We start from the raw sequence: 57671 nt of genomic DNA, 5'->3' as shown, positions 1-57671 counted from the left end.
GCCGCCTACGCGGTGGCGCTGGCCCGGATCAGCGGCGTGAACCCGAGCGTGATGCGCATGGTGGTCAGCAACCGCTTCCGTCCGGACTTCGGCCGCTCGGTCTCGGTGATCGCCCAGCCCGGGCTGTGCGTGATCGACGTCGGCGGCTGCACCTTCGACGAGGCCGTGCAACGCACCTGGCAGGGGCAGATCGCCACCGGCAAGAACGCCTACTACGACCCGCGCCGCCTGGCCGAGATGCGCCAGAAGGTGGAGAAGGACCGCGGGGAGACGCTGGACCTGCAGGTCTACTTCAACGACCGCCGCAAGACCCTGGCACAGCCGACCGCCGCCACCGAGCAGGCACCGACCGCGCCGGAGATGTGGGACGCCGTCGCCCTGTCCAGCCTGACCTGGGGCATCCGGTCCGAGGGCCCGGACGTCGCGGCCTACCTGGACGTCAACGGCAGCCCCGACACCGTCAACCTCACCCTCCGCTCGGACACCCAGGCCCTCACCCCCGGCGAACAGGTCCGCCTGCTGCGGACCATGGAGGAGATCCTCCTGGCCGCCGCGTTCGACCCCGGCTACCCCACCGGCGTCCCCGCATCACGAGAAAGCACCATCGATTAAGGAGTCCGGTGGATACGACGACGTACCCCATGACGATCGGCCAGCTGTCGGTGTACCGCGACGTGGAGCGCATGCCCCCGGACCGGCGGTGGGAGGCGAACCTCCAGCCGCTGGTCTGGGACATCCGCACCGCGTGCGAGGTGGAGGACGTCTGGCGCGCCCTCGGCGACCTGGCCATGCGCCACGAGTCGCTGCGGACCAACTACGCGATCGACGACTCCGGCGCCCCGCTGCAGTTCATCGGCGCGCACGACGCCAAGGAGGTGCTCGAACGCGTCGAGCGCGGCGTGGCCGACATCGCCGAGCTGCCGGAGCTGCTGGCCACCAAGTACCAGGAAGAGCTCGACATCCACCACGGGATCCCGTGGCGGGCCTGGATCATCACCGAGGACGGCGTCCCGAAGCAGGTCCTGTACGTCGTCCACCACATGGCCGCCGACGGCGCCGCCTCCCTGGTCATGCAGGACGACTTCCACGCGCTGCTGGCCGGCGACGAGCTGCCGCCGCCGTCCGGGCAGCCCATCGCGATGGCTCTGGACCAGCAGGGCGCAGGCGCCCACCGGCTGCGCGCCGCCGAGCGCCACTGGCGCCGCACCCTGGACGCCGCTCCGCGGCGCACGGACGACACGCCGAACGGCGAGATGCTGGGCGCCACGCTGACCACCGGCATTCCGCTGCAGGTGGCGCACGCCGGTGCGGCAAAGCTGGGCGTGAGCCTGCAGACAGTGGTGACGGCGGCCTATTACCACGCGGTCCGCGAGGTGATGGGGCGCACGGCGGTGCTGATGATGGCGATCTCGGCCAACCGCTTCGACTCGGCCACCGCCGGCACCGTCACCTCGCTGGTCCAGTGGGCGCCGTTCCTGCTGGACTTCGACGGCACCGAGACCTTCGCCGAGCTGGCCGCCAAGGTCAACGGCAAGGCGCTGACCGGCATGAAGAACAGCGTCTGCGACCCGGATGTGGTGAACCGGGTGCGCGAAGAGTTCTTCGAGCAGGCCGACCCGCCGGTGGACCAGGGCTTCAACCTCAACGCCATCCTGGCCCCGCCGGGATTCGCGCCGGCCGTCGAGCAGCGGCCGTCGCATCTGGAGTTCGCCCCGCCGGCGCGGAACTTCGGGCCGGGGTTCTACCTCATCGTCCGCGCCATCGACACGATCGACTGCATCGTGCGCTGCAACCGGCCGGACGTGGACCAGACGAAGCTGGCCGCGATCATGGACAGCCTGCAGCGGACGCTGCTCGCCGCCGCCGGGCTGGAGGCGGTGCGGGAGGCGACGGTGTAGGAGGCGGTGCTGCTGGGGGAAGCGAACCCGCAGGACTTTCGGAAGAAGACGAACGCCCGCGGCCGGGGACTGAGCGCAGTCCCCGGCCGCGGGCGCGTTTCAGACGATCCCGGTCGGTGTTCCGGGGTCGCAAGCCGCCGCCACCGCGAGCGACTCCATCAGGCGGGCCAACGCCTCCATGTCCTCCGGAGGCACGTGCCAGGTGTCGGCGTAGACCAACAGCGGTATCGCATCGCCGGCTTCGTCGACGTTGTCGATGGTCACCATCAGCCGCTCGTTGAAGAACGGCAGCTCGGTCCAGGTCGCCGGAGTCGGGACGGCCGCGGCGGCCCTGACCGCCTCCGCGCTCGGCTCCCGCCCCGGAGCGGTGCCGCTGCGCTGCGACGGCCGGTCGTTGTAGTAGCACAGTGCCAGCGGCTCGCCACGCTTGCGCTCGACGTCGGCGAGCAGCTCGCGCCACTGCGCCAGATCGAAGTACGCGTGCTTGTAGGTCCGGGTCACCGCCCGCTGCGCCCGGTCGACCACCTCGTCGACGGTCGCGCCGGCGACGTCGACCACGAACAGCCCGGTCTGGCTGACGTTGCCGACGACGTCGGCCATGCCCGGCCGGAAGCGGTTGCTCACCAGCATCTGCGCCGCGGCCGGCCGCGTCCCGGTGACCCGGGCCAGCGCGGTCGAGAACAGCGCCAGCAGCACCGCGCTGACGTCGCACTCCAGCCGGTGGGCGATCCTCGTCGCGCCGAGCATCATCGGGACCGAGCGCAGCGCCACCCGCCGGTACCGCGCGCCTTCCCGTTCGACCGGCGCCGGCTGCCCGGTCGGCGGCAGCGAGGTCAGAGCCTTCTCCCAGTACCGCAGGGACGCGTCGCTCTGCCGCCGCCCGGCTGGGGAGGCCTGCTGGGCGGTCAGGTCCAGCGGATGCGTCCGCACGGGCTCCGGAACCGCTCCGGTCACCGGATCGCGCCGCAGGTAGTCCTCGTACATGACGAAGGCGCCCGCGCCGTCGGTGGCGAAGTGGTTGAGCACCGTCACCAGATGGGTCAGGACCCCGTCGCGGCGGACCAGGACCATCCGGATCGGGAGTTCGTTCTCGTCGTCGAACGGGCGCTGTTCGTGCTCGGCGACGAGCTCGGCGGCGGCCCGCGCGGCGTCGGCGTCCGCCGGCAGGTCGACGACCTCCAGCGGGGCGAGGCCGGCGGCCAGCACTTCCTGCACCGGTGGGGCATCGGGGCTGAAGCGCAGCAGGGTCCGCATGGCCTGGAAACGTTCCAGATAGAAGCGCAGCTCGTCGGCGAAGTCCTGAACGGAGGCAGGAGGGGTCAGTTCGCGTACAGCGCACATGTTCATCGGCGATCCGAGGTTCCGGATCGCTCCGAGGATGTGCTGCTGACCCCAGTTCAGGGCACCGGTGGCCGCGCCGTCGCCCTCGAACGGGACGTCGACGAGGTGGCGCGAGGCGGTCGCGAGCTCGGAGGGCTTCGGAAACGTGGGGGTCATCCGACGCCGCCCATGCTCTTGACGGCCAGCCGCAGCCACCGCCGGGTCTCGTCCGGGCCGAGCGCCGCGGCCCGCTGCTGCTCGAAGGTCTGCGCGTAGCGGTCGATCTCGTCGACGCCGTCGACCAGGCACCAGCCGACGACGCCGCCGACGAAGCCGACGTGCTCGGACTTCCTGGCCCCGGCGCCCAGCGTCATCAACGTGAACCCGGTGTGCGCGCCCGGGTAGACCCTCCCGTCCGGGATGACCCGGACGTCGGTCCGGGGATGTCGGGAGGCCTCCAGCAGGTACGCGGCCTGCCGCACCGCGACCGACCGGTCGCCCCAGGACCGGAGCACGGCGTGCGCGTCCAGCACGACCTGCACCTTCGGGCCCTCGTCGACCGCGAACCGCGACTGCCGCCGGGTGAGCACCGAGGCGAGCGCGGCCCGCTCGCCCGGCTGCTTGTCCGGCCACAGGCCGGCTATCAGCATCCTGGTGTAGGCGGCGGTCTGCAGGATGTCCGGGACGAACACCGGGGCGAACACGTCGATCTCGACGCAGGTGTCCTCGTATTCCAGATACCGTCGCAGCGGCGCCGGCAGCGACCCGGCCTCTCCTTCCTGCCACCAGCCGCGCCGCAGCGCCTGGGAGGCTTGTTCGACCAGTTCGTCGGTGACCGTGGGCTCCAGGTCGTACACCCGGCACAGGGCCCGGACGTCATGCGGATTGACCGCGTACTGTCCGTTCTCGATCCGGGAGATCTTGGCCGCGGACATCGCGTCCGCGGGAGTGAGCTTGCGGGCCACCCGTTCCAAGGTGAGCCCGGCGGCGACGCGGTGTGCGCGCAACGCCGCTCCGATCCTGCGCTGGCGCAGGGTCGCGCGTTCAGTCATGGATCTCGATCCGCTTTCCCTGACACGTGTGTTCGCACTACATCAGCCCTCGACATTACTGGTCACGGCCGCGCCTGTAAACTGAAGTGAATGAAGTGAAGACTCTTATTCACATTAGTTGTCAGGTCGCCGAAACCGGCCGCGGGCCGCCGCGATCGCGCAGGCGGCGCAGGAAGCCGAGCACCCCCGTCGAACCTCCGGCCCATCCCGCACTGGACCCGGTCAGTTCGACGTCAGGGAAATCGGGGCTCGACCACGGGCCGCCGCTGCGCGCCAGGATCAGCCGGGCCACTTCGAAGGCCTGGTCCCAGCGCCTCCGGTCGCCGGTGGCCGCGGCGACGGAGACCAGGAAGTCCCCGACGCCGGCCAGGCCGCAGCACTGGATCACCTGGGGCATGCACGGCGCGATGCGGACACAGACATCAGCGCACTGCTGCGCGAGCTCGACGTAGAGGGGCTCGGCCAGCCGCTCGCCGGCGTGCAGCAGCACCGTGCCGATGCCGGCCAGGCCACGACACCATGATCCGTAGCGGCGGCTCGCCTCGGGGCGCAGGGCCCGCAGGAGCAGGTCGGATGTCAGGACCGCGAGACGCTCCGCCGACAGGCGGGCGGACGCGAGGGCGCCGGGCTCGCCGGTGAGGTGCGCGTACTCGATCAGGAAGGAGGTGACGCCGGCGTCGCCGTGCGCGATCCCCTCGGCCAAGGCGGCGGTGCCCGACTGGGCGGCGTCGACGGGCGTCAAGGTGGCGGCGCCGGTGGTCACCAGGCGGTGGCACTCGGCCGCGACCGCCAGATGGTGCTCGGCGACACGGGAATCGGGCCCGTCAGCGGAGATGGATCCGGAGGCCGCGCCGTCCGCGAGCAGCAGATGGCCCAGGCCGACACCGGCCGCCCCCTCGATGAGGTCGGCCTCGGGGGGCCCGCCCTCGGGCCGATCAGCCGGCCAAGGGTCTTCGTCGCGATAGGAGACGCCGGCGCGCTGCAGGAACAGCGCCACACCGGTCCGGCCGGAGTACAGACCGGCCGACAGCTCCCGCGACTGCCGCACGGTCCAGTTCGCCAGCATGTCGACGGCCTGGGCGACACCGGGCTGCTCCCGGTGATGGAGCAGTTCCAAGCCCAGGCCGGCGCTGCCGGCGTAGAGGTCGATCGGCGCCGAGGGGTCGCACACGGTCTCCCGCGCCGCCGCCACGCAGAACGCCACCGTGTGCGCGATGATCGCGTCCAGCAGCTCGTCGTCGACCACCGGCGGCCGGCGGACGGCATCGGAGACCTTCATCAGGGTCCGGATACGGCCGAGCACCGCCGGATCGACCCGGGCGGCCTCCAGCCCGGCCAGGGTGCGGTCGCGGTTCACCGCCGTGGAGTCGTCGATGAGGACCGGGTCCAGACCGGTGGCGGCGAACCCCAGGGTGACGCCGAGGGCGTAGCGGTCGCGTTCCGGATCGGCGCCGGCGTCGGGGACGCCCGGGGCGGTGTAGCCGGGCGTCGCGCCGGCCGGGCCGCGGCCGTCCACCGCGCTGACGCCGAAGTCGACGAGATGGCAGTCGCCGGAGGCGTCGAGCACGATGTTGTCCGGCTTCACATCGCGCACCACCACGCCGCGTTCGTGCACGCGGTCGAGGATCGCTTGCAGGCGGTCGGCCAGGTCGAGCGGGTCGCGGCCGGCCGCGCCCACACGGAAGGGGCCGTTGCGCATCACCTCCCGCCGCAGGTTCGGGCCGCCGCAGTCGGTCGTCACCAGGAACTCGTCGGCGCCGTGCCGGAAGTAGTCGACGAACGCCGGAACCCCGGCGACGCCGTCCAGCGCCAGCAGGACCGTGCCCTCGTGCCGCAGCCGATCGCGCGCGTCGCGGCCGGACTCGTCCTCGCCGACATAGGGACGGGCCTGCTTGAGCACGACCTCCAGACCGGTGTCGCGGTCGACGGCACGGTAGACGTTGCCGTGCGCCGCGCGGGCTATGCCGGAAGTGACCCGGTAACGTCCGCCCAGCACCGCCTCGGCCGCGGCGGCGCGCGCCGGCTCGGCGGTCGTCCGGCCGGGCTCCGGCTCCGGGCGGAACGGGTCCCGCGCCCACGGCGGGCAGCGATAGCGCCCCGTGGCCAGGCCGTCGAAGAGCTGTCCGTCAGGACCCGTCATGACGGATTCCATGCGCCCGCCGGCACCGGTCCGATACGTGGCCTCGAACGGGCCGTAGCGGTAGTAGACCGGGGCGTCCTCGGCGACCCGGAGGTCGCTGAGGACGGGCGGGCCCTCGGTTCCGCGCAACGCGTCGACCAGGTCGGCGGCGACGGCGACGACCATGCCGGGCGCCGGGTAGACGGTGACGGCCTTGCCGACCGAGGCCGGTGTGCGGCGGCCGGAGTTCAGGTCTCTGAGGACGTCCGCGTCCAGCGCGTGCTTCGCGTGGCAGACGTGCCGTTCCAGCACCGGCCCGACCCGGGCGAGGAGATCCTCCAGCGCCGCGGGCCGGGCCGAGATGTGCAGCTTCCAGCCGTGCGCCACCGCGGGCATCCGCGGATCGTCGAGGTACACCCAGGTGTCGTCGGACCACTGACGGCGGCCCGCGGCGGCGTCGGTCATCGGCCGGTCGTGCCTACCGGTCGCACAGGAAACGCGTCGTGGCGGTGACCCACGGGCGGGCCAGGCAGGCCAGGTGCTCGCCGGCCTCGGTGTCGTCCTCGAAGCTGACGACCTCGTCCAGGACGGACAGGTCCTCGGCGAAGCCGCTGCTGACGACCTTCGCGAAGCCGCTGCTGACGACCTCGGCGAAGCCGCTGCTGACGACCTCGGCCTTGGCCGACTCGCGGACGTTCATCTTCGCGCCGCTGCTGACGACCTCGGCCTTGGCCGACTCGCGCACGTTCATCTTCGCGCCGCTGCTGACGACCTCGGCCTTGGCCGACTCGCGGACGTTCATCCGCAGCGACTCGCGCACGTTCATCTTCGCGCCGCTGCTGACGACCTCGGCCTTGAGCGAGGAGTCGCGGACGTTCAGGTTGAGCTCGCGCACGTTCATGCTCAACGCGTCGCGCACGTTCATCTTGGCGCCGCCGCTGACGACGTCCATCTTGAGCGCGTCGCGGACATTCATGGTGGCAGTGGGCATGGACTTCCTCCGAAGGGTGGGAGGGATCTTGGAAGAGCCAGTGTTCTGACCCGTTGGGAACGTAAGCCAATTCATCCTGGCTGACAAGACCCGGCAGATTGTTCACAACCGCTGATGTCCCATCGACTAGCATGTACGCGGTACCGGGGCAAGCGGGGTTTGTATCGATCGAGGGGGTTCGTTCAGGTGGCAGAGGGCGACGCGCCCGCCGGGCCGACGACGCTCGCGGGGAAGATCGAAACGCTGTTCCAGGTCGTGCGGCGGCCCGACCGGGAGACGTTCACGAACGAGGAGGTCGCCAAGGCCTGCCGGGAGGCGACCGGGGAGACGTTCTCTGCCACGTATGTCTGGCAGTTGCGGACCGGGCGCAGGGACAACCCCACGAAACGGCACCTCGAGGCGCTGGCGCAGTTCTTCCAAGTGCCGGTAGCCTACTTTTTCGACGATGATCAGGGAGCTGCCATAACGCGGGAGCTGGAGCTGCTCGGCGTGCTGCGGGACGCCGGGGTGCGCAGTGTCGCGTTGCGGGCGCTCACGCTGTCTCCGGAGGGTATCGACACACTCAACGACATGATCGACGTCCTGGTGCGGCACGAGGGGAAGACGCGCACGCACGGCAGGGGCGGCATCGAGGAAGACTGACGCGGAATCGTCCGGCCGCGGAGCCGGCGCGGAAGAGGTGGCCTGTGGGGATGGGCAACGGCCGGATCGAACTGTGGCGCCGATGTCGTGCGGTCGTGGATCGGCTGGAGCTGCCCGATCCGTTCGACGCCGAGAGCTTCATCGCCTCGCTCGCCGAACAGCGCGGGCGGCCGATCGAGCTGATCCCGCTGCCCTTCCGCCCGGACCGGCCCTGCGGCCTGCTGGTCACCACCCTGCGCGCCGACGTCATCATCTACTCCAGCGACACCACCGCGATGCACCGGCGGCACATCCTGCTGCACGAGGCCGCGCACCTGCTCCGCGGGCACGACGGCGGGGCGGCGTCCGCGATCGGCCCGTCCGTGCTGCTGCCGCACCTGTCGCCGGCGCTGATCAAGAGCGTTCTGGGCCGCACCGTCTACAGCGAGCCGCAGGAGCGCGAGGCGGAGCTCATCGCTTCCCTCATCCATCACCGCGTGGCCCAGGACCGCTCGTCCTGCGCCCGCGCCCGGGCGCCCCGCCCACGGGTCGCGACGATGTTCGGTCTGCGCGAGGCCTGACCGGCCCCGATGTCCGACCTCGCCGCCTACCTGGGCGCGACGGTCCTGGTGCTGTTGGCCGCGGGCATGTCCGCGGTGGAGCGGCGCGGCGCCCGCCGCCCGATCCGCCGGGCCGGCCTGACGTTCGCGCTGTGCGAGGGCTGCTCGCTGGCGCTGCTCGCCCCGGGTACCGTCCACGCCCTGACCCGCGCCGGTGCGCCCGGCCTCGCCGTGATCGCCGCCGGCGACGCCGTCCGCACCGCCGCGATCAGCTTCCTGATGCTCCTGGCCTGCGCCCTGAACCCGCGCCGCCGCCTGCGCCGCCGGCCGTGGGGGCACCTGGCGGTGGCCGTACTGGTCCAGCTCGCGATGCTGGCGCTGCTGCTCGGGGCCCGGCCCCGCCTGAGCGCCGACGGCGAACTGGCCACCGCCGCGTCCGGCCGCTGGCTGCTGGCGCTGCGGGTGGCGCTGTTCGCCGGCTACGCGCTGTGGGCCCTGGCCGAGCTCTTCCTCGCCCTGCTCCCCCAGGCCGACCTGGCCGCGACCCGCGCCCTGCGCTGGGGGGTGCGCCTGATCCTGACCGCGATCTGCGCCGGGATGCTGTGGACGCTGTGGTCGTACGACGACATCGCCGGCATGCTGCGCACCGGCCGCCAGGACGGCAGCGAGGACGTCGTCTCGAACAGCCTGGGCGCCCTGTGCGCGGCGCTGGTCGCGACCGGCGCCGTGCTGGGCCGCTCGGATGCGACGCTCTCGGCGACCGCCCGCTGGTTCCGGCTGTGCCGCTGCTACTGGCTGCTCGGCCCCCTGTGGTCGGCGCTGCGGAAGGCGATGCCTTATATAGCGTTCCCCCAAGCGGCGCGCCCGCGCCTGGCCGGAAGGCTGCGCCTGGAGTTCGCACTGTACCGCCGGGTCATCGAGATCCATGACGGGCGCCTGGTACTGCGTCCTTATCATCACCCCGCGGTGTCCGCCTGGGTCGCGGAGATCGTCCAGACGGCTGATCCCCGCGCCCCGGAACCGTCCGACGCGCTGCTGGAGGCCGCGACGATCGCGACCGCGCTGGAGAACATGCGCCGCGGGCGCCGTTTCACGGACGTCGCCGAGGTCCCGACCGGCGACTCCGCGCGTGTGCTGACCGACCTGGACTCCGAGGTCCTGTGGCTGTCGCGGGTGGCGTGGGCGTTCAGCCGATCGCCGCTGATCCCGCTGGTCATGGCGCGTCTGCGGGAGGAGGAAGGCTGAGCCGGGGCTAAACCGGCCGCGCTGACAGTGCTGGCCCGGAAGGGAGCCTCCCCGTAGGGGGGTTCTGGGAAGAGCAAGCCCGGCAGGAAGACTCCGGCGGTAGCGGTAGCGGTAGCGGTAGCGGTAGCGGTGGCGGCGGCGGGGACGCGTCCATGGCGTCGACGCTGGCGGCCTCGGCGGGCCACGTGTTCGAACCCGCGACGGAAAACACCGCGACGATCACGTTCGCGGCAGGTCGTTCTCCAGGTCCTCCTGGTCCTCCTGGTCCTCCAGTAGCAGGTCGACGTTCCCGACGCCGATCGTCCCGGCAGGCCACGAAGCGCGCAGGCGCTCGACGACGGGCCGGTGCGTCGCCAGGTGTGCCGCCGCAAGCACCTGCGCGGCGGCGACCTGCATCTCGACGTCGGACTCCTCGGCCAGCCGCATAGCGATCTCGGCACCGCGTTCGCAGTCCGCGAAGCGGAGCGCGCCGAGGAGTTCCGCGCGAATGCGGGGATCGAGGGTCCGGTCCCCCGCCCGCCGGCCGATCGCCTCGACCAGCCTCGGTTCCGGCGCATCGGCCTGCTCCAGCGGCCCGCCGGCCGCCCATGCCGCGTTCGCCAGCACCTCGGGTTCGGACGACCGCTCGATCACGTCCGCGATGAGGTCCGCGTCCTGCGCCTCGGCGAGGTTCGTCATGGCCAGCAGCGCGCTGGCATGGTCGGCCTCGTCCCGGACCGCACCGCTGTCCGCGGCCGGCATCGGCGGAAACCGCAACAGCCAGCGCGCACGTTCCAGGACCTCGGCCGCGGCCGCCTCGTACGGGTTGTCGACGCCCCATCTGGCCTGGGCCTCGGCGTACTGGAACCAGGCCACGGCCATGGCGACCGGCACGCGCTCGCCGCTGCGCAGCAGCAGGTGGAACGCCGCTACGACGTCACCGTCGCGGGCCCCTGTCAGGATCGTCTGCGCCACGACCAGCTCGGGCGAGGCCAACGTGGTCGCGTCCCAGTAATACGTCGTCACAGCCGCGAGTATCACACGGCCGCCTCGGGCTCTGCCTCCCTTTCAGGTTCCGGTTCGGGCTCCGGCTCTGGCTCCGGCTCCGGCTCCGCCAAGACCAACAGGTACCGCGCCAACGTCAGCAGCACCTCGCGGCACGAGTCGCGGTCCCGCGCGTCGCAGTACACGATCGGCACGGCCCCCGGCAGGTCCAGCGCGGCGCGCAGCTCCGGCAGCGGATGCACCGGGGCGTCGGGGAAGCGGTTCACGGCGACCATGAAGGCCACGCCGCGCTTCTCCAGGCGCTCCAGGACGTCGAAGCTCTCGGCCAGGCGGCGGACGTCGACCAGGACCACGGCGCCGAGCGCGCCGGTGACCAGGCCGTCCCACAGGAACCAGAAGCGCTCCTGGCCGGGGGTGCCGAACAGGTACAGCACCAGGCGGTCGCTGAGGCTGATGCGGCCGAAGTCCATGGCGACCGTGGTGGAGTGCTTGTCGACGCCGCGGGCCTGTGCGCGGTCGGCGTCGGAGGACATGTACTCCTCGGTGGTCAGGGGTTTGATCTCGCTGACCGAGGTGACCAGGGTGGTCTTGCCGACGCCGACCGGGCCGACCACCGCGACCTTCAGGGCCGACGCGGTGGTGGTGGCCAGCGCCGGCGGCGGTTCAGAGCCGTTGGAGGCCATTGATCACCTCCCGGAGCAGAGCCGGGTCCACCGCGGCGGCGCGGGCCGGGCGGCGTTCGGCGGCCAGGCCCGCGTCCACCAGGTCGCCGACCAGCACCACCGCGGCGCTGAACGGCAGCCGCAGGTGGGCGGCGATCTCGGCGACCGACAGCGGGCGGCGGCACAGCGCCAGGATCGCCCGGTGCTCGGGCATCAGGCCGGGTACGGCGCGGTCTGCTGCCCCCGCCGCGGCGAGGATCAGGGTCACCAGGTCGAAGCGGCGCCGCGGGCCGGCGCCGCTGCGCCCCTGGGTGATGACGTAGGTCCGGGCCAGCGGCTCGGAGTCGGCGGCGGCCCGGTGGGCCGCGCCCGGACGGCGCCGGGGGTCCACGGCGGTCACCGGGACGGCGGCGTGCCGGTCCGTGCCGAGGCGGCCAGGTGCTCGCCGAGCCGTCCGACCAGGTCCCGCATCCGTTCCCCCATCAGCCCGGGGTCGACCTCGGCGTCGGCGAGGGTGGCCAAGAACGCGCCGGGCCCGGCCGCCATGAGATAGAAGAACCCGCCGGCGTACTCGATGACGACCATGCGCATGGCACCGCTGTGCGCGAACTCCGCCGCGACCGCCGACGACAGGCTCTGCAGGGCCGAGCACGCGGCGGCGAGCCGGTCGGCGGTGTCGTCGTCGGTGGCGTACTGCGCGAGGCGGAAGCCGTCGGCGCTCAGCACCACGATGTGCCGGGTGCCCGGCACCTCGTTCATCAGATTCTTGAGCATCCAGTCCATGTTCTGCCGGTCCGCGCTCACGATCGGCCGCCGTCCTTTCCGCCCATGAAGGCGCCCAGCCACTGCCCCGCGCCGGGGCCCGGCACGGTGGTCTCGGGGGAGGTGGTGTCGGGGCCGGAGACGACCGGCCCCGCGTTCGGTGGGGCGGTGGTGTGCCGCCGGCGCTGCGGCAGGCCCCCGGGGCCGACCGCGCCGGGGTCCCACGTCGCGGCCTGGCGCGGCACGGGACGGGGCGCGGGTTCCGGCGGCGGCTCGGCATGGACCGGCACGGTGACCAGAGCGGCCGGCAGCCGCAGGGTCGCGCGGGTGCCGCCGGCGCGGCCGCGGTCCAGGGCCGCTTCGAACCCGGTGCTGCGGGCCAGGCGGCCGACCACCGTCAGGCCGAGCCGGGTCGGGCCGCCCGGCCCGATCGGGTCCTCCCCCGCGCCGGGTGCTCCGGCCAGGACGCGGCACGCGTGCCGGTATCCCGCCGCGTTCAGGCCGACCCCGGCGTCCTCGACGACGATCACCAGTTCCTCCCCCGGTCCGCGCTCGGCGCCGACCCGCACCCGGGTGTCCGGCGGCGAGTAGCGCGTGGCGTTGTCCAGCAGTTCGGCCAGCGCGTGCACCACCGGCTCGACGGCGGCGGCCGCGACCGCGGTGTCGGCGGACACCTCGACGTCCACCCGCGGGTACTCGACGATCCGCGACAGCGCCCCGCGCACCACGTCCAGCAGGTCCACCGGCCGGGTCCGCCGCCGCCCGGGTCCGGCGCCGCCGAGCACGGCCAGGCTGTCGGCGAGCCGGCCGATCAGCGAGACGCCGTGGTCCAGGCGCAGCAGGTCGCCGAACACCTCCGGCGTGTCGCCGTGCCGGTCCTGCATCCGCCGCAGGTCGGCCAGTTCCTGGTTCACGGTGGCCTGGATGCGGCGCGCGATGCCGACGTAGGCGGCGGCCGCATCGCGCTCGGGGTCCGGGGCGGACGCAGGGCTCTGGGACAGGCCGGAACCGGGGTCGGCGCCGGAACCGGGAACCGAGCCGGGGTCCGTATCAGAGCTCGACTTCAGGGAGGGCGACCCCCGCCTGGCGTCGCCGTTCGTCGCGGGTCTCACAGTTCTCGCGGGGGCGGATGTCCCGCCGGCCTCCGGCGCCCGGCCGGCCGGCCGCCCCCAGACACGGCAGGCCGCCGCGGCCGCGCACAGCCCGGCCTCGGCGAACAGCAGGGCGGCGGCATCCGCCCCCGCACTCCACAACGTGGCGGTGACCGCCGCCGAGCCGAGCGCGGCGGTCGTCACCGCCCTGGCGGCCCGGCCCGCCGGGAACTGCTGGGCGTGGGAATGGGGATTACGCACTGGCCTCCTCGGCAGGACGGAGTGGGGAGGTACCAATCCCTATCCCACAATCCGGTGACCGAGACCCGGAATCCCCGCAGCGCCAGGCTTCGCCACCCCTTACGCCAGGTCGCACCGGGCATCGATGGGACTTCCTGAGGACATGGCGGCCAGTGCCCCCCGCCCGGGGCGGAAGCACCGACAAGGTGTCCGTCAACGAAGGCGGTGAAGAGTGCCAGAACGGAAGAAACCCGGCCGACAGGAACCGGAACCAGGCGCCCCGGCCTCCCGCGGGCCGGCCGCCGCGCGTGTCGCCACCACCGGATCCGCGGGGCGGTCGGCGACGCGACGTCCCCGCACCACTTCAGGCCGAGGCCGAGCAGCGAAGGAGCAGACCATGTCGATGAGCGTAGACGCCGTGCTGAAGGAGGCCATGACCATGGAGGGCGCGATCGGCGCCGCCCTGGTCGACTACAGCAGCGGCATGACCCTCGGGGAGGTCTCGGCCTCCAAGGAGCTCGACCTGACGGTGGCCGCCGCCGGGAACACCGAGGTGGTGCGCGCCAAGATGCGCACCATGGACATGCTGAAGATGAACGACACGATCGAGGACATCCTGATATCCCTGGGCCGCCAGTACCACCTGATCAGGCCGCTGACCTCACGTTCGGGCAGCGGCCTGTTCCTCTATCTGGCGCTGGACCGCACCCGGGCGAACCTCGCCCTGTCGCGGCACCAGCTCCGGACCCTGGCGGACAACGTCGAGCTGTAGCCGCCCGACGCCGCGCCGGCCCCTACCGCTGCATGGCGGCGGGCGCCGGCGCGTCCGACATGTCGACCAGCTCCGCCATCGCGGCGTTGCTGCGGATCGACTCGATGCCGTTCATCAGCGCCGTCTTGGACTCGTAGGCCTCGCCGGTGGCGATGATCTGCCCGTTGCCTGCCTTGAGCCGGAACCGGAACTTGCCCGCCTTGTCCTTGTACACCTCGAACTTGCCGGCCATCTCGCGCCCTTTCGCTCAACCGTGCGGGCCCGCCGGGCCCCGGACGCTCCCAGTCTCGGCCGCCGCCCACGGCCTCGCACCGGGAGAGGTCCGGATGTGGGACGCGCCAGGCGCGGGATCGGGGAACGCGCGGGAACGAGGGAACGGGCTTTCAAATATTCGAAGCCTGATCGGCCTGCGGAGGTCCGGGAGGCGACCGGAGGCGCGGACGTGGCACTGGACGCCGTCGGCGGCGAGGTCGGCGCGGGAGCGCTGACGGTGCTGCGGGACGGCGCGGGCCGGTTCGGGACCTACGGTTTCGCCTCCGGCGAGTGGACCACGCTGGACACCGCCGTGATCAGCCGCCGTGGCCTCACGATCGTCGGGGCCGCCGGCATCGCCTTCCACAAGCCCGCCGCCGCTCAGCGGGCCGATGCCGAACGCGCCCTGCGGGAACTCGCGGCGGGCCGGCTGACGCCGAGGATCCACGCGGTATGGGCCTTGGAGAGCGCCGCCAAGGCCCATACCGAGCTCGCCGACCGCACCACCGTCGGCGCGGTGTTGTTGCGGCCCGCCCTCAGCTCACCGTGACCGCGTCCAGGTCAGCGGACGCCGCGACGGCGACCGCCGCCCACAGTCTGATTCCTCGCGAGCGTCTCCCCATCGCGGACCCCTCATATGAGTTAAGTTTGTTAACGCCCTCCCCTGCTTTCTAAGACATCGGATGAATGATCGCAACCCTCGCGCGTGTTTCGGAAAAAACGCCCGCGACGGTTGCCGTGTGCTCCGATGTTTGCTTCACTCCGCCCCATGAAGCGGAGCAAGCGCATCAGAGGCCTGACCGTCGGCGCCGCGTGCGCCTCCCTGCTCGCGGCCGCCGGGATCCTGGCCGCGGGCCAAGCCAGCGGCGCCCCGGCCGCCGTCGCGGGGAACGTCTACGTGTCCCCCGGCGGCGACGACGGCAACCCGGGGACGCAGGCGGCCCCGGTGCGGACCGTCGGCAGGGCCCAGTCCCTGGTCAGGATGCTGAACCAGAACATGGCCGCGGACGTCACCGTGGTGCTGGAGGACGGTTTCTACCGCATGGGCGCCCCGCTGGCCCTGACCGCCGCCGACTCCGGAACCAACGGCCACTACGTGGTGTGGACCGCCGACGCCGGGGCGCACCCGGTCCTGGCCGGCTCCACGCAGGTCACCGGCTGGCAGCGGATGAGTTCGGGCAGCCCGATCTGGGTCGCGCAGGCCCCGTCCGGGTTGCAGACCCGGCAGCTCTACGTCAACGGGGTGCGCGCGGCCCGCGCCAACGGCGCCCTGCCGAACGCGCTCACCGGCCAGAACAGCTCCGGTTACAGCGGCGGCGGCACCACGATGGCCGCGTGGCGCAACCCGAGCGGCGCCGAACCGCAGCTGGAGTTCGTCTACCGCGGCGGGCTCGGCGCCTGGACCGAGCCGCGCTGCCCGGTGGCGTCGTTCAGCGGCGACGCGGTGACGATGGCGCAGCCGTGCTGGACCAACTCCACGGCGCGCGCCGGTTCGTTCCCGGACGGCCGCGCCTACAACCTGGTCGGCCGCAGCTCCATCACCGAGCAGCCGACCAGCGTGGAGAACGCCTTCCAGTTCCTCGGCGCGAGCACGCCGGGTCAGTGGTTCCTGGACCAGGGTGACAGCAAGCTGTACTACGTCCCGCGCCCCGGGGAGAACCTGGCGACCGCCGACGTCGAGGTGCCGGTGCTGGAGAAGCTGGTCACCGGCGGCGGCACCGCCTCGGCGCCGCTGCACAACGTGGTCTTCAACGGCATCCAGTTCTCCTACGCGACCTGGCTCGGCCCGCAGTTCCACACGCAGGGCACCAGCGACGGCTTCTCCGAGATCCAGGCCAACTACCAGGTGACGGGTGCGAACGGCGCGGCCTCGCAAGGGCTCTGTCATGTCCCGCCGCCGGCCTACACGCTCGGGACCTGCCCGTACGCGGCGTGGACCCAGATCCCCGGCAACGTCTCGCTCACCTACGACCAGAAGATCCAGTTCACCGGTGACTCCTTCGTCCACTTGGGCGCCGCGGGCCTGGCCCTCGGGGACGGCTCGCAGAACGACGTGGTGAAGGGCGACGTGGTCACCGACGTCTCCGGGAACGGGATCCAGATCGGCAACGTCGACCTGCCGACGGCCACCGGGGCTTCGCAGACCTCCGGCAACGCGGTCACGGACAACCACGTGTTCGACGTCCCGGTCGAGTTCCGCGGCGGTATCGGCATCGACTCCGGCTACACCGCGAACGACACCGTGAGCCACAACCAGGTCGACCACACGCCGTACACGGCGATCTCGCAGGGCTGGGGCGGTTGGCCGGACAAGGAGAAGGAGGCGCCGCAGGCGAACTTCTCCCACGACAACGCCATCTCGAACAACCTGATCTTCGACCACATGAGCCTGCTGAACGACGGCGGCGCGATCTACACGCAGGGCATCACCGGCACCTCGCTGGCCACCGGGGAGCACGTCACGGGGAACCTGATCCACGACCAGACGGGCAGCGGCCACGTCATCTACACCGACAACGGCTGCACGTTCGAGACCATCACCGGCAACGCCGTCTACAACAACCCCAGCGCGCAGGCCTGGGCCTCCCGGCACAACGACTACGCGCCCGGGGCGACCACCACGTACGACCCGACGGATGTGGAGGACAACTTCTTCCAGAACCCCTCCGGCTACACCACCGGCGGCGGGGTCACGGTCGCGAACAACACCACCATCACCGGCGCGTCCGGCGTCCCGGCGTCGATCACGGCCGGCGCCGGGATCGAGGCGGCGTACCAGAACATCCTGCGGTGGGTGCAGGCTCCGCTGCCGCCGGTCCCCGGCGTCACGCGGCTGGCGCTGTCCGGCCTGACGGTGCACGACCCGGCCAACGCCGCGAACTGGTCGCTCCAGACCAACCTGCAGGTCGGCGTGCCGATCTACGGCGACCGCACCTACACCGTCGCCACGCTGCCCACCGCGCTGATCGGGGCGGACTGGGTCCGCGTGGCGAACAACTCCAAGACGGTCACCACCGATCCGCTGGTCTCGTTCACCGTCAGCCGGGCGGCGACGGTGTACCTGGCGGTCGACACGCGGACCGGGAAGCGGCCGTGGATGGACGCGTCCTGGAGCGACACCGGGACCACGCTGACCGACGACGAGAACGGGACCACGCGGACGTTCGAGGTGTTCGGCAAGGCGTTCGCGGCCGGGACGGTGACGCTCGGCCCGAACGGGGCGAACAACGACGGCTACGACATCGCCGTGGTCTGAGACCCGATCCGGTATCCGGCCCCGGCCACCGTCTCGATCACCTCGGGCGGGCCCAGCTTGCGGCGCAGGCGCCCGACGGTGACCGAGACGGTCCGGGTGAAGGGATCGGCGTTCTCGTCCCAGACCTTCTCCAGCAGGTGCTCCGCGCTGAGCGGGGCCGGAGCCGCTTCCAGCAGGGCGCCGAGGAGTTCGAACTCCTTCGGGGACAGCCGCAGCGGGATGCCGGCCCGGGCGGCGGTGCGCAACGCGGGATCGAGCTCGATGTCGCCGTACCGCAGGATCCTGGGCTTGGCCGAGGGGCGGCGGCGGGCCAGGGCCCTGACGCGCAGCACGAGCTCGGGGAAGTGGAAGGGCTTGGCGAGGTAGTCGTCGGCCCCGAGGCGCAGGCCCGCGACGCGCTCGCCCGGGGAGCCGGCGGCGGTGAGCATGATGACCATCGCGGGGTCCGGCGACTCCCCGATCTGGCGGCACAGCAGGTCGCCGGACAGCCCGGGCAGGTCGCGGTCCAGCACCACGACGTCGTACGCGGTCGCCGCCACCTTCTCCGAGGCGGTGAGGCCGTCGTAGGCGACGTCCACGGCCATGCCCTGGTCGCGCAGGCCCTCGGCGATGTCGTCGGCCAGACGGCGGACGTCCTCGACCACCAGGACTCTCACAGCTCCACCTCCGCTCGCAGCCCGCCCTCCGGCCGGGCGTACAACAGCAGCCTGCCGCGGTGTGCGGCGGCGATGGCCGCGACGATCGACAGGCCGAGGCCGGCGCCGTCGCGCGAGGTGCGGTCGGCGCCGAGCCGCTGGAAGGGCTGGCCCAGCAGGGCGACGCGGTCCCGGCCCAGGACCGGCCCGCCGTTCTCCACGACGAGCCGTGCCGGGACGTACGGACCGCGCGGCTGCACCGTGATCCGCAGGAACCCGTCAGGCTCGTTGTGCCGGATCGCGTTGTCCACCAGGTTCTCGGTCAGGCTGGCCAGCAGTGTCGGGTTGCCCCACACCATCAGCGGATCGGCCCCGGCGCCGAGGGTGTGCTCGACGGTCAGCCGCTTCTCGGCCACCGCCGCCGAGCGCGCGCGGAGCGCCGAGGCGGCCAGGAACGCCACCGGCACCCAGTCGGCCTCCGCGCGGCCGTCGTTCTGGGCCCGGGCCAGCAGGAGCAGGCCCTCCAGCAGCCGGTCGGCGGCGTCCAGTCCCTCGTGCAGCTTGCCCGCGAGCACGTCCACCTCGCCGGGCCGGCCGGGCTTGCCGACGGCCACGTCCACCGAGGTGCGCATCATCGCCAGCGGGGTGCGCAGCTCGTGCGAGGCGTTGGCGATGAAGCGGCGCTGCGCCTCGAAGGCCGACTCCAGCCGGGCCAGCAGGCCGTCCACGGTGTCGGACAACTCAGTCAGCTCATCGCGCGGCCCGGACAGCGCCAGGCGCTCGTGCAGATTGTGCTCGGAGATCCGGCGGGTCCGCGCGGTCATCGTCCGCAGGGGGCTGAGCACCCGCCCGGCCACGATCCAGCCCAGGACCGCCGACGCCGCCCCCATCAGCGCCAGCACCACGGCCGACTGGGCCACCGCCGACCGGACGGTGTCCCAGGTCGGGGAGACCTCCACGGCCCTCGGGATGGACGGCGGAGGTTCGACGAACCGCGAGGGGTCCAGGCCCGGGAGCAGCTTCACCGGGGGCGCGTCCGGCTCGAACGTGACCAGGATCGGCTGACGGAACAACAGGAACAGCACCAGGGACAGCAGCAGGAGCCCGGAGAGCAGGAACAGCGCCGTGTAGAGCAGCGTCAGCCGCATGCGGATGGTGCGCGGTCGCAGCCGGATCGCCATGGGCCAAGTATCAGGGGTCGGAGTCAACAGCCGGGCAACAGCCTCTGTGCGGCCGGTGTTGCCGCCGCCCGCCTAGACCTTGATGCGGGAACCACCCGATCCCGACCTCTAGGAGGGGAACGATGAGATTCGGCAAACGCACCGCCGCGCTGGCGTGCGGAGTGGGGTTCGGCGCCGCCGGCGTCGGCGTCGCGGGGACAGCCGAGGCCGTGCAGGGGGCGCCGGACACCGCTTCGGTGGTCTCGACCGTCGTCTGGCAGCCCTGTCCTCAGTACTCCGACGACGTCCTGGCCGCCCTGCGCTTGCGGCCCTCGGACTACGCGGCGTTCCGCGCGATCTGGGCCCGCACGGAATGCGGGACGGTCAGCGTCCCGCTCGACTACCGGAACCCCGGCGGGGAGCACATCACCATCGCGCTCACCCGGGTCAAGGCACAGGACACCGCGCATCGGCGCGGGATCATGTTCACGAACCCCGGCGGGCCCGGCGGCAGCGGATACCTGATGCCGGCCCAGTTGATGATGGAGAACTCCGCCGACGCACAGCTGAACCGGGACTACGACCTGATCGGGGTCGACCCGCGCGGCATCGGCTACAGCACGTCCTGGGACTGCCCGCGCGGCGCCGACCAGGGCGGGCAGCCGCCGGCACCGGGTCAGCTGACCCGGGACGAGCTGAAGCAGATGTACGACCAGCAGGTGGCGGACGCCACCGCGTGCTCGCAGTCGAACCCGGCGTTCCTGCGGCAGTTGACGACGGCGAACGTGGCGCGCGACCTGGACACCCTGCGGGCCTCGCTGCACGAGCGGCGGGCCTCCTACTTCGGCGCGTCCTGGGGCACGCAGCTCGGTGCGGTCTACCGCAGCATGTTCCCGTCGACGATCGACCGGATGTGGCTGGACAGCGTCGTCTCGCCGATGGCGTATCAGCTCTCGTACCGGTTCGCCGGGTCGGCGCGGGCCGTCGAGGCCGACTTCCACCAGTTCGCGATCTGGCTGGCCGCGCACGACAGCACCTATGGACTCGGTGACACCCCGGCGAAGGTCGAGGCGAAGGTGCTGGCTATGCGCAGGCAGGCCGACGCCGACCCGTGGCGGTTCACCGATGTCGACCCGGTGCTCGACGGGTCGTTCATCGGCTTCCTGGCCGCCGCGCCGAACGTCTCCTGGGACCAGGCGGCACCGGTCCTCCAGGCCATGACCACCGCGGTGAACGGCGGGCCGGCCCCGGAAGCGGTCAAGGAGATCGTCGGCGGCGGTCGGACACCGCCGCCCCCGCCGCCGGCCGGCATGCCGCAGCAGTTCAACGAGACCGCGAACATGGCGTTCCTGTGCAACGAGGACACCAGTGACCAGAGCTTCGACGCGCTGTGGAACGAGTACCGGCGCAACCTGGCGACGAACCCGGTGACGGGCGACTACACCGGCGTGCGCCCGAGCTGCGCCGGCTGGACGCTGCCGCCGCAGGCGTTCACCCTGCGCTGGAGCGCCGGGTCGCTGCAGATGTCGGGGCACGTGTACGAGACCGCGACGCCGTACCCGTGGGTGTGGCAGATGCAGGGGGTGATCGGCGGGACCGTGCTGACCGTGCCGGACTTCATCCACGCCTCGGTGGGACACGTGGAGGAGTGCGGGGAGCACATGGTCGCGTACTTCGAGACCGGGCGGCCGGACAACGGGACGTGCCCAGGGGTGCAGCCCGAGCCGGCGCCGGCCGCCGGGACCGCGGCGGCGGCCGTGGTTCCGCCGGCAGGCCGGGCCCAGCCGCTGGTCTACAACCCGTCCAAGCGGCACTCCCTGAGTGACGCCGTGAAGTAGCCGTACAACGCGGATCGGCCGACGGCAAGCCGCCGTCGGCCGATCCGCACATCCGTGTGATGGCGCGATGTACATTTCGTTTCGTGGCGCAAGACAAGTACCTCACGCTCCCGCGCGGACATCACCGCCTCTCCCGGGACGAAGTAGGCGCCGCACAGCGCACCCGTCTGCTGCTGGCCGTGGTCGAGGTCGTCGCCGAACGCGGATACGCCGCGACGTCCGTCGGCGACGTCCTGAAGCGGGCTCACATCTCCCGGCAGACCTTCTACGAGCACTTCGCCAACAAGGAGGACTGTTTCCTCGCCGCCTTCGACGAGGCGGCGGACCTGCTGATCGCCCGGATGCAGGCGGCGCTCGGCCCGGCCTCCGACCCGGTCCTGGTCCGGATGGACCGCGTCTTCGAGAGCTACCTGGCCGGCCTGTCGGCGGCCCCGGAGCTGGCGCGCGCCCTGCTCGTCGAAGTCTACGGCGCCGGACGGGCCGGCGTGGCGCGGCGCGCGGCGGTGCAGGAGCGGTTCGCGGTGACCATCGCGGACGCCGTCACCGTCGGGCAGCGCTGGCGCGGCGGCCTGAGCCCGCACTTCATCGGGCGCGCGGTGATCGGTGCGGTGAGCGCGCTGGTGACGGCCCGGATCGAGGCCGGGGAGGCCGCGACGTTGCCGGAGCTGCGGGGCGAGCTCGTGGAACTGGTCGGCGCGCTGCTCGATCCGGCGTGATCCGGCCCGCGATCGATCATGTACAGCAGCGTTCTTAGAAGGTAGAGTCCTTCCCCGTCCGTCAGAAGGCGTGTAAAGCCACGAAGGATTCATGGGGGCCTGATGCCGGAACAGTCGATTCCCGGGTACAGCGAGATCAGGGAGTTGGGACGGGGCGCGACCGGACGGGTGGTGCTGGCGCGCCGGGACGCCGACGGCGAGCTCGTCGCGATCAAGTACCTGGCCGATCGGCTGGTCGGCGATCCGGAGTTCACCCAGCGGTTCTGGCGCGAGGCCGAGCTGATGGCCGCCGTGCAGGACTCGAACGTGGTCCGGGTGCACGGCTTGCTGCTGTCGCCGGACGGCGGGAGCGCGGCGCTGGTGATGGAGGCGGTCGAGGGGCCGACGCTGCGGGCGCTGCTGCGGTCCGGCCACGGCACGCCGGAGTCGGCGCTGGCGCTGCTGCGCGGTTCGCTGCTGGGGCTGGCGGCGGCGCACGCGCGAGGGGTGGTGCACCGGGACTACAAGCCGGACAACGTGCTGGTCGACGCGTCGGGCACCAGCAAGCTGACAGACTTCGGGATCGCCGCCCCGGCCGGTGAGGGCGCGCCCGCCGAGGGGACGCCGGGGTACATGCCGCCGGAGCAGTGGCGCGGCCAGCCCGCGGCGCCGGCGTCGGACATGTACGCGGCGGCGGTGACGTTCTACGAGTGCCTGACCGGGAGCCGGCCGTTCCAGGCGGACACGATGGCCGAACTGCGGGCCCTGCACGAGTCGGCGCCGGTGCCGATGGGGCCGGTCCCGGAGCCGGTGCGGGCGCTGCTGGAGCGGGGGCTGGCGAAGGATCCGGAGGCGCGGTACGGGGACGTGCGGTCCTTCCTGGCGGACGTGGAGGCGGCGGCGGTCGCCGGGTACGGGCCGGAGTGGCTGGAGCGCGGGGTCAGGGATCTGGGATACGTGGCCGCGGGGATGATCGCGGCGTTGCCGCTGTTGGCTTTGGCGGCGGGGACAACAGGGACGGCCGGTGTGGTCGGTGGCGGCGCGGCGGGTCTCGGGGCGACTGGCGGCGCCGCCGGGACCGCCGCCGCCGGTGCCGGGGCCGGGGCCGGGGCAGGTGCCGGGGCCGGGGCAGGTGCCGGGGCCGGGACAGGTGCCGGGGCCGGGACTGGCGGCGCCCAGGCAATGCAGACCACGCACCAGGTGGCGGCCGCCGCCCGCGCCGCTCATCGTGCCGGCAGGCTCGCCCGCTTCGGCGCCAAAGCCCTCAAGGGCAAAGGCCTGGTGGCGACCATCTCCGTGGTCGCCGTCGGCACCGCCACCACCGTCGTCGTCGCGACGAGCGGCAGCAGCCGGCCCAGCGGCCTGCACGCGCCGTTCGACCAGGCCCTCGTCGCCCTGGCGTCCGCCCCCGGTCTCGAATACCGCGGCGACTACAACGTGCAGGAGTACGACAACGACGTCACCGTCACCGCCGACGGCGAGAAGTTCGGCACCAGCACGCTCAAGGGCAGCAGCGGTACCGGCCAGACCGACGTCACGACCATGATCAGCGTCGGAGGCAAGGCGTATCAGCGCTTCGACAACACCGACACCAGCCTCGCTCGGTACACCTACGACATGGCGGACAACAGCCACCACCTCGAAACCGAGCTGGCTTTCTATCCGACGCCCGCGGAGCTCGCCAAGAAGTTCACCGACGCCATGAAGCAGCAGCCCCGCCTCCCGGCGTCGGACCGGGAGACCGTGGACGTGAACGGTGTCGCGGCACTGAAGGCGGACACGACCGCCGGGTACCTCTACGTCACCAAGGACGCCCCCTACCGCGTCCTGCGCTGGGAGCCCCCGAACGCGTACACGATCCCCGACTTCAACAAGCAGCTGTCGCGCGCGGCCGAGGCCGGGTCCCCGCTGCTGGACTCGAAGTCCATGGACCTCGTCCCCGTCACGGACAGCACCGCCGGGAAGATGTACGACACCCTCGAAACCGAGACCAAGAAGCTCACCACCGCCCGCTACGGCACCCTCGACTTCACCCCGCAGGACAGCAGCGGTGTGAACTGCGACCACAGCGGCTGCCACGTCAAGGAGGACGTGGTGGGCAAGATCTACGACTTCGACGCCCCGGTCAAAGCCCTGACCCAGGTCACCGCCGTGCTGACGGTCGGCCACCTGGACATCGACGGCCACGAGGTCCCCGGCGGCTGCACCAGCGGCCCGCAGCGGCTGCAGATCAGCGGCGCGAGCGTCACCGGCACCCTGACCTGCGACAACCCCCAGGGCGGCCCGATCTACGACGAGGCCTCCGCCCAGAACCAGGACATCGCGAACGCCAATGGGACGTCGTCGTACTACGACCACGCCGACGACATCAGCATCGACGCCGTCGTGCTGACCGGCGACGAGGTGAACCAGCTGGTGGCGAAGCAGGAAGCGGAGCGGAAGAAGGCCGGAGGCTCCTGAGCTCAGCCCGGCTCGGCCGTCTCCGTCTCCGTCTCCGTCCCCACCGCGCCGGTCCCCTCCCGCACCCGCTCCGCGGCCTGCTCCGCGGTCATCGGCCGCCCGAACAGCCACCCCTGTCCGAGCGTCACGCCCATCGCCCGCACCCGCCGGCACTGGGTCTCGTTCTCGATCCCCTCGGCGACGATGCCCAGGCCCAGGGCGCGGCCGATGTCGACGATGCCGGCCATCAGGGCCGTCTGCCGCTCGTCGACGCCGACCTCGGCGGTGAAGCCCTTGTCGATCTTCAGGCTGGTGACCGGGAGGTCGCGGAGGTAGCGCAGGGAGCTGTAGCCGGTGCCGAAGTCGTCCAGGGCCAGGCGGACGCCCTGGTCGCGGACCGCGCGGAGGTTGGCCTGGGCCCTGTCGGCGTGGATGATCAGGGAGCTCTCGGTGGCTTCGAGGATCAGCAGGTCCGGCGCCAGACCGGAGGCCTCCAGGGCGGCGGCGACGGTGCCCGGGAAGGACGGGGTGCGGAGCTCGTGGGCTGAGACGTTGACCGTGACCCGCACCGGCGGCCGGCCCGCCGCCTCGCACTCACGGTTCCAGTCCGCGGCGCAGGCGGTCGCGGTCCGCAGGATCCAGCTGCCCAGCGGCACGATCTGGCCGGTGGCCTCGGCCAGGCCGATGAAGTCGTCCGGCATCACCACCGAGCCGTCGGGGCGGGGCCAGCGGATCAGGGACTCGAAGGCGACCAGTGCGCGGTCCGCCAGCCGCACGATCGGCTGGTACAGCAGGACGAACGCCCCCTCGGCCAGCGCCTTGTCCAGTCCGGCGCGCCGCTCGGCCACGCGGGCCAGGTCGGCGCGCATCGCCGGGTCGTAGTGCCGCCAACTGCGCGGCCGCCGGGCCTCCAGCGCGGCGTGCTGCGCGATCTCGGCGTCCGCCATCAGCCGGGCGCCGGTCGCGCCGGGTCCGGCCTCGACGAACGCGCCGCTGGTGGTGACGGTCACCGGCCCGACCGCGAACGACTCGGTCTCGCCCGGGACGCCGAGCGGGAACCCGGACGCCTCGGAGTCCGGCCGCACCCGCAGCACCGCGAACTCGTCGACGCCGACCCGGGCCAGCAGGTCGCCGGGGGCCAGGCCGCGGCGCAGCAGGTCGGCGGTGGCGCGCAGCACGTCGTCGCCGACCGCGCGGCCGTGGAAGTCGTTGATCTCCCGGAACTGGTCGACGTCCACCAGCACCAGGCCGACGCGGGATCCGGGCCCGGCCCGCTCCAGCGCGTCGTCCAGGCCGAGCAGGAACGCGGCGCGATTGGGCAGGCCGGTCAGGGCGTCGCGATAGGCCTGCCGTTGCAGGGCCCGTTCCATCTCGCGCGCGGTGGTGACATCGCGCAGCGAGAGCACCAGCCCGTTGACGGTCGGCTCGTCCCGCAGGTCGCTGACGGTGGCCTCGATCTCGCGCGGGGCGTCGCCGTGGTCCGGGCGGTCCAGGATCCAGTCCCGGCGCTGCGGCGGCCGCCGCGCGGGCTCGGCCAGCCGCGCGGCGAGCTGCCCGGCGTTGACCGGGCCGAGCAGGTCCGAAGCCGGCCGGCCGAGCAGCCCCGAGGGCCCGAACATCGCCTCGGCCGAAGGGCTGGCGTAGCGGACGCGGGCGTCGGTGTCGACGATGAGGATGGCGTCGGAGTCGTTCTGGACCAGGGCCTGGAAGTAGCGTTCGCCGTCGCGGCGGGCGATCTCCATGCCGAGCGCCAAGCGCTGCAGGCTCAGCGCGCCCTGTCCGGTGAGGATCTCCAGCGGCGCGGCCATGGCGAGCAGGGCGCGCTCCGGGGCCGCGGCAGCCAGGACGCCGGCTGCCCACACGTCGTCACGCCACGCCTCAGTGCCCAGCGGGAGGACGAGCGCGTGGTCGAAGCCGCCGAGCGCCTCGGCGAGCGCGGGCGGCAGATCGGCGGTGCGCACGAGGCCGGAGGACAGGCGCGCGGCGCAGATGGTGCGGCCCAGGGCGGACAGGGTGTGGCGCCAGGTGGTCCAGTCGGGTGCTTCCGGGTCCTCTCGCGCCCTGGGGGTCGCGGGAGCGCCGACCGCGCCGACCGCGTCGGAAATGCCAGAAGCGCCGGACGCGCCGAACCTGTCGGGCGCCTCGGGCCCCTCGGGTTCTGCGGCCCCGACGGCCACCCCGGCGCCCGCGACGTGGAACCGGCCCTGGTCCTCGACCACGACCGCCACCCGGTGCGGGGTCCCCGACCCGGCCAGCCGGGTGGCGGTGGACGTGAGCACGGCCGCGATCTCCTCCACCCCGGCCGCCGCCACCAGCGGACCGGTCGCCGAGACCAGGATCTGCTCCCGCCGCAGCGCCGTGCGGTAGTCCAGCAGGACCAGCGAGACCCGGACCATGATCAGGATGATGATCGCGGCCTCGATCAGCGGGCCGAACACCCCCAGCGAGTACTCGTCCTGGGCCAGCAGCACGACGGCGACCATCGGCTCGGCGAGCGCCGCCAGCGTGAGCAGGGCGATCCGCGCCCGCATCACCACCGGCTGGGGCTTGCGCACCGGGATCGGCTCGGTGTTCCAGCGCATGTCCGGCGCCAGCGCCGCGGCCCCCCAGAGCAGGTTGAACGTGAGCCAGCCCAGCTCGATCACATGCCGCCCCAGCGGGGTCCCGAACCACGGCGCGGCGCTCAGCTGCAGCAGGCCCTGTCCCACGTCGCAGGCCGCGCCCACGGCCACGCCCGCCGTCAGCAGCCACAGCGACACGCCGCGCCGGGGCGACGCGGCGAGCAGCCGCAGCAGGATCCCCAGCAGCAGCACGTCCCCGATCGGCGGCAGGATCGCCTCCAGCCGGGCGGTCGACCACCCCGCGTTCCGCATGAAGGGCTCGACCAGGAACACCCAGGTGGGCACCAACAGCGCCAGCGTGCCGACCGCCGCGTCCAGGAACCCCGCGACGTCCCGCCCGGCCGAGCGCAGGCGGACCATCGCCGAAAGGGCGAGGGCGGCCAGCGGATAGCCGGTGAGGGAGAGCCAGTCGGTCCAGCGCGGCGAGAGCATCTGGCGGTGCAGGTCCCCGAAGTCGGAGCATTGGAAGGCGATGACGGACGCCGCCAGCAGCCCCCAGACCGACCGGTGCGGCGGATCGTAAGCCCGGACGCCGTAGGCCATGGCCGCCACGGCCCATCCGGCCGCGGCGAACCGGACCCGCACGGCGGCGCCGGGTGCCAGGAGCGTGATGAGGATCAGCGCCGCGCCCACCGCGACGAAGAGTATGAGGACACGCCGGTACTCCCCGGGTCGCGGAGCCGCTCCCGCCGCCAGTGGCCTCACCAGACGACACAAGCACGCGCCGCGGTCGGGCGGCGCGGCGAGCCGGGCGGGACTGCGCCGGTCAGGCGTACGGGGTTGACGCTGGCGGCGGCCGTTCGGGTGGGAGCGCCGCGGGACCGGTCCGTTCAGAGTCCTCGCAGGATCCGGTCGAGGTCGACGGTGTCGCCGCTGACCTCGGCCAGCCAGTCATCGTGCAGATATTCGAACGCGTGGGTCCCGGTGTCGAGCAGCCCGATGCTGCCGTCGCAGACCCGCTGGTCGGGGTTGACCCCCTCGGGCTGGTAGCGCGTCGCCTTGGGGCCGACGAGCTGGGCCAGCGCGTAGGAGGTGGTCGGTCCGTAGTGCCGGGGCCCGTTCTCGTGGTGGACGTGGCCGCTGATGTGCAGCGGCGGCCGGAGGTGGTCGATGAGCCGGGACATCTTCGGCGAGCCCTGCACCTCTCCGCGCCGGTTGTGGGACATGCCGTACGGCCCTTCGTGGGTGACGAGCACGTCGACGCTGCCCGGCTCCAGGCCGAGCAGGTGCGCGTAGGCGGCCTCGTCGTAGTCCATCGTGCCGGGCCACTCGATCATGCCGAGGAACGCCGTGCGCAGTCCGGCGATCTCGGTGACGTGCCCGCAGACGACGTGCCGGAACGCGCCGAGCGGGTCCACCGCCACGACGTCGGAGCCCGCCGCCTCGTGCAGCGCGGCGAGCCACTCGTGGTCTTCGTGGTTCCCGCTCAGGAACACGATCGGCGGCAGGTGCTCCAGCGCGCCGCGTACGCTCGCCGCGAGCTCCGGTGTCGGATCGAGGAGCCGGAAGAAGTCCCCCTGCGCGGGGCTGTCGGCGATGTGGCGGGCGCTGGGCCCGTCGAAGCGGTCGGCGCTCGGATAGGCGCCCAAGTCCCCGACCTGGACGACGGCGTCCAGGCGCAGACCCCGCCGGCTCTGCAGCATCAGGATGCTGCCGAGCGCGTGCAGGACGCAGCCGTGGACGTCGCCGATGAAGGCGACCTTCATTTGTGTCACTCCCCCCAGTAGTCGTCCCAGTATTTCCATCACGCCGGAACGGGGTCCAGGCGGAGGAAGCCTCAGCCTCTTCACACCGCCGTTACCCGCTGGTAACTTACCCGGAGTCAGAACTGTGATCCACTTCACGTATCAGGGAGTGCCATGCGCAGAACCCCCACTCAGCGCCTCGCCGCCGCCACCGCCGGAGTAGCACTCACCGCCGCCGGAGTCGCCACCGCCGCCGCCCCGCCGGCCGCCGCCACCGACTCGTTCTACAGCTACAGCGGCTCCGCTCCCCTGGCGTCGTACGCACCGGGCACCGTGCTGAAGACCAGGACCCTGCAGTACCACGTCGTCGGCATCCCCACGCCGGTGACCGCGATCCAGCTGCTCTACCGCACCACCGACGCGCAGGGGCGGCCGAGCGCCAACGTGACCTCGGTGATCCGCAGCCTCAGCGGCGACCACTCGAAGGCCGTGTCCTACCAGTCCTTCTACGACTCGCTGAACCCCGAGGACAGCCCGTCGCGGGCCATCGCGGGCGACGTCAGCCTCGGCGGCGTCATCGCGAACGCCGAGACGCTGTTCCTGGCGCCCCTGCTGCTGCAGGGCTACAACGTCGTCATCCCGGACACCGAGGGGCAGACCGCGGACTTCGCGGCCGGGCCCGAGTACGCCACCGACACGCTGGACGCGATCCGCGCCGCCACGCACAGCGACGCGACCGGTATGGACGGGAACACCGAGTTCGCGCTGGAGGGCTACTCCGGCGGTGCCATAGCCACCGGCTGGGCCGCCGCGCTGGCGCCGTCCTACGCCCCGGACGTCAACCGCAACCTGGTCGGCTTCGCCGAGGGCGGCCTGCTCGTCGACCCGGCGCACAACCTGAAGTACGTCGACGGCTCGCTGCTGTGGAACGGCGTCATCCCGATGGCGCTGATCGGGGTCTCCCGCTCCTTCGCCATCGACCTCACGCCGTACCTGAGCAGCTATGGCATCCAGGTCTACAACCAGCTGCAGAAGGGCTCGATCGTCAACGCCCTGGGACAGTTCCCCGGCCTGACGTGGAAGAAGATGGCCAAGCCGCAGTACGCGGACCCGGACTCGGTCCCGGCCTTCGTCGACGCGGTCAACAGGATCAACCTCGGCTCCTTCGGCACCCCGACCATCCCCGGATACCTCGCCCAGGGCGACGGCGGGATCTTCGAGGGGACCCTGAACAACCCTCCGGGCATCGGCACCGGCGACGGCGTGATGGTGGCCGGCGACGTGCGGGCCCTGGCCCGGCAGTACTGCGCCACCGGCGACGGCTCGATCAAGTACGACCAGTTCGACCTGCTCAGCCACACCGGCACCGCCGCCGTCTGGGCACCGCTGGCGCTGCTCTGGCTCAACGACCGGTTCGCGGGCCGCACCGCGCCCTCGGACTGCGGGCACATCCCCGCCGGCAACTCCCTGGCACCGGAACACACGGTGCCGGCGTCCTGACCCGGCCCGGCGACGGGGCCCCGGCGCACCGACGGGCATTGCAACCACGTGCCCGTCGGTGTAGCCATCCCTCATGGACGCGCCCAAGAGGATCGTGCTGTGGGGAACCGGTTTCGTCGGCAAGCTGGTCCTCGCCGAGCTGCTCCGCCCGCATCCCGGCTTCGAGCTGGTCGGCGTGGGCGTCAGCAGTCCGGCCAAGGCCGGCCGCGACGTCGGCGAGATCTGCGGCGGCGAGCCGGCCGGGATCACCGCCACGGCCGACGTCGCCGACCTGATCGCCCTGCGGCCGGACGCCCTGGTCCACTACGGCCCGACAGCTGCGCACGCCGAGGACAACATCCGGCTGATGAGCGCGTTCCTGCGAGCCGGGATCGACGTGTGCTCGACGGCGATGACGCCGTGGGTCTGGCCCGCGATGAAGCAGAACCCGCCGGCGTGGATCACGCCGATCAGCCAGGCCTGCGCCGAGGGCGGGGCGTCGTGCTTCACCACCGGCATCGACCCGGGCTTCGCCAACGACCTGTTCCCGATGACGCTCATGGGACTGTGCGGCGAGGTCCGCACCGTCCGCGCGCAGGAGATCCTCGACTACAGCGACTACGAGGGCGACTACGAGAACGAGATGGGCATCGGCCGGCCGCCGGAGTTCCAGGCGCTGCTGGAGATCCCGGACATCCTGGTCATGTCGTGGGGCGCGACCGTGCCGATGATGGCGCACGCCGTCGGCATCGAGCTCGACGCGATCACCACCACCTGGGACAAGTGGGTCACCGACCGGCCGGTGAAGACCGCGAAGGGCGTCATCGAACCCGGCCGGGTGGCCGCCATCCACTTCACCATCAACGGGATCTACCGGGGCGAAACCCGGATCCAGCTGGAGCACGTGAACCGCGTCGGCCGCGACGCGGCGCCGGACTGGCCCCGCGGCACCGCGGACGACGTGTATCGGGTGGAGATCGACGGCTCGCCGTCGATCGTGCAGGAGACGGCGTTCCGCTTCACCGACGGCTCCGGACGCGACGCCGCGACCGCGGGCTGCCTGGCGACCGGACTGCGCGCGCTGAACGCGGTGCCGGCCGTCAACGCCGCCGCACCGGGCTGGGTCACGGCCCTGGATCTGCCGCTGATCCCGGGAGTCGGCACCATTCGCTAACGTTCGGCTCACGTTCGGATTCCGACGCCCCGGCGCCATCGACTGGCGCCGCACGGCGGAGTAACCTGCACCCATTCGATGAGCGTCTGGACACACCGGCCGGACGCCCGCCGACGCGCGGGACGGGCGGGTCGGCCGATTCCGCGCGGAACCCACAGGATTCTCGTCCTCAAGGAAGCCGCGTGACACAACCAACCACGGCGGGCGTCGGCCGCCCCTCGGCAGAGTGCATCCGCAACGTGCAGCTGTCGTGCCAGCTGCTGCAACGCCACGAGGGCGTGTTCGTCGACAGCTTCTTCCACAAGGTGCTCGACGAGGTCCGCTGGGCCGGCCGCATGGGCCCGGAACGCGCGCGCCCCCTGTGCGACGGCCTGGCCCGCTCGGTGCTGTGGGCCGGCCTGTCGCAGGACTCCGACGAGCTCATCGAACGCACGATGCGCGAGGTCGGCGCCAACTACAAGCGCCAGGGCGTCCCCGACGAGTGGTACCGCGAGCTGGGCAAGTCGCTGCTGTTCGCGGTGCGGCAGATGCACCCCAGCGACTGGGGTTCGCTGCTCAGCTCGGACTGGGTCGCGTACTACATGTGGCTCAGCGAGTTCATCCGCCTCGGGGCTCTGGACGCGCCGGCGGAGGACACGAGCTCCGAGGGCGCGGGCGCCGCCACGGGCACGGGCGGCACCCCAGGCGCGGGAGGCACCCCAGGCACGGGCGGCACCGGGTCGGCCGCTTCGTCCGCCGTCGTCCGCATCGAGTCGCTCGGCGACGTCGTCTCCCTGCTCCGCTCCCGCTACTTCCCCGACAACGAGCGCGCCCTGACCACGATCTGCACCCGCGTCGCCCTCCGCACCGGCACCGACCTGCGCAACCCCCGCCCGGACCAGTACGCGGACCCGGTGGCGATCTCCAACGTGCTCAGCACCCTGCTCGTCCTCGGCTACTCTCTTCAATCGTTCTCCATCGAGGACGCGTCAGAGCCCGAACCCGCTGACGCCGAAGGCCAGGACACCCCGGCCGCGTCCGCGGGCAGCGGCAGCATCATCGGCCGTTCCCGCGCCCTGCGCCGCCGGGTCTCCCGCATCTTCGGCGTCAGCCGGAGCACCCCCGGAGGAGAGCGATGAGCACCGGCCCCACCACCACCACAGAGGTGGTCCGCGTCCACGCGTCGGGCCCGGCCGCCCAAGCCGTCGCCACCCTGCTGGCCGCCCTCGACCAGGGCCTGGCAGGACGCCCGGCGGCGGCCGTCCTGTTCTTCGCCTCCAGCGCGTACGACCCCGCGCACCTCGCCCCCGCCATCTCCGGCCACTTCCCCACCGCCGCCGTGATCGGCTGCTCCACCGCCGGGGAATTCACCGACCAGTCCAACGGCACCGGCGGCGTCTCGGCGGTGGCGCTCCCCCACGGCCTCCTCCGCACCGCCACCGCCGCCCTCGGCCACCTCGACCCCGACCCGAGCGAGGGCACGGCCGCCGCCGTCCGCGACCTCGAACACCGCCTCGGCGCCCAACTCCGCACCCTGGACCCGGACCGCCACCTCGGCCTCATCCTCGTCGACGGCATGCACGGCTCCGAGGAGCAGGTCAACGACATGCTCGGGAACACCGCACCCCTGCTCGGCTTCGTCGGCGGCTCGGCGGGCGACGACTTCACCTTCCGCACCACGTGGGTCAGCGTCGGAGCCCAGTACTCGCACCACGGCGTGGCGCTGATGCTGTGCGAGAGCGCGGTCCCGTTCCAGGTCGTGAAGAGCTGCTCCTTCACCCCCACCGGCCGCACCCTCGAAGTCACCGAAGCCGACGTCGAGAACCGCACCGTCTACGAATTCGACAACCGCCCGGCCGTCACGGCCTACGCCGAGGCGATAGGCGCCGACCCCACCACCCTCAGCGCCGAGAACTGGATGGAACACCCGGTCGGCCTCATGATCGACGGACAACCCTGGATCCGCAGCCCACAACAGGTCCTCCCCGACGGCGGCCTCCGCTTCTACTGCCAGATCCACCCCGGCATGCGCGTGGAGATCATGCGCTCCACCGACCTCCTCGCCGAAACCTCCGCGGCACTGCACGCCGCACGCACGACGCTCGGCGGCGACGTCGCGGGCGCGGTGCTGTTCAACTGCTGCCTGCGCCGCCTGGAGATGGACGCGAAGGATCTGTCGGACAAGTTCCCGTCAGCGCTCGCCGGGATTCCGGCGGCGGGGTTCCACACTTATGGGGAGAGTTGGTTCGGTCATGTGAACCAGACGCTGACGGGAGTGGTCTTCGGCCCAGTATCCTGATTCCCCACTGAGCCGCCGCGTACGGGGGCTGGCCGCCGAGTGTGGAGGTATCAATGTCCGAAAAGGTCCTGCGTCCGACAGGCACGCCGGCGCCGGCCACCGTGATCGACACGTCGGTCGCGCACATCGCGCGGGTCTACGACTACTTTCTCGGTGGCAAGGACAACTTTCCGGCGGACCGGGAGGCCGCGGCGCGCATCCTCAAGGGGAATCCCGGCATGCGGGACACGTGCCGGGAGCAGCGCGAGTACCTTCGTCGTGCGGTGCGCTTCCTGACCAACGCCGGCATCCGCCAGTTCATCGACATCGGCACCGGCCTGCCCACGCAGGAGAACACGCACGAGGTCGCGCAGGCCATAGCGCCCGACGCCCGTGTCGCCTATATCGACAACGACCCCATCGTGCTGGCGCATGCCCGCGTGCTGATGGCCGACCAGGATCACGGCCGGACCGTCTTCATCCACGCCGACGCGCGCGACCCCGACGCGCTGCTCGCCGACCAGACGCTGCGCACCGTCATCGACTTCAGCCAGCCGGTCGGGGTGCTGCTCATCGGCATCCTGCACTTCATGCCCGACCACGATCGCCCCGGCGAGCTGATCAGCGGTCTTCTGAAGGCCGTGCCGGACGGGTCCTTCCTCGCGATCAGCCATGGCACGCCGGACTACGCGCCCGAGGTGGGCGGCGCGGTGCAGGCGGCGTACCAGGCCTCGTCGATGCCGTGCCGGGTGCGGACGGCGGACGAGGTGATGGGGCTGCTGGAGGGCGTCGAGCTGGTCGACCCGGGGCTGGTGCTGCTCGCCGAGTGGCGGCCGGACGGCCCGGTGCCGGCCAACCGGCAGAAGATCACGTACGCGGCGGTGGGGCGCAAGCTCTGACCGGACACTGAGCCCGCACCCGGAATCCGCCTGCTTCGGGGGGCGCCTCGATCCCGGCTTCGTGCGCCCTCGCGATGACGGCGACGAGCTCGGCGCGCACCACGAGTCCGTCAACGGGATCGGCGTCGCGCCCGACGACGCGCCGCTGACCGCCACCGGGCTGTCGAGCGGGCACGACGCGGGGATCGAGAAGGCGCTCGCCGTGCTGCGCTGACCGGGCCGCGCCCACCGCAGCAGCGGTCCTGGTGTACTCGTATGCCCGGAGGGCGAATACATCAGGACTTTCCGCACTCAGCGCGCGCCGCCCGCGTTATCACCATCAACACCTTTACTGTTGGTCGATGACCTCCCACCGCAAAGCTCCGGCACACCTCCTCCCCATCAGCGGCGTCCTGATGTGCGCGGCGGCGTGCCTCCTCCTCGTCCAGTGGACCTCCGCCGCCCTGGCACCCCGCAGCCGGATCGCCCTCACCTACAAAGTGGGCCAGCCGATCGGTGCACCGTCACCGTCTCAAGCACCAGCACCGTCACCGTCTCAAGCCCCGGCTCCGACTCCGCGTCCGGCCGTCACCGTGGCGCCGGGGCCCGCACCAGGCCTCACTCCGCCGCCGTATCCGGCGACGGCACCAGGGCTCAGTCGCGCTCCGGCTCCGGCAGCGGCTCCAGCCGGCGGGCCCCCGGCCCGTCCTGCGCCAGCGCGTCCGACGGGTTGATCAACCGGCACCGGCTCATCGAGACGCACCCGCATCCGATGCAGCCGGCCAGGTCGGCCTGCAGCCGCTCCAGGGCGGCCCGCCGCAGCTCGAGGTCCGCCGACCAGCGCCGGGCGATGCGGTCCCACTCCCGCCGCGTCGGGCGGCGGGAGTGGGGCAGGTCGCGGAAGACCTCGGCGACGTCGTGGAGCGGGATGCCCAGCCGCTTGGCCACCTGGATGAGGGAGATGCGGCGGAGCATATGCCGGGCGTAGCGGCGCTGGTTGCCGGCGGTGCGCGTGCTGAAGATGAGGCCCTGGGCCTCGTAGAAGTGCAGCGCGCTCACCGCCACGCCGGTGCGGCGGGCGACCTCGCCGACCGTCATCAGATCCGCCGGATTGAGCTTGGCGGGCGGGCTGTCGGGCACCGGATCTCCTGGTTCGCCGGCTTGACCTCAAGTTCACTTGAGGTCTTAGCGTAGCGGACATGATGCAGGACGGCATATCAGACAACGAAGGCACGAACCCGGAGTCCACGGCGCGCGTCCTCGGCACGATGGTCGTGCTCGCCGGCGCGGTGGCGGTGTTCGCGACCGACAACTACGTCACGGCCAGCCTGCTGCCGTCGGTGCTGTCCGACGTCGGCGGGGAGCGGTACTTCGCGTGGACCGCGACGGCGTTCCTGGTCAGCAGCGTGTTCGCGGCGCTGCTGATCAGCAAGGTCCTGACCCGCTTCGCCACCCGCGGCGCGGTGCTGATCGGGCTCACGGTGTTCGGCGTGGGGACGGCGCTGTGCGCGCTGAGCCCGTCGATCTGGGTGCTGCTGGCCGGGCGCCTCGTGCAGGGGCTCGGCGGCGGGCTCATGTCGGGGGTGTCACTGGCGGCGATGCGGATGGTGCTGCCCGAGCGGCTGTGGGGGCGGATGCTCGCGGTCATCTCGCTGATGTGGGCGGTGGGGAACGTCGCGGGGCCCGCGCTCGGCGGCGTCTTCGCCGAGCTGCACGCCTGGCGCTGGGGGTTCGGTGTGATGGTGGCCGCCAGCGTGGTGATCGGGCTGGTCGCGGTGCGGAGTCTGCCCGCGGGCGGCGAGACCGGGCAGGCTCGCGATCAGCCTGCTGACGGCGCCGCCGCCGAGCCGTGGCCGGCCGGCAGCCTCGTCCTCGTCACGGTGGGCGCGGCGGCGGTGAGCCTGGCGGGCATCGTGCCGAAGGGCGCCGCCACGGGCGCGATGATCGCCTTGGGCGCGGCGCTGATCGCCGCGTTCCTGCGGCACGAGCGGCATGCCACCGACCGCATCCTCCCGGCGCTGACCTACGCGCGCGGCAGCCGTCTGCGCTGGTACTACCTCGGCATCGCGGGTCTGACGATCGGCGTCACCGCCGAGACCTTCATCCCGCTGTTCGGCCAGCGGCTGGCGGGGCTGACGCCGCTGAGCGCCGGGTTCCTCGGCGCGGCGCTGTCGATGGGCTGGTCGGCGGCGCAGCTCGCGACCAGCCGGATCACCGGCGAGGCGGCGGTGCGGCGGTTCCGGGTGGCGGCGCCGGCGGTGGTCGCGGTGGGACTGGCCCTGACCGCGGCGGGCCAGCACGCGCACGCCGGCGGCGGGGCCGTCGCGCTGTGGGTGGTGACGTTGGCCGTCACGGGGGCCGGGATCGGGATGGGCTTCGCACGGTTCGCGTTCCCGGTGATGAGCAGCATCGAGGACGCGGCCGAGGCGACGAAGGCGGCCGCGGGACTGAACGTGGTGCAGGTGATCGCGGGCACGTTCGGGTCGGCGCTGGGAGGTGTGCTGGTGAACGTCGGGGCGCCTTCGGACCAGGACTCCGCCCGGCTGCTGTACGGCGGGCTGGCGGTGCTGGCGCTGGTCGGCCTGGCCGCCGGGATCCGGACGGCGTCGCGGTCCGGGAGCAGTGTGGTGGGTACCGCGGCCGCGGAACCGGCCGCCGAGGTGGCAGCCGCCGAGTCGGTGCCCGCCGCGGCCTGATCGAAAACCCTTATACAACCGGCTCCCCCGCCATCATCATTGACCCCATGTTCCCGACGACCCACGCGCCGATCACCGCAGGCATCGCCCTGCCGGTGACGGCTGCCGTCGTCGCGGACGTCGCAGCATTCGCAGCACTCCCCTTCGCCGCGTTCACCGGCGTCCGAAGCTGACCCTCCCCGCCCAGGCGGGAACCGAGCGGGGAGGGTGGCCCGCTTCCGGTTCTCGTTTCCAGCTTCGTTCCGTTCCAGCTTCAGGGGATCGATCCACCATGTCCAAGCAGCAGTTCGCGCGCACCAAGCCGCACCTCAACATCGGCACGATGGGCCACGTCGACCACGGCAAGACCACCCTGACCGCCGCCATCACCAAGGTCCTGGCCGAGCGGCGGGGCGGCAGCAACCGCTACGTCGCCTTCGACCGGATCGACCGGGCGCCGGAGGAGGTCAGCCGCGGGATCACGATCAACATCGCGCACGTCGAGTACGAGACCGAGCACCGGCACTACGCGCACGTCGACATGCCCGGCCACGCCGACTACGTGAAGAACATGATCACCGGCGCCGCGCAGGTGGACGGCGCGATCCTGGTGGTGTCGGCGCAGGACGGGGCGATGCCGCAGACGCGCGAGCACATCCTGCTGGCCCGCCAGGTCGGCGTCCCGCACGTGGTGGTCGCGCTCAACAAGGCGGACCTGGTCGAGGACGAGGAGCTGCTGGACCTGGTGGAGCTGGAGATCAGGGAGCTGCTGACCGCGCAGGGCTTCCCCGGCGACGAGGCGGCCGTGGTGCGGGTGTCCGGGCTGCGGGCGCTGGAGGGCGACCCGCTGTGGACGCAGCGGATCCTGGACCTGCTGGCGGCCGTGGACACCACGGTCCCGGACCCGGTCCGGGACCTGGCGTCCCCGTTCCTGATGCCGGTGGAGAACGTGCTGACCATCACCGGCCGCGGCACGGTGGTCACCGGCGCGGTCGAGCGCGGCACCCTGGCCCTCGGCTCCCCGATCGAGGTCACCGGCCACGGTGAGTCCTTCACCGCGGTCGTCACCGGCATCGAGACCTTCGGCCGGACGATGGACGCGGCCCAGGCCGGCGACAACGCGGCGCTGCTGCTGCGCGGCGTCCGCCGGGAGCAGATCCGCCGCGGCCAGGTCCTCGCCGCCCCGCGCAGCATCCGCCCCCACCGGCGGTTCCGCGCGGAGGTGTACGTGCTGTCGGCGGCCGAGGGCGGCCGCCACACCGGCTTCGGCGCGGGCTACCGACCGCAGTTCCACTTCCGGACCACGGACGTGGTCGGCGCGGTCGAGCTGCCCGACGGCGGCCAGGCGCTGCCCGGCGACCGCGTCACGATGACGGTCGAGCTCGGCCACGGCGTGGCGATGGAGCCCGGGCTCGGGTTCGCCATCCGGGAGGGCGGGCGGACGGTCGGGGCCGGGACGGTGCTGGAGCTGGTGGAGGCGGAGTAGCCACCGTTTCGGGGAACTGAGGTGACGCGCGGTGAGGTCGTCCGTCGAGGGCGGCCTCACCGCGTCGTCATGGAGAGGTCAGTCCTCGGCGTTCCCGGACCCAGAGTTCGATGTCCGGGTCCCGGCTTCGGGCAGGATCAGCGAGCAGCTGCTCGATGCGCGCCGGATCGGCGACGTCCACGGTGAGAATGAGCTCTCGGTCCGGGTCGGAACCCAGCGCCCGCCGGGTCGCGAAGGTCGGCGTTGTGAGCTCCGCCAACGCGTTCTCCATATCCAGGAGCCAGCGCATCCGCGGGAACGCCTCCTCGGTCAGGCGCTGTGCGAGGGCCGTCCCGCAGGCGTCGAGGCCGTCGAGATCGTCGAGGGCCCACCGTCGCCTGAAGGCGTAGGGAGGCGTCTCGTCCGGCCGGAACGACCACTCGTTCGGCGGCATGAGATAGGCGTTCAGGAAGATGCCGGCCCGATCCGGTTCCTTGCGTTCCAAGAGGTATGGATGCAGCGAGCCGGAGAACTCCCAATACGAAAGTGGGAGTAGTGCGTAGCCGACCTCGAAATAGACGCCCGCCGGGGAGATGTTAAAGGTGTTGAAGTAGAGCAAGGTATGCGAATGCGGGCCCTTCAGGCGGAAGTAGCGTCCCGTCCGGAGATACCTTCCTGCTTCGCCGCTGGCGCGACGTGCTTCCTGATGATGGCATCAAGTGGCGCGACCATCTCCGACGTTCTTCCCCCGCTTCAGACACAGCACCGTAGCCAGTGCCGCCAATCCCGTCGCCACACCGAACACCACGATCAGCCCCTGGTGGAAGGGCCCTGACAGCAAGTGTGGGAAGAACTCACGTCCGGTCAGCGTACTCGTCGCCGACGGAGTCAACGTGTTGAGCACACCGCCGGCGGACAGCAGGTGCTCGACCGGGTTCACGCCGAGCACGGCCGCGAACAGTGACGACACCGGTGGCAGCTGCGCCACCTGCGCGGCCGCGTGCGCCGAGACGCCTTGTGCCTGAAGTCCTGCGCTGAGGGTGTGGGGAAGGCTGCCGGCCAGGCCGGCGATCATCAGTGAGAAGAACACGCCGATCGAGACCGCGGTGCCCGAGTTCTGGAACGTGGCACGCATCCCGGAGGCGGCGCCGCGGCGTTCGGCCGGGACGCTGCTCATGATGGAGGACGAGTTCGGGGCGGCGAACATGCCGCTACCGATGCCGTTGGCGGCGATCAGGGCGGCGAAGGCCCAGTAGGGGAAGTCGACGGGGAGCAGAATCAGGCCTATGAAGCTGGCGCCGAAGACCGTGGTGCCGGCGATGGCCAGGCCGCGGGAGCCGAAGCGGTCGGACAGGTGGCCGGACACCGGGCCTGATATCAGGAATCCGACGGTCAGCGGGAGCAGGAAGATGCCCGCCCACAGTGGCGTGTCCGCGTAGTCGTAGCCGTGCAGGGGCAGCCAGATGCCCTGGAGCCAGATGATGAGGATGAACTGCAGGCCGCCGCGTGCCACCGACACCGCGAGCGCCGCCGCGTTGCCGACGGTGAAGTCGCGGATGCGGAACAGGGACAGGTCGAACATCGGCTCGGCGGTGCGGGTCTCGATCACCCAGAACGCGGCGAGCATGGCCGCGCCGCCGCCGAGCAGCACCATCACGGACGGGTCGGACCAGCCCATGGCGTGGCCGTGGTAGGGCTGCAGGCCCTGGGTGACGCCGATCAGCACGCCGCCGAGACCCAGGGCGAAGGTGACGTTGCCCCACCAGTCGATCCGCCCGCCGGTGGCCCGGCTGGTCTCGCGCAGCCGCCGGTAGGCCCAGTACGTGCCGAACACGCCGACCGGCACGTTCACCCAGAACACCGCGCGCCAGTCCCAGGCCGAGAGCAGCCCGCCGGCCACCAGCCCGATGAACATCCCGGCCAGGGCCGCGACCTGGTTGAGGCCCAGGGCGAAGCCGCGGCGGTCGGGCGGGAAGGCGTCGGTGAGGATCGCGGCGGAGTTGGCCATCAGCATCGCGCCGCCGACGGCCTGCAGCAGCCGCCAGCCGATCAGCCAGTCCGCGCCGTGCGTGCCGACGAAGGGGTCGAAGGACAGCAGCACGGAGGCGATGGTGAACACCATGAACCCGGCGTTGTAGATGCGCACGCGGCCGTACATGTCGCCGAGCCGGCCCAGGGAGACCACGAACACCGCCTGCACCAGCCGGTAGCCCATGATCATCCACAGCAGGTAGACGATGTTCCCGGGGGCCAGCGGGTCCAGGTGGATGCCGCGGAAGATCGGCGGCAGGGCGATCAGCACGATCGACCCGTCCAGCGCCGACATGAACATGGCAGCGGTGGTGTTGGTCAGCGCCACCCACTGGTAACGCCTGTCCGCCTCCGCCTGGACGGCGGTCGCGACCGCCATCAGATCTTCTCCGCGAGGCGCTGAATCAGCGGCGCGGCCTCGGCCAGCGTCCGCAGCTCCTCCGCCGTGAACCCGTCGGCGAGCGCGTCGGCGATCAGCCGGGCCCGGGCGCTGCGCTTGAGCCGCAGCATCTCGCGCCCGGCGTCGGTCAGCGACGTCACCGAGCGCCGCCGGTCCGCCTCGTCCCGCCGCCGCTCGACCAGGCCCTTGTCCTCCAGCACGCCGAGCGTGATGCCCATCGCCTGCGGGCTGATCTGCTCGATCCGGGCCAGTTCGGCCGCGGTCGCCGGGCCGCCGCGGTCCAGCCGGCCGAGCGCCGAGCGCTCCGGGAGGGTGAGCTCGCCGGGGGCCGGGGACTGGCGCATGCGCCGCACCATCAGCGAGATCGCGCCGAAGAGGGAGGTGGAGATGTCGTCAAGCCCGCGTGCGCCCATATAGCCAACCTAGATTGATAAACCTGGGTTGGCAATCGCGGTTGCCGATCAGCCTGAGGCGTCGTCCAGCCGCAGCCGCGTCGTGATCCGGTACCGGTCGCCGCGATAGACGGAGTGCACGAACTCGACGACCCTGCCGACGGAGTCCTTCGTCGTGCGCTCGATCTGGAGCAGGGGGGCGTAGACGTCCACGTCGAGCAGCTCGGCCTGCTCGGGATTGGCGACCGTGGGCTCCATGGTCTGCACGGCCTCGCTCACCACGATGCCGTGCCGGTCGCGCAGTAGGTGATAGAAGTTGCCGGACTCCATATCCGCGGGGCCCAGGCCCGGGACGAGCGCCGCGGGGACGTCGATCCGCTCGATCGCCATCGGCTCCTCCTCGACGACGCGCACGCGCACGATCCGCAGGATCGGCTCATCGAGGGGAACGGCGAAGCGGGTGGCGCGGGAGGCCCCGGCCGCCGACGTCCTGAACGACACGACCTGGCTGGTCCACACGCCCTCGGCGGACGGCGCGGCCAGCGCGGTGGCCGGGTCGCCGGTCAGCGCCTGGTCGATCTTGCGGGGGTTGGTGAACGTGCCGCGGCCCTGGTGGCGGACCAGGTGGCCGGAGTCGACCAGCTCCTGCAGCGCCGCGCGCACCGTCGGGCGCGAGACGCCCAGGGCCGCGGCCATGTCGCGTTCGGAGTCCAGGCTGGTGCCCGGCGCGGCGGCGTCGATCAGCTGCAGCACATGGTCCCGCACCCGGTCGCGTTTGGCCGTGGCCACCTTGCGGGCCGGGCGTGTCTGGCTGCCTGTCACATCGGATGATTCTGCCAGGTCCGGTCGCCCGAAATCTGCTCGGCGCCGGCGCGCGCAGGGCGGTGCGGCCCGGTCTCAGGGCGGGCCGCACCGCCGGTCGGAGGGGAATCAGCTGGTGGGAACGGTGTCCTTGAAGTGCGTCCCCCCGCTGTAGTAGCCGTCGACCGCGGCCTGCACGTCGGACGGCGACTGCGCGACGCCCTTCGCGAAGTACACCCAGTTCACCTTCTCGTCCCAGGTCCGGGCACCGGTGAACGGCAGGTCGATGAACCACTCGTTGAAGTCGATGGTCATCGCCTGGCGCGGGTAGTACTTGCCGGTGCTGGAGAACACCTGCTTGCCGTCGATGAAGTAGGTGACGGTACCGCCGTAGACGGTGGCGACCAGCGTGTGCCAGCCCTGCAGGCTCCCGGTGGTGTCGGTGGTGACCCGGTCCATGGCGTCGGCGCTGTACCAGGTGGTCGTGTACATCGACTGCGCAGGGCCGCCCCAGCCGCCGTTCGGCAGGTACTCGAAGTCGTCCTCGCTGTAGAGCGAGTTGTCCGGGGTGATGGTGTAGAAGGTCTCGTTGACGTGGTCCCCGTTCGCGCCGGTGGACGGGGCGTCGTTGAAGTAGACGCGCGCGGCGTAGGTGCCCTCGAAGAACTTCTGCTGCGTGGTGTCGATCTCGGCCTGCTTGGTCCCGGCGGTGGTGCCGTCGGTGGACGCCTTCAGGTTCATGACGTGCCCGCCCTCGGCCGTGGCGTCGGCCGGGAAGGTGAACGCGTCGGCGGCCCAGGTGTTCTGCACGCCCGGCCCACCGGAGCCGGTGCGGATCGCCCAGCCGTGCGCGGCCAGGTTCGGGTCGGCCGGGCCGGTGTACGAGAAGTCGTCGAACAGCACCCCGGACGGGTTGCCGCCGCCGGTGCTCGGCGTGGTCGAGGGGGTCGTGCTCGGCGTCGTGGACGGGCTCGTGGGGTTCCCGCCGGGCGCCGTGCCGGAGACGATCGCCCCGTCCACCGCGAGGGTGATCGTGCTCGACGGTCCGTACGAGGTCTGCGACGCGTCGAACGAGTAGTCGTTCCCCTGGTTCACCGGGGCCCAGCCCGCGGCGTTCAGCCGCAGCTGGAGGTCGCCGGTCGAGGCCCCGGGCGCCAGGGTGCCGCCGGTGAACCCGACTTCCAGGTAGTGGTCGGCGGTCGCGGTCGGCGAGGCGAGGGTGCCGACGGTTCCGGTGACGTTCCCGCAGCCCAGTTGCGCCCACTCGCAGGCGAACTGGTACGACGGCGCGGAGTCGGCGGTGAAGTAGTACCGGATCTTCACGGTCGCCAGGCTGAGCGTGGAGCCACCGGTGTTGGTGACGGTGAGCCAGGGCTCGATCATGTCCGATCCGGTGGATCCGACGTGGTACGCCAGCGTGGCCGGAGCGCCGCCGGCGTGCGCCGCCGTGGAGAACACGGCGGCGGTCAGGCCGCAGGCGCCGGCCAGGCTCGCGGCGGCGAACGCGGCCACGGAGCGGCGGCCGGCGGGAGTGGGGGTGTGGGGCATGGTGGGAACTCCTTGTTGACCATAGGTAACTTTTTGGAGTGCTGGCGTTCAGGATGCGAACGAGCCATTGGTCTGTCAAGAGGCGATGCCACCTCGCCAGGTAGAGCCACTACACAGCCATTCGCCGCGATCACTCTTGACCTCTGGCCAATTCTGGACGGGGCGTTGACATGACCAATGGACAAGTGCAAGAGTCCCGTCGCACGATCAGCGTTCCGCCCTCCGCATCCCTCTGGACCTCTCGAAGACGAGGATCATCATGCGTATCCGCATTCCGGCCGGACTGGCCGCGGGCATCGTGCTCGCGCTCGGCGCCACGGCCTGTTCCAGCAGCACCAGCTCCGGACCCACGGGCACCTCGACCCCCGCCTCCGGCGGCAACGCCGGCAAGACCCTGACCGTCTGGTACATGGACGGCGACCTGTCCGACGCCGCGGTCAAGGCGATCAACGACAAGTTCACGGCGCTGACCGGAGCGCAGGTGAAGGTCCAGATCCAGCAGTGGGACGGGATCAACACCAAGGTCGCCACCGCGCTGGCCCAGGACAACCCGCCGGACGTGCTGGAGATCGGCAACACCGACGTCCCGCTGTTCGCCGCCAGCGGCGGCCTGTCCGACATCACCTCGGCCCTTCCCGACCTCCAGGCCGGCGGCCAGCACTGGCTGCCGGGGCTCGAGGGCCCGGCCACGGTCGGCGGCAAGAGCTTCGGCGCGCCGCTGTTCGCCGGCAACCGCGCGGTGATCTACAACAAGAAGATCTGGGCCGCCGCCGGCATCACCGCACCGCCGACGACCTTCGCGCAGCTGACAGCCGACCTGGACGCCGTCAAGGCCAAGAACACCGCGCCGGACTTCTCAGCGTTCTACTTCCCCGGCAAGTACTGGCACGGCGCGCTTCAGTTCGTCTGGGACGCCGGCGGCCAGCTGGCGGCCCAGTCCGGCGGCAAGTGGACCGGAACGCTGGAGTCCGCCGAGGCCCAGAAGGGACTGACGGCTTGGAAGGACTTCGTCGGCAAGTACTCCTCAGCGGCCTCCCGCGACGTCGAGACCACCGCGCCGGACTTCAACACCCTGTTCGCCCAGGGCAAGGCCGGGGCGATCCTGAACTCCAGCATCAACTCCATCCTGAAGGTCGGCCCGTCGCTGAAGGACCAGATCGGCACCTTCCCGTTCCCGAGCGCGACCGACGGCCGGACCCAGCCGGTGTTCCTCGGCGGCTCGGACCTGGCGATCGCCGCCAAGAGCAAGAATCAGTCGCTGGCACTGGCCTACCTGAAGGCCGCCACCGACCCCGCCGTCCAGGCCTCGGCGATCGTCGGCATCGACCACTGGATCCCGGCCTCGACCGAGGTGATCGACCAGACCATCGGTTCCCTTCCGGCCACCTCCCAGGCCTTCTTCACCGCCGCCAAGACCTCGGTGCCGACCCCGGCGGTGGCCGGCTGGGCGACCGTCGAGTCGGACAAGTCGATCGACGACTTCTTCGCGGACATCGCCACCGGACGGAAGTCGCCGGCCGAGGCCGCCAAGTCGCTGGATGCGCACTTGGACCAGGCGTTGAACGCGCCGGTGAGCTGAGGGGCTGTCCTGTGCCGGACCCGATGGCCTACTCCTACGAATGATGAGGAACCGCTCCTTGAACGCGATACCCACCTCCGCACCCGGGCGCCGCGGCACGGCGCCGCCCAGGCGCGTCGCGCCCGGACCACCCGGACCCCCCGCCGCACGCCGCCCGCGCCGCACGCCCCAGCCCTACATCCTGCTGGCCCCGGCGCTCGTGCTGCTGGCCGTGGTCGTCGGCTATCCGCTGGTCCGGCTCGGCGTCATCTCCACCCAGGGTTTCGGTCTCCGGACGCTGATCACCGGGCGGACCAGCTCGGTCGGTGCCGCCAACTACACCGCGATCCTGCACGACGCGCAGCTGGCGCCGATCCTGCTGCGGACCGTGGTCTTCGCCGCGACGCTGGTGGCCGGGACCGTCGCGGTCGGGCTCGGCGCGGCGTTGATGATGGTCGCCGTGGGTCGCCGGCTGCGCTCGGCGATGATGCTCGCGCTGCTCGGCGCCTGGGCGATGCCGACGGTCGCCTCCACGCTGGTCTGGCAGTGGCTGTTCCAGCCCACCTACGGTGTCGTGAACTGGCTGCTGACGCAGCTGCGGGTGTTCGGCGACTACCGGCAGCACGACTTCCTGGCGCATCCGGTCTCCGGGTTCGTGGTGGTCTGGCTGCTGGTGGTGTGGATATCCGTGCCCTTCGTCGCGTTGACGCTGTACGCCGGCCTGACCCAGATCCCCGGCGAGTACCACGAGGCCGCCGCGATCGACGGCGCCGGGTACTGGCGGCGGGTGCGGACCGTGACGCTGCCGTTCCTGCGGCCGGTGCTGATGCTGGTCACGGTGATGTCGGTGATCTGGGACTTCAACGTCTTCAACCAGATCTGGATCCTGACCAAGGGCGGGCCGGACGGCGGGACCACCACCATCGCGATCTGGTCGTTCACCAAGGCCTTCGCCTCCCAGTCCTATGGTCAGGGTGCTGCGATCGCCGTGTTCTCGGTGGTGCTGCTGGCGGTGCTTGCCGGCTGGTGGGTGCGGCGGCTGGTCGTGGCCGGGGAGGAGGCATGAGGACCTCGCGCCGGGCCCGGATGCTGCTGAACGGCGCGGGCATGCTGTTCGCCGTCGTCTGGGCGTTCCCCGTCTACTGGATGGTCACCACGGCCTTCAAGCCGCAGCACGACATCCTCACGTCCACGCCGCACTTCCTGCCGTTCCCCCTGACGCTGGCCAACTTCGCCGACGCCGTGCGCAAGCCGCACTTCGGCGCTTACGTCGTCAACAGCCTGGCGGTCACGCTGACCGTGGTGGCCGTGGCCACCGCCGTCGGGTTCCTGGCCGCGCTGGCGCTGGCGCGGTTCCGGTTCGTGGGGCGGCGCGCGATCCTCGTCACGATCCTGGCGATCCAGATGATCCCGGCGCCGGCGCTGGTGATCCCGCTGTTCCTGACCATGAAGAGCATGCACCTGCTGAACAACCTGCTCTCGCTGGGGCTCACCTACACCGCGTTCGTGGTCCCGCTGACCGTGTGGGTGCTGCGCGGGTTCGCGCAGGGCGTCCCGGTCGAGCTGGAGGAGGCGGCGCGGCTCGACGGGGCCGGTCCCGCGCAAGTGATCCGGCACGTCATGCTGCCGCTGCTGGCGCCGGGGATCATCGCCACGTCGATCTTCGCGTTCATCACCGCGTGGAACGACTACGTGTACGCGTACGTGATGATGAAGGACGACGCGCACTACACGCTGCCGGTCTGGCTGGCGACGTTCTCCACCAACACCGGCACCGACTACGCGGGCCTGATCGCCGGCTCGACGCTGTTCGCGCTGCCCGCCGTGGCGTTCTTCATGATCGCGCAGACCAAGCTGACCGCCGGGATGACCGCCGGCGCCGTCAAGGGCTGACAGAGAGGCACCTTGTGATCATCCCCCGCCCCGCCGAGTACACCGCGCTGCCGGGAGAGTTCGTTCTGGGACCGGCGTTGAATCTGCTGGCCGGTCCCGGTGCGCAGCGCGCCGGCGCGTTGCTGGCCGAGTATCTGGGCGCTGACAGAGTGCGGGCGGCTGTCGGTCCGCCGGTGATCCTGCGCGTGGACGCCGATGCGCACGAGCATCCGCAAGGGTACGAGCTGGTGGTCGAGCCGGAACAGGTGACGTTGGCGGCGCCGAGTGAAGCAGGGCTCTTCAATGGGGTGCAGACACTGCGGCAGCTGCTGCCTCCCGAGGCGCTGGATCCGGAGACGGCGACGCCGGAATCCTGGCGCTGGCCGGCCTGCCGCGTGCGGGACGCGCCGCGGCTGGCGTGGCGCGGCATGATGCTCGACACGGCGCGGCACTTCATGCCGATCGGCTTCCTGCACCGGTTCGTGGACGAGCTGGCCCTGCACAAACTCAATGTCCTGCATCTCCACCTCACCGACGACCAGGGGTGGCGGATCGAGATCGAGGGCCTGCCGCTGCTCACGGAGATCGGCGCGGTGCGTGCGGAGTCGATGGTGGGCCGGGCCGGGTCGACCGTGTTCGACGGCGTCCCGCACGGTGGTCACTACGCGCGGCACGAGCTGGCCGCGCTGGTGGAACACGCCGAGGCCCGGGGCGTGACGATCGTTCCGGAGATCGGGATGCCGAGCCACACGAGGGCCGCCCTCGCCGCGTATCCGGAGATCGGGAACCGGCCGGATGTGCGGCTGCCGGTGTGGACGTCGTGGGGTGTCAGCGAGGACATCCTCGGGGTGCACGACGCGGCGCTCGAGTTCTGTCGGCAGGTGCTGGCCGAGGTGATGGCGGTCTTCCCTTCGCAGAACATACATATCGGCGGTGACGAGTGCCGGAGCGCGCAGTGGGCGGCCAGCACCGTCGCACGCGACCGGGCTGCGCGGCTCGGCCTGAGCGATGTGTCGCGGTTGCTGGCCTGGTTCCTGAACCAGATGCACGCCTACCTCGCCGACCACGGTCGCCGGGCCGTGTGCTGGAACGACGGCGTCGGCGGCGACCTGGACCAGGCTCTGATCACCACCGCATGGTTGAAGCCCGAACACGCGGCGGAGGCGGCCGCGCGCGGGCACCAGGTCATCATGGCGCCGCACGAGCACACGTATCTGGACTACCGGCAGACCGATCATCCGGACGAGCCGCTCTCGCCGGACGACCGGGTGCTGACCCTGGCCGACGCCTACGCCTTCGACCCGCTGCCGGCCGCACAGGCCGGAGTGCTGGGGGCGCAGGCGCAACTGTGGACGGAATGCGCGCCGACGCCTGAGGTGGTGCGGCACCTGGTGTATCCGCGGCTGTGCGCGTTGGCCGAGGGCGCATGGAGTGACCAGCGGCGTGATCCGGCGGACTTCCGGCACCGGCTGCGGCATCATCTGCGACGGCTGGCGGCTCTCAGGGCTCTGCCGGAGAGCCGTCCGGACGGCTGGGACGACGGCGTCTCGACCGCCGTCCGGAGCCGCTGAACCATGCCCGCGAAACGGGACCTGGTCCGTGCCCACCTGCTCGACTTCGCCGACGGCGCCGAGCCGGGCAGCGCGATCGTCTCCGAGCGGGAGCTGGCCGCGCAGCTCGACGTCTCGCGCCCGACCGTGCGAGCCGCCATCGAGGACCTGGTCGCCGACGGGCACCTGGTCCGGCGGCCCGGGCGGGGGACGTTCACCAGCCCGCGCAAGGTCGTGCAACAGCTGTCGGCCGACGCCTCCAGCCCGCTCGGCGTTCCGCCGGCCGAGGGCGCGTGGAGCAGCAGGGTCGTCGCGCTGCGGGTGCGGCAGGCGGGCGCGGTGCGGGCGGCGCGGTTCGCGATGGGGGTGGGCGACGAGGTCGTCCACGTCACCCGGGTGCGGCTGGTCGACGCGGAGCCGATCGCCATCGAGCGGCTGGAGCTGCCGCGGGCGCTGGTCCCGGGGCTGAGCGCGGCGGATCTGGAGGCGGGCAACTTCTACCAGCTGCTGCGGGAGCGGTACGGGGTGGTGGTCCGCGACGCGGTGCAGACCCTGGAGCCGACGGTGGCCAACCCGCACGAGGCGGAGCTGCTGGACGTCGCGGTCTACTCGCCGCTGCTGCGGATCGAACGGACGACCGCCGACGTGGCCGGGCGGACGGTGGAGTTCACGCAGTCGGTGTATCGGAGCGACCGGTACCGGATCACGTCGAGGCTGCGGTTCGACCACAGCTCGGGCTGAGGCGGAGCCGCGGAGCCGGGAGCCGAGGAATGGCCGCCCACCCGCCTCGCCGCGCACCCGCCTGTCCGCACGACCGCCTGTCCGCACGACTGCCTGGCTGCACGACCGCCTGGCTGCACGACCGCGAGACGGCACGGCCATACGACTGAACGACCAGGTGACAGTACGCCCCCATGACCCATCCGGACCACGCTGATTGAGCCGCCCCCGCCCTCCCGCGATCATGGACGGGGACCGGCCGGCCAGCGGGAGGAACAGGCATGAGCGGCATCGTCGTCGGAGTCGATGACTCCCCCTCCTCCAAGCACGCCCTGCGCTGGGCCGTCGAGGAAGCCCGCCTCCGCAAGGCAGAACTCCACGTCGTCTCCGCCTGGGAGTTCCCCTTCGCCCAGCCCACCTCCCCCGATGACGATCCGCTCCCCGGCGTCCCCTCCCTGGAACAGACCGCCCTCGCCGAACTCGGCACCGCCGTGAGCGAGGCCGGCGGCGATCCGGCCGACCCGGCCGTGATCACCGAGATCGTCCACGGCTCCCCGGCCCGCGTGCTGATCGAGGCCGCGCAGGGCGCCGACCTGCTGGTGGTGGGCTCCCGGGGCCGGGGCGGGTTCTCGGGACTGGTGCTGGGCTCGGTCGGGCGGCAGGTCATCAATCACGCGCCGTGTCCGGTCGTGGTGGTGCGGTGAACGTGGCGAGGGTGAGGACATGAGCATGGTGCAGGGCCACAGCGGGTCGGTCGAGGTCGGGCCGGACACGATCACGATCATGCGGGGCGGGCTGGCCGGGACCCTGATCGGCGGCTCCGGCCCCCGGACCATCCCGTACCGGGCGCTGTCGGCGGTCGCGTTCCAGGACGCGACGCGCGGGACGGACGGCTACCTCGCGTTCGCGTTCGGCGGACGGCCGCTGCCGGCGCCGGCGGATGCCGTGAAGCACCCGAACGCCGTGGTGTTCCGGCACCGGGATCAGGAGGAGTTCGCGCGGCTGTACCAGTACCTGAAGGACGTCGTGGCCTTCAACCTGGCCAACGGCGTCGACGTGGCCGGGGTCTACGCGGGCTCCGGCGACCCCCTGCTGGGAGTGACCGACGCCGAGATGGACGGCGGCGCCGGAACGATCGGCACTGGTGACGGGGAACGTCCGGACATCGACGCCGCGGCCGCTCGGCTGAAATGGACGCTGGGCAGCAAGCGTGAGATCAAGAAGTTGCCGGAGCACCTGATGCCCGGCGAGACGGTCACGTTCATGGCCGCCGGCCACTACAGCAAGGCCCATGGGCTGATCGTGCTGACCGACAAGCGGCTGCTGTTCCTGTGGCACGGGTTCACCGGCTCGCAAATGGTCGACTTCCCGCTGGCGGCGGTGTCGTCGGTGGAGACCAAGACGGGTATGGCGAACGGGACGCTGACGATCTACTCCGCGGGCAAGTCGTCGGAGATCGACCACGTGCTCAACGGGGACCTCAAGTTGTTGGCCGACGCCATCCGCCAGGCGACGACCGGGGCGCGGTCGGGTCCGGCGGCGAGGAGTGCTGCCGCGCCCACGCCGGCTTCGCCTTCGCCGGACGCGGACATCACGCTCGACCCCACTGAGCAGATCCGGAAGCTGGCGGACTTGCACGCCGCCGGGATCCTCACCGACCAGGAGTTCGCGACCAAGAAGGCGGAGTTGCTGGGACGGATCTGACGTTCACCCTCCGAGGAACCACATCGTCTCCCCATCTCCGCCCACGCGAAACAGTTCCCTTGCGAAGCACCAGCAGCCGCCGCTCCTCCGATCGTCCAAACAGAGCAATAGACGCGAAGCCCTCCACGAGTCCATGCCACGATCGAGGAAAATCATCCCCATCGCGAGGGCGCTCAGGCGCCTCAAGCTGAATGGTGAGCGCCGATGCCCAGGAACGCCCAGCACAGTCTCCAGCAGATCGACGATGAGCTGGACGGAAGACTGCAACTGCTGGAGAAGTCTTATGACGCGCTGGCCGAAGTGTACAGAGTTCTCGAGGACAGAGTCGGCCGACTCTTGACCGGCGTCTCGTTTCTCACCGCCGCCGTTCTCGCTCTAGCCGCGCTGAATTCATCACAGTATGCGACGCGCACCTACTATTTGGCCCCATTTCACGTTCCTCTTGCCCTGGCGACAGTGGTGGTGTTCTTGGTGACCGTCGCTTTTGCCGTGATCTTACTCATCTCCGCCATGGCGGGCCCTCTCGGACTACCGATGGTGGCCGGCGAGGAGCAAAAGGCACGCTTAGGCAGTGGCGGATACAAGAAGGATAGCCCGTGCTATGTATTCAAATCATCGCAGCTCGATTACGAAGACATCACTGATCTTGATCGATCCGAGTGGGATAGCAAGTGGTCCGGGTCCCGCCAGCTGCGCGAGTTGAAAAGGAATCGAGAAGAATCCCTGAAGGACGGAATACGCAGCCTGGCGGTGAAGATCTCGTTCAAACACGACAGGAACGCCGAGGCGGTGGTGATGTTGATCTACGCGCTCCTCGCCTTCGCCGGAGCCGTCTTCGTCGTCGCACTGGCGGCGTACCAGTCCGCCCAACCGCCCAGGTTGTCGCCTCTGCCTGTACAGGCATCCTCGCAAGCGCCGGTCGCCAGCGGACAAGCGACCGAGATCACCCTGCGACTCTGGGCGCGACTTGCACTTTCCGTTATATTCGGGACGTACTTCTGGCTGGCGCTCGCGCTTCCCAATAGGAAGGAGCAGCATTACGTTTCTTCGCGGCATCACAGCATGCACGGGTTGATGTGGAGCTCCCTGCAGTTCAAGAAACTACCCACTACGAGTCGCGTGCAGTCGGCCACGGCGCAAGGCGACCCGGTCCAACAGTCCGCAGTGCGCAGATTGCGAGGCGTCTTCTCCGCGGTGACCTTCATCCTGGTTGTGCTCATGTTGATCTATGACAACGGGTGGCCCATATGGGCAAAAGCCGCGGTGATCATCCCGGAGTTGTTGCTGGTCTACGCCTGCATTGCGATCTACGTATCGATCGTGCGACGCAGTAGGCCGTACCGCACACAGCGAGGGCTGGATTTCTATGTGGAGATCGTGGTCGTAATCATGATCTCCATGATGGCGGTCGGGGGCGTCACCAGTGAGCTCAACGGGTGGTACTTCGGGCAGTTCATGGCGGTCTGGCTGGCGTCGCTCGTTCTTCTGGTCGCCGCTTTGCTTCGACCCACGCTCGTCCTCTCGATGAAGCATGCCTATCACCAGGCAAGGAATGTTCCGGCAATGCATTTCGACGGCGTGATCCGAAATCATGGTGAGCACAGGGTCGCCCGATAGTCGGCTCTTCACAACGTGAGGTGCAGCCGGGGACCGAAATGCGCCGGGGCGCCCGTCAAGGATCGGCGCCGGCTCGATGCCGGCGGCGGCGCGTGATGCCGGATGGGCCGTCGGGGATGATGTCGGCGTGGAGTATGTGTCTAGGGTGCCCGGTCCGCCGCTGGACGGGCTGATCGACGACCTCTACTACCTGGAGGGCGCTCCGCCGTACTCTCGGTTGATGCTGCCGGCGGCGCCCGCGCCATTGCTCATCGTCAACCTCGGGGCGCCGTTTCTCATCCGCGCAGGCACCGACGTAGACGCCGTGGAGTACGCCGACGGCTGCGCGGTCACCACTCCCACGCGCGCGTGGGAGTTCAGCTACCCGACCCCGACCCGGTCCGTGGGCGTCCACTTCAGGCCGTGGGGGCTGGCACCGTTCCTTCCGATGCCCGCGGCCGAGTTGTGCGACCGACCTGCGAGGTTGGAGCAGATCTGGGGCCAGCCTGCTATCGCTGAGTTGCGACACCGACTGGCCTTGGCGGACGCACCGCACGAGATGCTGATGGTGCTCGAGGAGGAACTGATGCGACGGCTGCGGGTGATCGACGGTCTTGACCTGGTCCGCCAAATGAGCAGCGCCGTCGCGGCGACAGGCGGGACGGTGCCGATCGGCGACATCGGTGTGGCGGCCCGCGCCAGCAGCACGTATGTGGCGAAACGGTTCAAGGCCGTAGTCGGAGTCACGCCGAAGCGGCTGGCTCGCAGCTACCGCTTCAGCTCCACCGTGTTGGCGCTCGACGTCACTGCACCGATCGACTGGGGAGACGTTGCCGCTGGCGCGGGCTACTTCGACCAGGCCCACTTCGTGCGCGAGTTCCGGGAGTTCACCGGGCTCACGCCGACCCGGTACGCCGAAGTCCGGCGGCGATTCCTGCGCGATCATCCCGACCACGTCCTGGACGGCTGGCCGCTCCCAGCCGATTGATTTCGTACAAGAGCGACAGGTCGCGCCGCACAAGACTTGGGACTCCGGACAGAGGAGGAAGGTGGTGAATCCATGGGAAACGTGGTCATGAACGCGTCGGTTTCGGTGGATGGTCTCATCGCGGATGAGAACGACGATCCCGGTCCGATCTTCGAGTGGCTGGTCAGCGGTGACGTGCCGTTGGACGACGGTGGTGTTCTGAAGGTGTCGCAGGCGTCCTACGACTACGTCCGGCCGTACTGGGACCAGATCGGGGTGACGATCGCCGGCCGCCACGTCTTCGACCTGACCGAGGGCTGGGACGGGACGCCTCCGAGCGGGGTCGACCACGTGGTCATCGTGACGCACCGGCCGGCGCCCGAGGGCTGGGCCCCTGAGGCGCCGTTTCACTTCGTCGACGGCGTCGAGGCGGCCGTGGCCAAGGCCCGGGAGCTTGCGGGTGACCGCATCGTCGAGGTCGCCGCGGGTGACGTCGGTGGGCAGATGCTTGCCGCGGGGCTGGTCGACGAGGTGCGCATGGACGTCGCACCCGTGGTGCTCGGGTCCGGTAAGCGCTACTTCGGATCCGTCGACGTGCAGCACCTGCTGGAAGGCCCAGAGGTGGTTGTTCAGGGCAACCGGGTGCTTCACCTGCGCTATCGGGTGCGTCGTTGACCGATCTGAGTGGGTACGCGAAGAAGCGCGCTGCGACGGTGCCCGGCAGCACGGGCGGCCCGGCGGTCAGCTACGCCACCGCCGATGCCGCAGTGAGGACTCGTTCCGGGGCTTCGCGTGGCACCGGCCGGTCACGGAATGCCCGGACGGAGCGGCGGGTGTCCACGGCTTCGTATACATCCACGATTTTCCACGCTAGATCACCCCGTTGTGGCGTCGACGTCCAGGTCCGGACCGTTGGTGACGCTCCGTGAATCAGTGTTCTCCCATATAGCACCTCGCGCATCCAGTCACGAGGATGACGCCTGACGAGGCGTGGGACACGCTCGCGCACGTCATCGGGAGGATCCATGGGTTCACGGGAAAGGCACGGATCCACGGGGATGTCGAGGCGCCACCGCCTCGCCGCGGGGTTGTCGGTCATCGCGCTCGCGCTCGGCGGCACGTTGGCCGCGCAGACCGCGAAGCCGTCGACGGCGTCGGCGTTCGGCACCATCAACGGCCTGGGGCAGCGCTCCGAGCACGAGCGGATCACGCGCGCCGCGCTGGCGTGCGCGCCGGGGGTGAAGTCCACCGGGGACTGCTTCGAGCCCCGGTCGATGGACCAGCTGGCGGGGCACTCGGGGACGTTCGGGGCGGTGGGGTCGCCGGACCTGGACGAGTTCAACGATCCGGCCGCGCACTGCGACAACGCCGACTACCTGAACGTGGCGGGGTATCCGCAGTCGCGGGCGACGGCCACGGCGAACCTGCTCGCGTGTGTCAACCACCTGCGGCAGCGGTTCGGGCAGGGTGTCGACGGCGCGGCGGGACTCTTCGACAGCAATGGCGACCTGCGCGGCGACCAGGTGGACATCACCTCCGACTGCACCTTCGGGGGCGGGTTCTCCGGGCGGGCCAAGTGCAACGCGATCGAAGGGCTGGGGCGCGCGCTGCACGGCGCCCAGGACTTCTACTCGCACAGCAACTGGGCTGACCAGTCGGATCCGAGCAAGCCGATCAGCATCTCCAACCCGCCCGGGCTGGGGCTGCCGGGGCCGTCGCCGATCCTGGACCTGGCCGGGACGTCCACGCCGGCGATCCCGACCGATCTCACGACCGGGTACTACGCGGGCATCTTCAGCGACAAGTGCCCGGGCAAGAACCGGGTCACCCACGCCTGCATGAACAAGGACGAGGCGCTCATCGACCCGGCCAGCGGCGCCGCCTCCGACCCGAGGACGCCGCGCGGGCAGATCGGCTCCAACGAGCAGGCCGCGGTGTCGGGCGCGATCGCCGAGACGCGGCGGCAGTGGTCCGACTTCAAGACCGCGATCATCAACCGCTACGGCGCCGACCTGGGCAACCGGATGATCCTGGCGATCTGCCAGGACGTCCCGAAGGTCGACCTGGTCTTCGCGATCGACACCACCGGCAGCATGTCGCCCTACATCGACGCGACGGTCACGGCCGCCAACACCATCCTCGACGACCTGTCCGGCAAGGGCACGCCGGCCCGCCTGGCCGACTTCCGCATCGGACTCGTCGACTACAAGGACGTCGACTCGGAGATCCCGGGCTGCCCGCCGGACTACGACGCGGTGGTGGATCTGAACTTCGCGACCAAACGCACCGACATCGTCAACGCCCTGGGCACGCTGCCCGGGAAGGTCGGCGGCGGCTGCGACATCCCCGAGGACGTGCTCTCCGGCGTCCAGACGGCCGTGAACTACCCGTGGCGCAACGGCGTCACGAAGGCCATCGTCACGATGGGCGACGCCCCCGGCCACGACCCCGAGAACCACAGCGGCCTGACCTCCGCCTCGGTGATCGCCGCCGCGAACGCCGTCGATCCGGCCTCGGTCTACCCGATCCTGGTCGGCTACGACACGTCGGCGACCAGCTTCATGACCCACCTGGCGACCGGCACCGGCGGCCAGACCTTCAGCAGCAACGCCCCCGGCGGCGTCGGCGGCGCCCTGGTGGCCGCGATCACGCAGATCACGAACACGCCGCCCGGCGGCGACACCACCCCGCCGACGGTCAAGCTGACCTTCCCGACCGCGCCCGGCTCGCAGGAAGGCGTCTTCAACGCCTCCCAGACGCCGGTCACCGGAACGGTGACCGCCACCGATCCCTCCGGGGTGCGGGCGATCGACTGCACCGACGGCCTCGGCGGCCTGGCCGAGGGGCCGATGACCGTCGACGCGACCGGCAAGGCCACCCGCACCCTGAGCGTCACCGGCGACGGCCAGCACATCGTCGTGTGCGGCGCGACCGACGACTCTCCGGCGCGGAACACCGGCGCCGCCGACGGCTCGGACTACGCCGCGGCCCTGGAGCTGGACTCGGCCCCGCCGACCGTGGCGTGCAGCGTGACACCCAGCGAGATCTGGCCGCCGGACAAGCAGATGATCCCGGTGGAGGCGACCGTGACCGTGGACGACGCGTTCTCCGGCCCGGCCGGGTTCACGCTGAAGTCGGTGACGGCGAACGAACCGATCGACCCCGGCGACATCCAGGGCTTCAGCATCGGGACGCCGGACACCAGCGGCTCGCTGCTCGCCGGGCGGTTGGGCTCCGGTGGGGGGCGTGTCTATACGCTTACTTATGAGGGAGTTGATATGGCTGGCAACACCGCTACTTGCTCGACGACGGTGACGGTGCCGCACAACCAGTAGAGGGGTGGATGAGGCATGGAGGGAGCTGAGGAGCTCAGAGGAGGTCAGAAGGGACCTGAGGGCCTGAGAGGCACGAGGGCCTGAGGAGGACCGGAGGGGGCGGGTTCGTGGCGCCGGGTGCAGTGAGGGTTGGGTTCAAAGGCGTTGATACGACCTTCGGCCACGGTGTTGATGGTGCGGGGTGGTGGTCGGTGTGTACCTGGATCGGCCTCTGTCCCCGTGTTCACGATCCCGCCCCGGCCTGGGCCTCTTCGGGCGCGGTTCGAATCCAGCTGGTGTGCTGGTTTCGTGGGGTGGTGATGGATCCACCGGGACGGTCAAGGTCAAAAGCGCCTCCGGCGGCGCTTCCAGCGGGGGCCTCGCTCGGGGAA

At 71.3% G+C, this 57671-nt stretch carries 51 protein-coding genes and 1 pseudogene (1 of these 52 running past the window's edge); 31 read left to right on the top strand and 21 right to left on the bottom strand.

What is annotated here, in order from left to right:
• Both ABD466_RS26305 and ABD466_RS26300 read left to right on the top strand, forming a co-directional pair.
• A protein-coding gene (locus ABD466_RS26305; protein WP_344659850.1) for a condensation domain-containing protein crosses the window boundary here: on the top strand, positions 1–612 show its 3' portion. Its footprint begins 774 nt before the window's first position; the window shows 612 of its 1386 coding nt (coding positions 775–1386); the start codon falls outside the window, past its left edge; its stop codon occupies positions 610–612.
• Positions 613–620: 8 nt separating this feature from the next.
• Complete coding sequence (locus ABD466_RS26300) at positions 621–1898, top strand: condensation domain-containing protein (protein ID WP_344659849.1); 1278 nt, start codon at positions 621–623, stop codon at positions 1896–1898.
• A 99-nt stretch (positions 1899–1997) separates the two neighbouring features.
• Here ABD466_RS26300 and ABD466_RS26295 read toward each other — a convergent pair whose 3' ends face one another.
• The 4 genes from ABD466_RS26295 to ABD466_RS26280 all read right to left on the bottom strand — a co-directional run bounded on the left by ABD466_RS26295 (position 1998) and on the right by ABD466_RS26280 (position 7380).
• On the bottom strand, positions 1998–3395 hold the full coding sequence (locus ABD466_RS26295; RefSeq protein WP_344659848.1) for a condensation domain-containing protein: 1398 nt from the start codon (positions 3393–3395) through the stop codon (positions 1998–2000).
• Complete coding sequence (locus ABD466_RS26290) at positions 3392–4270, bottom strand: helix-turn-helix domain-containing protein (protein WP_344659847.1); 879 nt, start codon at positions 4268–4270, stop codon at positions 3392–3394. The genes ABD466_RS26295 and ABD466_RS26290 overlap by 4 nt, the downstream gene beginning before the upstream one ends.
• 121 nt (positions 4271–4391) lie before the next feature.
• Positions 4392–6854, bottom strand: a complete 2463-nt coding sequence (locus ABD466_RS26285; RefSeq protein ID WP_344659846.1) for a class III lanthionine synthetase LanKC N-terminal domain-containing protein — start codon at positions 6852–6854, stop codon at positions 4392–4394.
• A 13-nt stretch (positions 6855–6867) separates the two neighbouring features.
• A complete protein-coding gene (locus ABD466_RS26280; RefSeq protein ID WP_344659845.1) occupies positions 6868–7380 on the bottom strand; it encodes an SflA family class IV lanthipeptide in 513 nt (170 codons plus the stop codon).
• A gap of 186 nt (positions 7381–7566) precedes the next feature.
• Here ABD466_RS26280 and ABD466_RS26275 point away from each other — a divergent pair, with 186 nt between their 5' ends.
• From ABD466_RS26275 to ABD466_RS26265, 3 genes are read left to right on the top strand one after another with little or no spacing between them, the layout of a single operon-like run.
• On the top strand, positions 7567–8022 hold the full coding sequence (locus ABD466_RS26275; protein WP_344659844.1) for a helix-turn-helix domain-containing protein: 456 nt from the start codon (positions 7567–7569) through the stop codon (positions 8020–8022).
• A 50-nt stretch (positions 8023–8072) separates the two neighbouring features.
• Positions 8073–8582, top strand: a complete 510-nt coding sequence (locus ABD466_RS26270; RefSeq protein WP_344659843.1) for a hypothetical protein — start codon at positions 8073–8075, stop codon at positions 8580–8582.
• Positions 8583–8591: 9 nt separating this feature from the next.
• Positions 8592–9806: an MAB_1171c family putative transporter gene (locus ABD466_RS26265; RefSeq protein ID WP_344659842.1), complete on the top strand. Its 1215-nt coding sequence runs from the start codon at positions 8592–8594 to the stop codon at positions 9804–9806.
• Between the two features lie 219 nt (positions 9807–10025).
• Here the strand turns inward: ABD466_RS26265 and ABD466_RS26260 are convergent, their stop codons facing one another.
• From ABD466_RS26260 to ABD466_RS26240, 5 genes are read right to left on the bottom strand one after another with little or no spacing between them, the layout of a single operon-like run.
• Positions 10026–10811 (bottom strand): hypothetical protein, encoded by a 786-nt coding sequence (locus ABD466_RS26260; RefSeq protein WP_344659841.1) that lies wholly within the window; start codon positions 10809–10811, stop codon positions 10026–10028.
• Positions 10812–10822: 11 nt separating this feature from the next.
• The gene (locus ABD466_RS26255) at positions 10823–11473 is read right to left on the bottom strand and encodes a GTP-binding protein (RefSeq protein WP_344659840.1); all 651 of its coding nucleotides are present in this window, start codon (positions 11471–11473) and stop codon (positions 10823–10825) included.
• On the bottom strand, positions 11454–11852 hold the full coding sequence (locus ABD466_RS26250) for a DUF742 domain-containing protein (RefSeq protein ID WP_344659839.1): 399 nt from the start codon (positions 11850–11852) through the stop codon (positions 11454–11456). The genes ABD466_RS26255 and ABD466_RS26250 overlap by 20 nt, the downstream gene beginning before the upstream one ends.
• Positions 11849–12235 carry a roadblock/LC7 domain-containing protein gene (locus ABD466_RS26245; RefSeq protein WP_425558742.1) on the bottom strand — a complete coding sequence of 129 codons (387 nt, stop codon included), beginning with the start codon at positions 12233–12235 and terminating at the stop codon, positions 11849–11851. Before ABD466_RS26245 ends, ABD466_RS26250 begins: the two co-directional genes overlap by 4 nt.
• 17 nt (positions 12236–12252) lie before the next feature.
• Positions 12253–13566, bottom strand: coding sequence for a sensor histidine kinase (locus ABD466_RS26240; RefSeq protein ID WP_344659837.1), 1314 nt, complete (start codon positions 13564–13566; stop codon positions 12253–12255).
• 376 nt (positions 13567–13942) lie between these two features.
• Here ABD466_RS26240 and ABD466_RS26235 point away from each other — a divergent pair, with 376 nt between their 5' ends.
• Positions 13943–14317, top strand: a complete 375-nt coding sequence (locus ABD466_RS26235; protein ID WP_344659836.1) for a hypothetical protein — start codon at positions 13943–13945, stop codon at positions 14315–14317.
• Positions 14318–14339: 22 nt separating this feature from the next.
• On the opposite strand, the gene ABD466_RS26230 is transcribed toward ABD466_RS26235, so the two are convergent.
• On the bottom strand, positions 14340–14549 hold the full coding sequence (locus ABD466_RS26230) for a YegP family protein (protein ID WP_344659835.1): 210 nt from the start codon (positions 14547–14549) through the stop codon (positions 14340–14342).
• Positions 14550–14570: 21 nt separating this feature from the next.
• Between ABD466_RS26230 and ABD466_RS26225 the strand changes: the two genes are divergently transcribed.
• A complete protein-coding gene (locus ABD466_RS26225; RefSeq protein ID WP_344659834.1) occupies positions 14571–15119 on the top strand; it encodes a zinc-binding dehydrogenase in 549 nt (182 codons plus the stop codon).
• 219 nt (positions 15120–15338) lie between these two features.
• Positions 15339–17825, top strand: coding sequence for a right-handed parallel beta-helix repeat-containing protein (locus tag ABD466_RS26220; RefSeq protein ID WP_344659833.1), 2487 nt, complete (start codon positions 15339–15341; stop codon positions 17823–17825).
• Here the strand turns inward: ABD466_RS26220 and ABD466_RS26215 are convergent.
• Positions 17804–18481, bottom strand: a complete 678-nt coding sequence (locus tag ABD466_RS26215) for a response regulator transcription factor (protein ID WP_344659832.1) — start codon at positions 18479–18481, stop codon at positions 17804–17806. The genes ABD466_RS26220 and ABD466_RS26215 overlap by 22 nt on opposite strands.
• Positions 18478–19641, bottom strand: a complete 1164-nt coding sequence (locus tag ABD466_RS26210) for a sensor histidine kinase (protein WP_344659831.1) — start codon at positions 19639–19641, stop codon at positions 18478–18480. The genes ABD466_RS26215 and ABD466_RS26210 overlap by 4 nt, the downstream gene beginning before the upstream one ends.
• Positions 19642–19763: 122 nt before the next feature.
• On the opposite strand from ABD466_RS26210, the gene ABD466_RS26205 reads away from it, so the two are divergent.
• The 3 genes from ABD466_RS26205 (at position 19764) to ABD466_RS26195 (ending at position 24613) form a co-directional block, all read left to right on the top strand.
• The gene (locus ABD466_RS26205) at positions 19764–21458 is read left to right on the top strand and encodes an alpha/beta fold hydrolase (RefSeq protein WP_344659830.1); all 1695 of its coding nucleotides are present in this window, start codon (positions 19764–19766) and stop codon (positions 21456–21458) included.
• A gap of 83 nt (positions 21459–21541) precedes the next feature.
• On the top strand, positions 21542–22174 hold the full coding sequence (locus tag ABD466_RS26200) for a TetR/AcrR family transcriptional regulator (protein ID WP_344659829.1): 633 nt from the start codon (positions 21542–21544) through the stop codon (positions 22172–22174).
• 102 nt (positions 22175–22276) lie between these two features.
• On the top strand, positions 22277–24613 hold the full coding sequence (locus tag ABD466_RS26195) for a serine/threonine-protein kinase (RefSeq protein WP_344659828.1): 2337 nt from the start codon (positions 22277–22279) through the stop codon (positions 24611–24613).
• 2 nt (positions 24614–24615) lie between these two features.
• On the opposite strand, the gene ABD466_RS26190 is transcribed toward ABD466_RS26195, so the two are convergent.
• Both ABD466_RS26190 and ABD466_RS26185 read right to left on the bottom strand, forming a co-directional pair.
• Positions 24616–27846 carry an EAL domain-containing protein gene (locus tag ABD466_RS26190; protein ID WP_344659827.1) on the bottom strand — a complete coding sequence of 1077 codons (3231 nt, stop codon included), beginning with the start codon at positions 27844–27846 and terminating at the stop codon, positions 24616–24618.
• Between the two features lie 197 nt (positions 27847–28043).
• Complete coding sequence (locus ABD466_RS26185) at positions 28044–28919, bottom strand: metallophosphoesterase family protein (protein WP_344659826.1); 876 nt, start codon at positions 28917–28919, stop codon at positions 28044–28046.
• 153 nt (positions 28920–29072) lie between these two features.
• Between ABD466_RS26185 and ABD466_RS26180 the strand changes: the two genes are divergently transcribed.
• The 6 genes from ABD466_RS26180 (at position 29073) to ABD466_RS26155 (ending at position 34921) form a co-directional block, all read left to right on the top strand.
• A complete protein-coding gene (locus ABD466_RS26180; protein WP_344659825.1) occupies positions 29073–30398 on the top strand; it encodes a lipase family protein in 1326 nt (441 codons plus the stop codon).
• Between the two features lie 73 nt (positions 30399–30471).
• The gene (locus ABD466_RS26175; RefSeq protein ID WP_344659824.1) at positions 30472–31551 is read left to right on the top strand and encodes an NAD(P)H-dependent amine dehydrogenase family protein; all 1080 of its coding nucleotides are present in this window, start codon (positions 30472–30474) and stop codon (positions 31549–31551) included.
• 182 nt (positions 31552–31733) lie between these two features.
• The gene (locus ABD466_RS26170; RefSeq protein WP_344659823.1) at positions 31734–32669 is read left to right on the top strand and encodes a globin family protein; all 936 of its coding nucleotides are present in this window, start codon (positions 31734–31736) and stop codon (positions 32667–32669) included.
• Positions 32666–33829, top strand: a complete 1164-nt coding sequence (locus tag ABD466_RS26165) for an FIST signal transduction protein (RefSeq protein WP_344659822.1) — start codon at positions 32666–32668, stop codon at positions 33827–33829. Before ABD466_RS26170 ends, ABD466_RS26165 begins: the two co-directional genes overlap by 4 nt.
• Positions 33830–33882: 53 nt before the next feature.
• Positions 33883–34707, top strand: a complete 825-nt coding sequence (locus ABD466_RS26160; protein WP_344659821.1) for an SAM-dependent methyltransferase — start codon at positions 33883–33885, stop codon at positions 34705–34707.
• Between the two features lie 61 nt (positions 34708–34768).
• The gene (locus ABD466_RS26155) at positions 34769–34921 is read left to right on the top strand and encodes a hypothetical protein (protein WP_344659820.1); all 153 of its coding nucleotides are present in this window, start codon (positions 34769–34771) and stop codon (positions 34919–34921) included.
• A gap of 419 nt (positions 34922–35340) precedes the next feature.
• Here the strand turns inward: ABD466_RS26155 and soxR are convergent, their stop codons facing one another.
• On the bottom strand, positions 35341–35784 hold the full coding sequence (soxR, locus tag ABD466_RS26150) for a redox-sensitive transcriptional activator SoxR (protein WP_344659897.1): 444 nt from the start codon (positions 35782–35784) through the stop codon (positions 35341–35343).
• A gap of 101 nt (positions 35785–35885) precedes the next feature.
• Between soxR and ABD466_RS26145 the strand changes: the two genes are divergently transcribed.
• From ABD466_RS26145 to tuf, 3 genes are all read left to right on the top strand, one after another.
• Positions 35886–37382, top strand: a complete 1497-nt coding sequence (locus ABD466_RS26145) for an MFS transporter (RefSeq protein ID WP_344659819.1) — start codon at positions 35886–35888, stop codon at positions 37380–37382.
• A gap of 47 nt (positions 37383–37429) precedes the next feature.
• The gene (locus ABD466_RS26140; protein ID WP_344659818.1) at positions 37430–37555 is read left to right on the top strand and encodes a hypothetical protein; all 126 of its coding nucleotides are present in this window, start codon (positions 37430–37432) and stop codon (positions 37553–37555) included.
• Between the two features lie 98 nt (positions 37556–37653).
• Positions 37654–38847, top strand: coding sequence for an elongation factor Tu (gene tuf / locus ABD466_RS26135; protein WP_344659817.1), 1194 nt, complete (start codon positions 37654–37656; stop codon positions 38845–38847).
• A gap of 67 nt (positions 38848–38914) precedes the next feature.
• Here tuf and ABD466_RS26130 read toward each other — a convergent pair whose 3' ends face one another.
• The 5 genes from ABD466_RS26130 to ABD466_RS26110 form a co-directional block, all read right to left on the bottom strand.
• Positions 38915–39445, bottom strand: coding sequence for a hypothetical protein (locus tag ABD466_RS26130; RefSeq protein ID WP_344659816.1), 531 nt, complete (start codon positions 39443–39445; stop codon positions 38915–38917).
• A 96-nt stretch (positions 39446–39541) separates the two neighbouring features.
• Positions 39542–41236, bottom strand: coding sequence for an MFS transporter (locus ABD466_RS26125; RefSeq protein WP_344659815.1), 1695 nt, complete (start codon positions 41234–41236; stop codon positions 39542–39544).
• A complete protein-coding gene (locus ABD466_RS26120) occupies positions 41236–41670 on the bottom strand; it encodes a MarR family winged helix-turn-helix transcriptional regulator (protein ID WP_344659814.1) in 435 nt (144 codons plus the stop codon). The genes ABD466_RS26125 and ABD466_RS26120 overlap by 1 nt, the downstream gene beginning before the upstream one ends.
• A gap of 48 nt (positions 41671–41718) precedes the next feature.
• A complete protein-coding gene (locus tag ABD466_RS26115) occupies positions 41719–42471 on the bottom strand; it encodes a GntR family transcriptional regulator (RefSeq protein WP_344659813.1) in 753 nt (250 codons plus the stop codon).
• Between the two features lie 108 nt (positions 42472–42579).
• On the bottom strand, positions 42580–43998 hold the full coding sequence (locus tag ABD466_RS26110; protein WP_344659812.1) for a cellulose binding domain-containing protein: 1419 nt from the start codon (positions 43996–43998) through the stop codon (positions 42580–42582).
• A gap of 259 nt (positions 43999–44257) precedes the next feature.
• Between ABD466_RS26110 and ABD466_RS26105 the strand changes: the two genes are divergently transcribed.
• The 10 genes from ABD466_RS26105 to ABD466_RS26060 all read left to right on the top strand — a co-directional run bounded on the left by ABD466_RS26105 (position 44258) and on the right by ABD466_RS26060 (position 54640).
• Complete coding sequence (locus tag ABD466_RS26105) at positions 44258–45577, top strand: extracellular solute-binding protein (protein WP_344659811.1); 1320 nt, start codon at positions 44258–44260, stop codon at positions 45575–45577.
• Positions 45578–45635: 58 nt separating this feature from the next.
• The gene (locus ABD466_RS26100) at positions 45636–46622 is read left to right on the top strand and encodes a carbohydrate ABC transporter permease (RefSeq protein WP_344659810.1); all 987 of its coding nucleotides are present in this window, start codon (positions 45636–45638) and stop codon (positions 46620–46622) included.
• The gene (locus ABD466_RS26095; RefSeq protein ID WP_344659809.1) at positions 46619–47449 is read left to right on the top strand and encodes a carbohydrate ABC transporter permease; all 831 of its coding nucleotides are present in this window, start codon (positions 46619–46621) and stop codon (positions 47447–47449) included. The genes ABD466_RS26100 and ABD466_RS26095 overlap by 4 nt, the downstream gene beginning before the upstream one ends.
• A 14-nt stretch (positions 47450–47463) precedes the next feature.
• Positions 47464–48999 (top strand): beta-N-acetylhexosaminidase, encoded by a 1536-nt coding sequence (locus ABD466_RS26090; RefSeq protein ID WP_344659808.1) that lies wholly within the window; start codon positions 47464–47466, stop codon positions 48997–48999.
• 3 nt (positions 49000–49002) lie between these two features.
• Entirely contained in the window at positions 49003–49719 is a 717-nt protein-coding gene (locus ABD466_RS26085) for a GntR family transcriptional regulator (RefSeq protein ID WP_344659807.1), read from the top strand.
• Between the two features lie 260 nt (positions 49720–49979).
• Complete coding sequence (locus ABD466_RS26080; RefSeq protein WP_344659806.1) at positions 49980–50402, top strand: universal stress protein; 423 nt, start codon at positions 49980–49982, stop codon at positions 50400–50402.
• A 19-nt stretch (positions 50403–50421) separates the two neighbouring features.
• Entirely contained in the window at positions 50422–51402 is a 981-nt protein-coding gene (locus ABD466_RS26075; RefSeq protein WP_344659805.1) for a PH domain-containing protein, read from the top strand.
• 204 nt (positions 51403–51606) lie between these two features.
• Positions 51607–53019: a hypothetical protein gene (locus tag ABD466_RS26070; RefSeq protein ID WP_344659804.1), complete on the top strand. Its 1413-nt coding sequence runs from the start codon at positions 51607–51609 to the stop codon at positions 53017–53019.
• A gap of 76 nt (positions 53020–53095) precedes the next feature.
• Positions 53096–53986, top strand: a complete 891-nt coding sequence (locus ABD466_RS26065; RefSeq protein WP_344659803.1) for a helix-turn-helix domain-containing protein — start codon at positions 53096–53098, stop codon at positions 53984–53986.
• A gap of 72 nt (positions 53987–54058) precedes the next feature.
• Complete coding sequence (locus ABD466_RS26060; RefSeq protein WP_344659802.1) at positions 54059–54640, top strand: dihydrofolate reductase family protein; 582 nt, start codon at positions 54059–54061, stop codon at positions 54638–54640.
• A gap of 82 nt (positions 54641–54722) precedes the next feature.
• On the opposite strand, the pseudogene ABD466_RS26055 reads toward ABD466_RS26060, so the two are convergent.
• Positions 54723–54824: pseudogene (locus tag ABD466_RS26055) on the bottom strand (nitroreductase); the annotation flags it as partial.
• Between the two features lie 199 nt (positions 54825–55023).
• Between ABD466_RS26055 and ABD466_RS26050 the strand changes: the two are divergent.
• Positions 55024–57300 carry a vWA domain-containing protein gene (locus ABD466_RS26050; protein ID WP_344659801.1) on the top strand — a complete coding sequence of 759 codons (2277 nt, stop codon included), beginning with the start codon at positions 55024–55026 and terminating at the stop codon, positions 57298–57300.
• Positions 57301–57671 lie beyond the last annotated feature (371 nt).

The sequence above is a fragment of the Catenulispora subtropica genome (assembly GCF_039531675.1).
GTDB classification, from domain to species: Bacteria; Actinomycetota; Actinomycetes; order Streptomycetales; family Catenulisporaceae; genus Catenulispora; species Catenulispora subtropica.
The sequence above is the reverse complement of the archived record's forward strand: the minus strand, read 5'-3'. Positions and strand labels throughout refer to the sequence as shown.

Coding starts and splice junctions, on each gene's coding strand:
- ABD466_RS26295 (WP_344659848.1), bottom strand. CDS start 3,395: ATGACCCCCACGTTTCCGAAGCCCTCCGAGCTCGCGACCGCCTCGCGC.
- ABD466_RS26290 (WP_344659847.1), bottom strand. CDS start 4,270: ATGACTGAACGCGCGACCCTGCGCCAGCGCAGGATCGGAGCGGCGTTG.
- ABD466_RS26285 (WP_344659846.1), bottom strand. CDS start 6,854: ATGACCGACGCCGCCGCGGGCCGCCGTCAGTGGTCCGACGACACCTGG.
- ABD466_RS26280 (WP_344659845.1), bottom strand. CDS start 7,380: ATGCCCACTGCCACCATGAATGTCCGCGACGCGCTCAAGATGGACGTC.
- ABD466_RS26270 (WP_344659843.1), top strand. CDS start 8,073: ATGGGCAACGGCCGGATCGAACTGTGGCGCCGATGTCGTGCGGTCGTG.
- ABD466_RS26265 (WP_344659842.1), top strand. CDS start 8,592: ATGTCCGACCTCGCCGCCTACCTGGGCGCGACGGTCCTGGTGCTGTTG.
- ABD466_RS26255 (WP_344659840.1), bottom strand. CDS start 11,473: ATGGCCTCCAACGGCTCTGAACCGCCGCCGGCGCTGGCCACCACCACC.
- ABD466_RS26245 (WP_425558742.1), bottom strand. CDS start 12,235: ATGGACTGGATGCTCAAGAATCTGATGAACGAGGTGCCGGGCACCCGG.
- ABD466_RS26235 (WP_344659836.1), top strand. CDS start 13,943: ATGTCGATGAGCGTAGACGCCGTGCTGAAGGAGGCCATGACCATGGAG.
- ABD466_RS26230 (WP_344659835.1), bottom strand. CDS start 14,549: ATGGCCGGCAAGTTCGAGGTGTACAAGGACAAGGCGGGCAAGTTCCGG.
- ABD466_RS26220 (WP_344659833.1), top strand. CDS start 15,339: ATGAAGCGGAGCAAGCGCATCAGAGGCCTGACCGTCGGCGCCGCGTGC.
- ABD466_RS26210 (WP_344659831.1), bottom strand. CDS start 19,641: ATGGCGATCCGGCTGCGACCGCGCACCATCCGCATGCGGCTGACGCTG.
- ABD466_RS26205 (WP_344659830.1), top strand. CDS start 19,764: ATGAGATTCGGCAAACGCACCGCCGCGCTGGCGTGCGGAGTGGGGTTC.
- ABD466_RS26195 (WP_344659828.1), top strand. CDS start 22,277: ATGCCGGAACAGTCGATTCCCGGGTACAGCGAGATCAGGGAGTTGGGA.
- ABD466_RS26185 (WP_344659826.1), bottom strand. CDS start 28,919: ATGAAGGTCGCCTTCATCGGCGACGTCCACGGCTGCGTCCTGCACGCG.
- ABD466_RS26180 (WP_344659825.1), top strand. CDS start 29,073: ATGCGCAGAACCCCCACTCAGCGCCTCGCCGCCGCCACCGCCGGAGTA.
- ABD466_RS26175 (WP_344659824.1), top strand. CDS start 30,472: ATGGACGCGCCCAAGAGGATCGTGCTGTGGGGAACCGGTTTCGTCGGC.
- ABD466_RS26165 (WP_344659822.1), top strand. CDS start 32,666: ATGAGCACCGGCCCCACCACCACCACAGAGGTGGTCCGCGTCCACGCG.
- ABD466_RS26160 (WP_344659821.1), top strand. CDS start 33,883: ATGTCCGAAAAGGTCCTGCGTCCGACAGGCACGCCGGCGCCGGCCACC.
- soxR (WP_344659897.1), bottom strand. CDS start 35,784: ATGACGGTCGGCGAGGTCGCCCGCCGCACCGGCGTGGCGGTGAGCGCG.
- ABD466_RS26145 (WP_344659819.1), top strand. CDS start 35,886: ATGATGCAGGACGGCATATCAGACAACGAAGGCACGAACCCGGAGTCC.
- ABD466_RS26140 (WP_344659818.1), top strand. CDS start 37,430: ATGTTCCCGACGACCCACGCGCCGATCACCGCAGGCATCGCCCTGCCG.
- tuf (WP_344659817.1), top strand. CDS start 37,654: ATGTCCAAGCAGCAGTTCGCGCGCACCAAGCCGCACCTCAACATCGGC.
- ABD466_RS26125 (WP_344659815.1), bottom strand. CDS start 41,236: ATGGCGGTCGCGACCGCCGTCCAGGCGGAGGCGGACAGGCGTTACCAG.
- ABD466_RS26120 (WP_344659814.1), bottom strand. CDS start 41,670: ATGGGCGCACGCGGGCTTGACGACATCTCCACCTCCCTCTTCGGCGCG.
- ABD466_RS26110 (WP_344659812.1), bottom strand. CDS start 43,998: ATGCCCCACACCCCCACTCCCGCCGGCCGCCGCTCCGTGGCCGCGTTC.
- ABD466_RS26105 (WP_344659811.1), top strand. CDS start 44,258: ATGCGTATCCGCATTCCGGCCGGACTGGCCGCGGGCATCGTGCTCGCG.
- ABD466_RS26095 (WP_344659809.1), top strand. CDS start 46,619: ATGAGGACCTCGCGCCGGGCCCGGATGCTGCTGAACGGCGCGGGCATG.
- ABD466_RS26085 (WP_344659807.1), top strand. CDS start 49,003: ATGCCCGCGAAACGGGACCTGGTCCGTGCCCACCTGCTCGACTTCGCC.
- ABD466_RS26080 (WP_344659806.1), top strand. CDS start 49,980: ATGAGCGGCATCGTCGTCGGAGTCGATGACTCCCCCTCCTCCAAGCAC.
- ABD466_RS26075 (WP_344659805.1), top strand. CDS start 50,422: ATGAGCATGGTGCAGGGCCACAGCGGGTCGGTCGAGGTCGGGCCGGAC.
- ABD466_RS26070 (WP_344659804.1), top strand. CDS start 51,607: ATGCCCAGGAACGCCCAGCACAGTCTCCAGCAGATCGACGATGAGCTG.
- ABD466_RS26065 (WP_344659803.1), top strand. CDS start 53,096: ATGCCGGCGGCGGCGCGTGATGCCGGATGGGCCGTCGGGGATGATGTC.
- ABD466_RS26060 (WP_344659802.1), top strand. CDS start 54,059: ATGGGAAACGTGGTCATGAACGCGTCGGTTTCGGTGGATGGTCTCATC.
- ABD466_RS26050 (WP_344659801.1), top strand. CDS start 55,024: ATGTCGAGGCGCCACCGCCTCGCCGCGGGGTTGTCGGTCATCGCGCTC.